General features: G+C 58.7%; 55 protein-coding genes and 1 riboswitch (2 of these 56 only partly in view). Of the genes, 33 read left to right on the top strand and 22 right to left on the bottom strand.

Features of this window, described 5'->3' with window-relative positions:
* Positions 1-652, bottom strand: the 5' portion of a protein-coding gene (locus AC1DNI_RS14630; RefSeq protein ID WP_027232209.1) for an ATP-binding cassette domain-containing protein. It extends 92 nt beyond the left edge of the window; 652 of the gene's 744 nt are visible here — the first part of the coding sequence; it begins with the start codon at positions 650-652; its stop codon lies beyond the left edge, outside the window.
* Positions 653-1,152: 500 nt separating this feature from the next.
* On the opposite strand from AC1DNI_RS14630, the gene AC1DNI_RS14625 reads away from it, so the two are divergent.
* A complete protein-coding gene (locus AC1DNI_RS14625) occupies positions 1,153-2,142 on the top strand; it encodes a sugar-binding protein (RefSeq protein ID WP_027232208.1) in 990 nt (329 codons plus the stop codon).
* Positions 2,143-2,264: 122 nt separating this feature from the next.
* Here AC1DNI_RS14625 and AC1DNI_RS14620 read toward each other — a convergent pair whose 3' ends face one another.
* The 3 genes from AC1DNI_RS14620 to AC1DNI_RS14610 form a co-directional block, all read right to left on the bottom strand.
* Positions 2,265-2,891 carry a hypothetical protein gene (locus AC1DNI_RS14620; protein WP_477692357.1) on the bottom strand — a complete coding sequence of 209 codons (627 nt, stop codon included), beginning with the start codon at positions 2,889-2,891 and terminating at the stop codon, positions 2,265-2,267.
* Between the two features lie 34 nt (positions 2,892-2,925).
* Positions 2,926-4,320: a selenium-binding family protein gene (locus AC1DNI_RS14615; protein WP_091923366.1), complete on the bottom strand. Its 1,395-nt coding sequence runs from the start codon at positions 4,318-4,320 to the stop codon at positions 2,926-2,928.
* A gap of 153 nt (positions 4,321-4,473) precedes the next feature.
* Positions 4,474-5,235 carry an ABC transporter substrate-binding protein gene (locus AC1DNI_RS14610; RefSeq protein WP_027232205.1) on the bottom strand — a complete coding sequence of 254 codons (762 nt, stop codon included), beginning with the start codon at positions 5,233-5,235 and terminating at the stop codon, positions 4,474-4,476.
* Between the two features lie 232 nt (positions 5,236-5,467).
* On the opposite strand from AC1DNI_RS14610, the gene AC1DNI_RS14605 reads away from it, so the two are divergent.
* Positions 5,468-5,671, top strand: a complete 204-nt coding sequence (locus tag AC1DNI_RS14605; protein WP_477692356.1) for a hypothetical protein — start codon at positions 5,468-5,470, stop codon at positions 5,669-5,671.
* Between the two features lie 171 nt (positions 5,672-5,842).
* Here AC1DNI_RS14605 and AC1DNI_RS14600 read toward each other — a convergent pair whose 3' ends face one another.
* The 3 genes from AC1DNI_RS14600 to AC1DNI_RS14590 form a co-directional block, all read right to left on the bottom strand.
* Positions 5,843-7,507, bottom strand: coding sequence for a dihydroxyacetone kinase subunit DhaK (locus tag AC1DNI_RS14600; RefSeq protein ID WP_477692355.1), 1,665 nt, complete (start codon positions 7,505-7,507; stop codon positions 5,843-5,845).
* A gap of 198 nt (positions 7,508-7,705) precedes the next feature.
* Positions 7,706-7,915, bottom strand: coding sequence for a DUF982 domain-containing protein (locus AC1DNI_RS14595; RefSeq protein ID WP_370462256.1), 210 nt, complete (start codon positions 7,913-7,915; stop codon positions 7,706-7,708).
* A gap of 379 nt (positions 7,916-8,294) precedes the next feature.
* Positions 8,295-9,302, bottom strand: a complete 1,008-nt coding sequence (locus AC1DNI_RS14590) for an AI-2E family transporter (protein ID WP_113281335.1) — start codon at positions 9,300-9,302, stop codon at positions 8,295-8,297.
* A 279-nt stretch (positions 9,303-9,581) separates the two neighbouring features.
* Between AC1DNI_RS14590 and AC1DNI_RS14585 the strand changes: the two genes are divergently transcribed.
* Complete coding sequence (locus AC1DNI_RS14585) at positions 9,582-10,151, top strand: AAA family ATPase (RefSeq protein WP_477692354.1); 570 nt, start codon at positions 9,582-9,584, stop codon at positions 10,149-10,151.
* Between the two features lie 220 nt (positions 10,152-10,371).
* Entirely contained in the window at positions 10,372-11,238 is an 867-nt protein-coding gene (locus AC1DNI_RS14580) for a class I SAM-dependent methyltransferase (protein ID WP_477692353.1), read from the top strand.
* Positions 11,239-11,241: 3 nt separating this feature from the next.
* On the opposite strand, the gene AC1DNI_RS14575 is transcribed toward AC1DNI_RS14580, so the two are convergent.
* Complete coding sequence (locus AC1DNI_RS14575; protein WP_477692352.1) at positions 11,242-12,825, bottom strand: acyl-CoA synthetase; 1,584 nt, start codon at positions 12,823-12,825, stop codon at positions 11,242-11,244.
* A 26-nt stretch (positions 12,826-12,851) separates the two neighbouring features.
* Positions 12,852-13,700, bottom strand: a complete 849-nt coding sequence (locus AC1DNI_RS14570) for an IclR family transcriptional regulator (protein WP_477692440.1) — start codon at positions 13,698-13,700, stop codon at positions 12,852-12,854.
* A gap of 203 nt (positions 13,701-13,903) precedes the next feature.
* Between AC1DNI_RS14570 and AC1DNI_RS14565 the strand changes: the two genes are divergently transcribed.
* Positions 13,904-14,758 carry a PCC domain-containing protein gene (locus AC1DNI_RS14565; RefSeq protein ID WP_477692351.1) on the top strand — a complete coding sequence of 285 codons (855 nt, stop codon included), beginning with the start codon at positions 13,904-13,906 and terminating at the stop codon, positions 14,756-14,758.
* Between the two features lie 16 nt (positions 14,759-14,774).
* Here AC1DNI_RS14565 and AC1DNI_RS14560 read toward each other — a convergent pair whose 3' ends face one another.
* A complete protein-coding gene (locus AC1DNI_RS14560) occupies positions 14,775-15,827 on the bottom strand; it encodes a LacI family transcriptional regulator (RefSeq protein WP_477692350.1) in 1,053 nt (350 codons plus the stop codon).
* Between the two features lie 299 nt (positions 15,828-16,126).
* Here AC1DNI_RS14560 and AC1DNI_RS14555 point away from each other — a divergent pair, with 299 nt between their 5' ends.
* The 8 genes from AC1DNI_RS14555 to AC1DNI_RS14520 all read left to right on the top strand — a co-directional run bounded on the left by AC1DNI_RS14555 (position 16,127) and on the right by AC1DNI_RS14520 (position 25,679).
* Positions 16,127-17,368: an ABC transporter substrate-binding protein gene (locus AC1DNI_RS14555; RefSeq protein WP_477692349.1), complete on the top strand. Its 1,242-nt coding sequence runs from the start codon at positions 16,127-16,129 to the stop codon at positions 17,366-17,368.
* A gap of 71 nt (positions 17,369-17,439) precedes the next feature.
* Positions 17,440-18,345, top strand: a complete 906-nt coding sequence (locus AC1DNI_RS14550; protein ID WP_477692348.1) for a carbohydrate ABC transporter permease — start codon at positions 17,440-17,442, stop codon at positions 18,343-18,345.
* A complete protein-coding gene (locus AC1DNI_RS14545; RefSeq protein ID WP_477692347.1) occupies positions 18,342-19,238 on the top strand; it encodes a carbohydrate ABC transporter permease in 897 nt (298 codons plus the stop codon). The genes AC1DNI_RS14550 and AC1DNI_RS14545 overlap by 4 nt, the downstream gene beginning before the upstream one ends.
* Positions 19,235-20,332, top strand: a complete 1,098-nt coding sequence (locus AC1DNI_RS14540) for an ABC transporter ATP-binding protein (RefSeq protein ID WP_477692346.1) — start codon at positions 19,235-19,237, stop codon at positions 20,330-20,332. The genes AC1DNI_RS14545 and AC1DNI_RS14540 overlap by 4 nt, the downstream gene beginning before the upstream one ends.
* A 27-nt stretch (positions 20,333-20,359) precedes the next feature.
* The gene (locus AC1DNI_RS14535) at positions 20,360-21,106 is read left to right on the top strand and encodes a sugar phosphate isomerase/epimerase family protein (RefSeq protein ID WP_477692345.1); all 747 of its coding nucleotides are present in this window, start codon (positions 20,360-20,362) and stop codon (positions 21,104-21,106) included.
* A 13-nt stretch (positions 21,107-21,119) separates the two neighbouring features.
* Entirely contained in the window at positions 21,120-22,259 is a 1,140-nt protein-coding gene (locus tag AC1DNI_RS14530) for a Gfo/Idh/MocA family protein (protein WP_477692344.1), read from the top strand.
* Between the two features lie 79 nt (positions 22,260-22,338).
* Positions 22,339-24,660, top strand: a complete 2,322-nt coding sequence (locus AC1DNI_RS14525) for a Tex family protein (protein ID WP_477692343.1) — start codon at positions 22,339-22,341, stop codon at positions 24,658-24,660.
* Positions 24,661-24,692: 32 nt separating this feature from the next.
* Positions 24,693-25,679 (top strand): aldo/keto reductase, encoded by a 987-nt coding sequence (locus AC1DNI_RS14520; RefSeq protein WP_477692342.1) that lies wholly within the window; start codon positions 24,693-24,695, stop codon positions 25,677-25,679.
* A gap of 4 nt (positions 25,680-25,683) precedes the next feature.
* On the opposite strand, the gene AC1DNI_RS14515 is transcribed toward AC1DNI_RS14520, so the two are convergent.
* Positions 25,684-26,604, bottom strand: a complete 921-nt coding sequence (locus tag AC1DNI_RS14515) for a sugar phosphate isomerase/epimerase family protein (protein ID WP_477692341.1) — start codon at positions 26,602-26,604, stop codon at positions 25,684-25,686.
* Positions 26,605-26,799: 195 nt separating this feature from the next.
* Here AC1DNI_RS14515 and AC1DNI_RS14510 point away from each other — a divergent pair, with 195 nt between their 5' ends.
* Positions 26,800-27,522: a glutathione S-transferase gene (locus AC1DNI_RS14510; protein WP_477692340.1), complete on the top strand. Its 723-nt coding sequence runs from the start codon at positions 26,800-26,802 to the stop codon at positions 27,520-27,522.
* A 105-nt stretch (positions 27,523-27,627) separates the two neighbouring features.
* Positions 27,628-29,355: a gamma-glutamyltransferase gene (gene ggt, locus AC1DNI_RS14505; protein WP_477692439.1), complete on the top strand. Its 1,728-nt coding sequence runs from the start codon at positions 27,628-27,630 to the stop codon at positions 29,353-29,355.
* A gap of 25 nt (positions 29,356-29,380) precedes the next feature.
* Here the strand turns inward: ggt and AC1DNI_RS14500 are convergent, their stop codons facing one another.
* Both AC1DNI_RS14500 and gcvA read right to left on the bottom strand, forming a co-directional pair.
* Positions 29,381-30,556: an aminotransferase gene (locus AC1DNI_RS14500; RefSeq protein ID WP_477692339.1), complete on the bottom strand. Its 1,176-nt coding sequence runs from the start codon at positions 30,554-30,556 to the stop codon at positions 29,381-29,383.
* A gap of 8 nt (positions 30,557-30,564) precedes the next feature.
* Positions 30,565-31,608, bottom strand: coding sequence for a transcriptional regulator GcvA (gene gcvA, locus AC1DNI_RS14495; protein WP_477692338.1), 1,044 nt, complete (start codon positions 31,606-31,608; stop codon positions 30,565-30,567).
* Positions 31,609-31,821: 213 nt separating this feature from the next.
* Between gcvA and speB the strand changes: the two genes are divergently transcribed.
* The 10 genes from speB (at position 31,822) to AC1DNI_RS14445 (ending at position 40,895) form a co-directional block, all read left to right on the top strand.
* Positions 31,822-32,883, top strand: coding sequence for an agmatinase (gene speB / locus AC1DNI_RS14490; protein ID WP_477692337.1), 1,062 nt, complete (start codon positions 31,822-31,824; stop codon positions 32,881-32,883).
* 87 nt (positions 32,884-32,970) lie between these two features.
* Positions 32,971-33,780: a transporter substrate-binding domain-containing protein gene (locus AC1DNI_RS14485; RefSeq protein ID WP_091923580.1), complete on the top strand. Its 810-nt coding sequence runs from the start codon at positions 32,971-32,973 to the stop codon at positions 33,778-33,780.
* A 2-nt stretch (positions 33,781-33,782) separates the two neighbouring features.
* Positions 33,783-34,451: an amino acid ABC transporter permease gene (locus AC1DNI_RS14480; protein WP_370462228.1), complete on the top strand. Its 669-nt coding sequence runs from the start codon at positions 33,783-33,785 to the stop codon at positions 34,449-34,451.
* A complete protein-coding gene (locus AC1DNI_RS14475) occupies positions 34,448-35,098 on the top strand; it encodes an amino acid ABC transporter permease (RefSeq protein WP_477692336.1) in 651 nt (216 codons plus the stop codon). Before AC1DNI_RS14480 ends, AC1DNI_RS14475 begins: the two co-directional genes overlap by 4 nt.
* A 73-nt stretch (positions 35,099-35,171) precedes the next feature.
* A complete protein-coding gene (locus tag AC1DNI_RS14470; RefSeq protein WP_477692335.1) occupies positions 35,172-36,260 on the top strand; it encodes an ABC transporter substrate-binding protein in 1,089 nt (362 codons plus the stop codon).
* Between the two features lie 64 nt (positions 36,261-36,324).
* Positions 36,325-37,362, top strand: coding sequence for an ABC transporter ATP-binding protein (locus tag AC1DNI_RS14465; RefSeq protein ID WP_477692334.1), 1,038 nt, complete (start codon positions 36,325-36,327; stop codon positions 37,360-37,362).
* Positions 37,359-38,213, top strand: a complete 855-nt coding sequence (locus AC1DNI_RS14460; RefSeq protein ID WP_027232176.1) for an ABC transporter permease — start codon at positions 37,359-37,361, stop codon at positions 38,211-38,213. Before AC1DNI_RS14465 ends, AC1DNI_RS14460 begins: the two co-directional genes overlap by 4 nt.
* The gene (locus AC1DNI_RS14455; RefSeq protein WP_027232175.1) at positions 38,210-39,010 is read left to right on the top strand and encodes an ABC transporter permease; all 801 of its coding nucleotides are present in this window, start codon (positions 38,210-38,212) and stop codon (positions 39,008-39,010) included. Before AC1DNI_RS14460 ends, AC1DNI_RS14455 begins: the two co-directional genes overlap by 4 nt.
* Positions 39,007-39,786, top strand: coding sequence for a carbon-nitrogen hydrolase family protein (locus AC1DNI_RS14450; RefSeq protein WP_477692333.1), 780 nt, complete (start codon positions 39,007-39,009; stop codon positions 39,784-39,786). The genes AC1DNI_RS14455 and AC1DNI_RS14450 overlap by 4 nt, the downstream gene beginning before the upstream one ends.
* Positions 39,783-40,895, top strand: coding sequence for an NAD(P)/FAD-dependent oxidoreductase (locus AC1DNI_RS14445; RefSeq protein WP_477692332.1), 1,113 nt, complete (start codon positions 39,783-39,785; stop codon positions 40,893-40,895). The genes AC1DNI_RS14450 and AC1DNI_RS14445 overlap by 4 nt, the downstream gene beginning before the upstream one ends.
* On the opposite strand, the gene AC1DNI_RS14440 is transcribed toward AC1DNI_RS14445, so the two are convergent.
* Positions 40,896-41,807 carry a LysR family transcriptional regulator gene (locus AC1DNI_RS14440; RefSeq protein ID WP_477692331.1) on the bottom strand — a complete coding sequence of 304 codons (912 nt, stop codon included), beginning with the start codon at positions 41,805-41,807 and terminating at the stop codon, positions 40,896-40,898.
* Between the two features lie 293 nt (positions 41,808-42,100).
* Between AC1DNI_RS14440 and AC1DNI_RS14435 the strand changes: the two genes are divergently transcribed.
* Genes AC1DNI_RS14435 through AC1DNI_RS14410 form a run of 6 tightly spaced genes read left to right on the top strand, consistent with a single transcriptional unit; the run spans position 42,101 to position 48,292 of the window.
* Complete coding sequence (locus AC1DNI_RS14435; RefSeq protein ID WP_091951006.1) at positions 42,101-43,306, top strand: ABC transporter substrate-binding protein; 1,206 nt, start codon at positions 42,101-42,103, stop codon at positions 43,304-43,306.
* A 3-nt stretch (positions 43,307-43,309) separates the two neighbouring features.
* Positions 43,310-44,128: an ABC transporter ATP-binding protein gene (locus AC1DNI_RS14430; RefSeq protein ID WP_477692330.1), complete on the top strand. Its 819-nt coding sequence runs from the start codon at positions 43,310-43,312 to the stop codon at positions 44,126-44,128.
* Complete coding sequence (locus tag AC1DNI_RS14425; RefSeq protein ID WP_477692329.1) at positions 44,121-44,825, top strand: ABC transporter ATP-binding protein; 705 nt, start codon at positions 44,121-44,123, stop codon at positions 44,823-44,825. The genes AC1DNI_RS14430 and AC1DNI_RS14425 overlap by 8 nt, the downstream gene beginning before the upstream one ends.
* A gap of 2 nt (positions 44,826-44,827) precedes the next feature.
* Positions 44,828-45,715, top strand: coding sequence for a branched-chain amino acid ABC transporter permease (locus AC1DNI_RS14420; RefSeq protein ID WP_091951002.1), 888 nt, complete (start codon positions 44,828-44,830; stop codon positions 45,713-45,715).
* 1 nt (position 45,716) lies between these two features.
* Positions 45,717-46,694, top strand: coding sequence for a branched-chain amino acid ABC transporter permease (locus AC1DNI_RS14415; RefSeq protein ID WP_477692328.1), 978 nt, complete (start codon positions 45,717-45,719; stop codon positions 46,692-46,694).
* 5 nt (positions 46,695-46,699) lie between these two features.
* A complete protein-coding gene (locus AC1DNI_RS14410; RefSeq protein ID WP_477692327.1) occupies positions 46,700-48,292 on the top strand; it encodes a GMC family oxidoreductase in 1,593 nt (530 codons plus the stop codon).
* On the opposite strand, the gene AC1DNI_RS14405 is transcribed toward AC1DNI_RS14410, so the two are convergent.
* The 5 genes from AC1DNI_RS14405 to AC1DNI_RS14385 form a co-directional block, all read right to left on the bottom strand.
* Positions 48,289-49,155: an energy transducer TonB family protein gene (locus tag AC1DNI_RS14405; protein ID WP_477692326.1), complete on the bottom strand. Its 867-nt coding sequence runs from the start codon at positions 49,153-49,155 to the stop codon at positions 48,289-48,291. The genes AC1DNI_RS14410 and AC1DNI_RS14405 overlap by 4 nt on opposite strands.
* Complete coding sequence (exbD, locus tag AC1DNI_RS14400; protein WP_477692325.1) at positions 49,155-49,607, bottom strand: TonB system transport protein ExbD; 453 nt, start codon at positions 49,605-49,607, stop codon at positions 49,155-49,157. Before exbD ends, AC1DNI_RS14405 begins: the two co-directional genes overlap by 1 nt.
* Before the next feature lie 11 nt (positions 49,608-49,618).
* Positions 49,619-50,617 (bottom strand): tonB-system energizer ExbB, encoded by a 999-nt coding sequence (gene exbB, locus AC1DNI_RS14395; protein WP_477692324.1) that lies wholly within the window; start codon positions 50,615-50,617, stop codon positions 49,619-49,621.
* Positions 50,618-50,700: 83 nt separating this feature from the next.
* On the bottom strand, positions 50,701-51,894 hold the full coding sequence (locus AC1DNI_RS14390) for an RHE_PE00001 family protein (protein ID WP_477692323.1): 1,194 nt from the start codon (positions 51,892-51,894) through the stop codon (positions 50,701-50,703).
* A 133-nt stretch (positions 51,895-52,027) separates the two neighbouring features.
* Entirely contained in the window at positions 52,028-52,768 is a 741-nt protein-coding gene (locus AC1DNI_RS14385; protein ID WP_477692322.1) for a L,D-transpeptidase, read from the bottom strand.
* Positions 52,769-53,124: 356 nt separating this feature from the next.
* On the opposite strand from AC1DNI_RS14385, the gene AC1DNI_RS14380 reads away from it, so the two are divergent.
* Positions 53,125-53,520: a helix-turn-helix transcriptional regulator gene (locus tag AC1DNI_RS14380; RefSeq protein WP_477692321.1), complete on the top strand. Its 396-nt coding sequence runs from the start codon at positions 53,125-53,127 to the stop codon at positions 53,518-53,520.
* A 739-nt stretch (positions 53,521-54,259) separates the two neighbouring features.
* Here AC1DNI_RS14380 and AC1DNI_RS14375 read toward each other — a convergent pair.
* The 3 genes from AC1DNI_RS14375 to AC1DNI_RS14365 form a co-directional block, all read right to left on the bottom strand.
* Positions 54,260-55,198 (bottom strand): homoserine O-succinyltransferase, encoded by a 939-nt coding sequence (locus AC1DNI_RS14375; RefSeq protein ID WP_477692320.1) that lies wholly within the window; start codon positions 55,196-55,198, stop codon positions 54,260-54,262.
* A gap of 41 nt (positions 55,199-55,239) precedes the next feature.
* Positions 55,240-55,346: riboswitch (SAM-I-IV-variant riboswitch) on the bottom strand.
* 112 nt (positions 55,347-55,458) lie between these two features.
* Complete coding sequence (locus AC1DNI_RS14370; protein WP_477692319.1) at positions 55,459-55,836, bottom strand: YciI family protein; 378 nt, start codon at positions 55,834-55,836, stop codon at positions 55,459-55,461.
* A gap of 61 nt (positions 55,837-55,897) precedes the next feature.
* A complete protein-coding gene (locus AC1DNI_RS14365; RefSeq protein ID WP_477692318.1) occupies positions 55,898-56,044 on the bottom strand; it encodes a hypothetical protein in 147 nt (48 codons plus the stop codon).
* Between the two features lie 389 nt (positions 56,045-56,433).
* Here AC1DNI_RS14365 and AC1DNI_RS14360 point away from each other — a divergent pair, with 389 nt between their 5' ends.
* Positions 56,434-56,789: the 5' portion of a GFA family protein gene (locus AC1DNI_RS14360; protein WP_477692317.1), read on the top strand. The gene runs 88 nt beyond the window's last position; the window shows 356 of its 444 coding nt (coding positions 1-356); the start codon lies at positions 56,434-56,436; its stop codon lies beyond the right edge, outside the window.

Here is a 56,789-nt window from a genome sequence, read left to right as displayed (position 1 = left end):
GCCGCATCACTATGACCCGGTCGGCCACATCGAAGACGTCGGGCATGCGGTGGCTGATGAGGATCACTGCAATTCCCTGATCGCGCAGGTTGCGGATCAGGTTGAGGACCTCGGCAACCTGGCGGACCGAGATTGCCGCTGTCGGCTCGTCCATCAGCACGATCTTGGCCTCTGATAAACGCGTACGTGCAATAGCCACAGCCTGGCGCTGCCCTCCGGACATCTGTTTGACCAGGTCGCGCGGCCGCGTCTCGGATTTCAGTTCAGCGAAGATCTGGCCGGCGCGCTTGTACATGTTGGCGTAGTCGAGGATGCGGATGGGACCGAAACCCCGCCGCAGTTCGCGCCCAAGAAAGACGTTTGCCGCCGCCGAGAGATTGTCGCAGAGCGCAAGATCCTGATAGACGATCTCGATTCCATGCTGACGGGCATCGATCGGCTTGTGCATGATGAGTTCGGCACCATCCATGCGCATGGTGCCTTCGCTCTGGCGGAAATTTCCGGCGATCATCTTCACCAGCGTTGATTTACCGGCGCCATTGTCCCCCATGAGGCCGACAACCTGGCCAGGTTCAATCGCGAATGAAACATCATTAACCGCTTGTATCGCGCCGAAATGCTTCGAAATATTGATGAGTTCGAGAACCGCCACCAGCTAACCTGCCTCCCTTTTTCTGTGCGCTCGCTATCCCGCTCGTTCGTGCGGACATTGTCGCGACCTTCCATCCCCTCCCAAGGAAAGCGGTAGGTCGAATTTACGCAAACGCTTAATCAAGCGTCAATCAACTTTCGGGTGATTGCAAGCCCATACAACCAAAAATAGTTTTATATTACAAATACCCGTTGACGGGGAAACGTTGGCGTTATTAGCTAGCGTCAGGGAGGAATATCTGATCACGAAAGCGACGGGGCAAGTCGGGCGGAACCCGTTCGCGGTCAATGCGGTAACGCGTACTCGCCGCTCGTTCCCGGTTCGAACCGGAACCTGGAAGACATCGGGATCAGGCAAAGTTGTCGCCTGCATCGGACTGAAATAACTATCGACTGGTTTCCGCGATACGTGTGATTGCAGAACAACCTCGTATTGTCTGGCATCCAGATTGATCTGTGTGGCGGGCACGCTCGTGTCCGTTGGGTTCAAGGGAGGAACAAATGAGGAAATCAATTCTACTGTTAGCCGCCGCTGCGCTCGCGCTCGGTGCCGGACCAGCTCTGGCGAAGAAGCAGCTTGTCATCGTCGTCAAGGGTCTCGACAATCCATTCTTCGAAGCCATCAACCAGGGCTGCCAGAAGTGGAACAAGGAGAACGCGAGCTCCGAATACGAGTGCTTCTACACCGGTCCAGCTTCGACATCCGATGAAGCAGGTGAGGCACAGATTGTCCAGGACGTGTTGGGCAAGGCAGACACGGCCGCGATTGCCATTTCACCATCTAACGCCAAGCTAATCGCGCAGACGATCAAGACCGCCAATCCGACGGTTCCGGTCATGACGCTCGATGCCGACCTTGCTGCAGAAGACTCTGCCCTGCGCAAGACCTATCTTGGCACGGACAACTACCTGATGGGCGCCAAGATCGGCGAATACATCAAGAAGGGCAAGCCGAGCGGCGGCAAGATTTGCACGATCGAAGGCAACCCCGGTGCGGACAATATCCTGCGCCGTGCGCAGGGCATGCGCGACACCCTCAGTGGCCAGAAGGGCTTGACCGCCCTGAAAGGCGAGGGCGGCTGGACAGAAGTTGCCGGTTGTCCTGTGTTCACCAATGACGACGGCGCCAAGGGCGTCCAGGCGATGACGGACATCCTCGCCGCAAATCCAGACCTTGACGCATTCGGCATCATGGGCGGCTGGCCGCTCTTCGGTGCGCCTCAGCCGTATCGTGACCTGTTCAAGCCACTGGCTGACAAGATCGCCAAGAATGAATTCGTCATCGGCGCGGCTGATACGATTGGCGACGAAGTTGCCATTGCCAAGGAAGGCCTCGTAACGGCTCTCGTTGGTCAGCGGCCTTTCGAAATGGGCTACAAGGCGCCATCGGTCATGATCAACCTGATTGAAGGCAAGACCGTCGAGGATCCGGTTTTCACCGGTCTTGACGAATGCACCAAGGATACTGTCGATACCTGCATCCAGAAGTAACCTTCAGGCGAGGAGGGCGCGTCATTGCGTCCTCCTCGCTTTGCGTTCAACCGAAAAAATCTGTTCCGGCAGCTTAATCATAATTCCCGGATGTGCAGAGGGCTTCCCGCAAAGCTGGTGCGCTAGGCAATCAGGATAAGGCCGGTCGCCGTCAGCGCCGCGATCCATATGAGATCGAAGTTGATCCACCCGCGCCGCAGGAACGCGAGCCCGAACCAGTCATAGACCGTGAGCGCGATTACGAGAATGACCGCCAGCATTGCGGCCATGTGGGTGCCGACCGCTGCGAGCGCGATCAAGAGTGACCCCGAAGCCGTCAGGCCCTGCCCAGGCATCGACGCAAGGCAAAGCGGAATCACAACCGGCACAAGCATGAGTCCGGCGCCATGCGCGCTCGCCATCAGGAACGACCAGAAGCCGAGACCGACCATCCCCGTGGTCATGCCAACACGCACTCGGTGCCGGTGACCATAGGCGGCCTGATATGCCGCCCAGGCGAGCAGCAGGATACCCGCCGCGATTTCGAGCGGGCGCTGGTCGAAAATGAAGCCGAGCAATACGGCAACGACGGCAACCACCGCGATCGAGGCAGCGTGGCCAAGCGCAATCGGCACGAGCGACCGCAAGACAACCATGCGACTGCCGCGGTGAAGCCCGAGCGCTACCGCGAACAGCCAGCCCATCGCCGGGTTGAGACCATGAAAAACGCCAAGGCCGGCAAGCACCAGCCATGGAGAAATGGATGTCATTCTGCGTGTCTGCTCGTCGTTTGACCTGATGCCGTCATGGATAGCAGTAGGAATCCGACGAACAATCGCCACCTTCGAGCCGCACCTGGTGCGGCCGGTGGCTCTTCGGCCAATCGATGAAGAAGTTCTCATCGAATGTGATGCCGCCATTCTCGCCGACATCGAGCTTCACCATCCAGCCTTCGAGCCCTTCCGGATAGAACTGCGGATCGATGGGTCCGTAGAGCGAGTTGGTGAAGTAGACCCGCTTGCCATCGCGGCTGATTTCCACCATCTGCGGCCCGCCGTTCAGGGCGCCGTTCTTCGCTTTCGGATGCGTCGCTCGCGAGACGATGCCGCCGATGCGGACCCGGCCGGTTTCCTTCGGATTGAATGGGTCGGAGACGTCATATTGGATCATGTCGCCGGTGCCCCAGCAGGAGACATAGAGGAAGCGGTCATCCATGGAAAGGTCGATGTCGGTGACGAGCGGCGCGACCGCGCCGAACCCCTTCAGCACGGGCGGCAACAGGTCGGGGTCGGCCGGCTCGGCAGGGATTTCGATGATTTTTTTCACGGCCCATTTGTCGCCGTCGCGATACCAGGTCCAGATCGACGCGGAAAGATCCTTGAGGCTGATGACGCAGCCGACAAAGCCATAGGCCTTGGTCGGGTTGTGCGCCGGACGCAGTTCGAACACCAGCTGGTATTCTTCACCGAGATCGATTTCCTGCAGATGCTTGCGCTTGTGGAGGTCCCAGAAGTGCAACCGGCGTCCATACTTGCTTCCGAGCAGTATCTCTGGAACGAGACCGTTCTCAAACGTGTCGGGCGTTCCCCATTCGCTGGTTACCATCGTGTCATGCCCGAGGTGCCACCAGAAGTCATAGGCGAGTTTTTGCGGGCCGCGGTCCATCTCCCACTGTCCCAGAACATCGAAACTCGTGGGGTCAAGGAGGAAGATGCCTCCCGGCGCCTTGCCTTCGGCATTGCCGAGCGCGTTCACGTAAATACCCTCGGGACCGCAGTGAATGGTGTGAAGGCGGGAGTAGCCTGCCTTTTCGGCGACTTCCTCCGGCTCGATGACGCGGATGATTTGCGGGTTCTTCGGATCGGGCTTGGTATCGATGATATGGAGCCGCGAGGAACGCAGCCCGGGTACGACCAGATAGCGGCGTTCCATATGCGGGTGAGGGGCATTCGGGCAAAGGCACGACGAGCAGGCATTCCAGCCGAAGTGATGCAACTCATCGCCAGCATTCGGCATGTCGACCTGGCCGACAATCTGCGAATAAGTGGGGGATTGCGGATCGACGTCGACGACTGTAATGGCGTCGGGGATCTTTCGTTCGGGATCGAAGGCGGCGACGTAAGCCAGTTTTTCGGCCGGCGCTTTCGCCGCCATGCGCGGCGAGGGATAGAAGGAAGGATCAGGTTGCCAGGTTGCCATGATGATGCTCTCCTCGTGATCGATGACAGAGTGTGCTGAGCGGTCCCCAATGCGACTTTCGTATCAATCTTGGCATCTGGCCGCTGTGCTGTCCAATCAAGTCATTTGATGAGAGCGGGGCCACCCGACCGGGGCCGGATGGCTCTGTATTGATCAATAGATATCGAAGGGGAAATACTTCGAGACGATTGTCTTGTAGGTTCCATTGGCTACGATGGCATCGATCGCCTTGTTGAATTTCTCGCGCAGCGCGTCGTCGCCCTTACGAATGCCGATGCCGGCTTCAGTTGCCGTTCCCGGAACGTCTGCAAGCATCTTGCAGCAATCCTTGCCGGCATTGTTGAGCCAGTCGACCACGACGAATTTGTCTGAGATCAGCGCGTCGATGCGTCCGTTCTGGAGGTCGGCGGCAGCTTCTTCCTGCGTCGGGTAGAGCTTTACGTCCACGCCGGCCTTGCCATAGATGTCGGTCGCATAGTTGCCCTGGGTCGTTGACGCCTGGGCGCCGACGCTCTTGCCCTTCATGTCTTCGACGCCGACGCCGGCGAGCGTGCTATCCTTCGGGACGATCACCGCCAAAGGCGTGGTATAGTATTTGTTGGTGAAATCGATCTTCTGCTTGCGCTCTTCGGTAATGCTCATGGACGCAATGATGGCGTCATACTTGTTGGCCATAAGGCCCGGGATGATACCGTCCCAGTCCTGCGCAACAATGGTGCATTTTGCCTTCATCTCATCGCAGAGCGCATTAGCGATATCGACATCGAGGCCAGCCAGCGTTCCATCGGCCTTCAGGGTATTGAAGGGCGGATAAGCGCCTTCAGTGGCGATGCGGATTTCTTTCCAATCCTGGGCTGCTGCGTTCGATGCAAAAGCGACGATGGCCGCAGCGATCGTCAGAAACGTTTTATTCATGTTCCATCCTCTTGGGTACCTGGCCTTTTGGCCCGCCAACACATTAGCCGAAGCGGAATGGATGCAAAGGATATTTTCACGCAAGAGTTGAATCAGCTCACCGGACTGGCGGCTCTTCGAGACAGCGGCAAAAGCGGCGATTGAGCAATGCCGCAACCACTGCTAGCATGGACTGCCGTCGTGTGTACGGCCAGGCGAACTTCGTTCAAGCCTGCAACGTCGGAGGTTTGACATGGCCTTAAACGATGACAGACCGATTTCACTCTTCAAGAAGCTGGGCGGATTGATCGCCATTATACTGGGTTTCCTGATCACTGCGTCAGGCTACCGCTACGATTCGACAGAGTTCCTGACCATTGGCATCGCGTTCATCGCGCTTGGCATCATCCTCCTCGTGCTCATGATCGTCCGACGCAACCAGAGCGGGCACGTGTGACGCCCAGCAGGCCGACAGCTAGAGAGGAACCCTCGACCGCTCGGGGCGGGGGTAGCACTAAGTTATTGATACTTTACAATAATTTGCAATTTATGGCATAAGAGTAGTTATGGAACTCACGCTTCGCAGGTCAGGCGAGAAAGTGGCAATTGATCCGGGCCGTACGCCCGGTCATGGACGGTGCATCGTCTTGCCGTGCACCATAACGGCGGCAGCGGCCTCGAATGCTGCTGCAACTGCTTCTGCACCGGGGTCGACTATGCCATCAAGATCGCGCGCGCCGACATAAGACGAGCGACCCGCTTTTGCCTTGGTCATCGATGCCGTTGCCTGGGCTCCGGACCTTGCAGCAACGGCAGCTTCTTGCGCTCCGCTGGCGGCAAGTGCATTCAGTGCGGGATCGAGCGCGTCGATCATCGTGCGATCACCGGGTTTGGCGCCGCCGTAGAATGTCATGCGATCGAGCCCTGAGAGGAGTGCTTCCGGTAGGTTTGCGCCTGCCGCCATCGACTTCGATGCCGCCGTAAAGAATATCGATAGAAGCACGCCGCTCGAACCGCCCATGCTGGTTGCGAGAATCGAACCTATGGCCGCAAATGTCGCCGCCTTGTCGGCGAGGGGCAGTGTATCGATCCGCGCCAGGATGCCGCGCGCGCCTGCTGCAACCGTGGAACCGGTATCGCCGTCACCAGCACGAGCATCAAGCCGGTTGAGGTCCGGTTCGAGCGCTACAAGCCTGTTGCAGACGGTCGCGAGCATTTCTTCGACGTCTGCGTCGCGGCTGGGGGCCTTATGTTCGATTTCGCTTCGCACTGCGGGCGCGGGCACGATGGCTAGCTTATGGCGTTCGACAGGAGTGAGCCACGCGTGCGGCGCGACCTCCGCGAGAAGAGCCGCTTCGCGCGCCAGATCGAGCTTGATCAGCGACAGCGAAAAGCCGTTCATGTTGAGCGCTGTCATGATCGGCCCCGGGCCGATGACGAGCTTCACTCTCCCGCCAAGCGGTGTTGCGAGAACATTGCGCGCGATCACGTTCATCTCGACTGGTGGCACGGCACCAAGGTTGTTGATGAGCAAAGCATATTCGCCGCCAGCGGGAATAGCGGCACTGAGGCGTTCCGTCATGATGCCGACAATACTCGCCGCAGCCTGGACGGGGATGCGCTCGACGCCCGGTTCCCCGTGAATGCCCAGCCCGAGTTCGCCTTCATTCTCGCCGAGCCGCGACTCCTGCGGCTGGCCCGGAATTGAACAGGTGGAATAGGCAACGCCAAGCGAAACAATCTCAGCTGCTGCGGCGGTGGCGGCTGCAGCGATGTCCTGCAACGCGTCACCACGCTCGGCGAGAAAACCTGCGATCTTGTGCACGAACAGCGTGCCGGCGATACCGCGGGGCTGTGCGAGGTCCGGGAGCGCTATGTCATCGGCAACGATAACCATCTCGACGTTGAACCCTTCGGCGCGTGCCCGCTCAGCGGCAAGACCGAAGTTCAGCCGGTCGCCCGTGTAATTCTTGACGACAAGGAGGCAACCTGCAGGACCAGTAACGGCGCGTATGGCCGTGAGCACCGCATCAACGCTTGGCGATGCGAAGATTTCCCCCGAGACTGCGGCCGTAAGCATGCCCCGCCCCACGAAGCCGGCATGGGCAGGCTCGTGGCCTGCGCCGCCGCCGGAAATGACGGCGACTTTCGACCTGTCCCAATCGGACCGCACAATGATCTTGATGTCCGGATATGAGTCGAGGCGCGCCAGCAGACCCGGGCGGCTGGTCAGCAGGAGGCCGTCCAGCGCCTCGGTGACGATGTTTTCCTTGCGATTGAAGAAGTGGCTCATCGGCTTACCCAGTCTGTTGAATCATCAGGTCATAACCCGACCTGATGACACCAGTACTACGGTTTCCATCCTTGGCAAAATTGCGCACGGTTGCGCGTGGCCACTTGGAAGCCACAGCCACGTTGGCAAGCGGGAGAGCGGCACGTGCAGTTGCGCCTCGATCGCCTGCCGCTCAAGTCAGGTGCGCAACGCAAAGACCTATTTGTTCGTCCGGTCGTCGATGAAGACCCCGGCGCGCTGCGCTGCCTGGACAAAGGCCTGCCTGGCTTTTGCCGGCGTCATCCACCCTTCGAGGGCATCGCGATTGATGCGAACGGCACGCTTGTATTCAAGCCCATCCTGCTGCGGCCATTGATTTCGGAGACACTCAAGAGCCTCCCAAGCCGTCGCAACCAAACGGAGCCCCATGGCGCCAAGACTTATTCTGACTGGCGATGAAAACGACTTGTCGTCCATTACACCCTCCCCCTACCACTTTGCCCGATGCCCCGAACGAAGCATCGATGGGAGTGCGGCGCGTTATGCGACAGGATCTGCGGGCCGGTATCCACTGGACATTGCTGGACTGCTGTCCGGCATGTTGCGGAATCCGGGATGTAAACGATGTCGGCATGACTGGAATGTGAAAGCATAGTTGAACTCCAAAACAGAATTGCGAACTATGTTTCCTCCTTTACCCCATTCTTTTTTGTTTGCTGTTCAGGGCTGTCACTACGATCTCAGATTTGAATCGCATCCGCAATACCAAATTCGGCGAATGCCGGTATATCTCAAGGTGCAATCGCCGTCAGATCAGCTGGCGGAACTTCAGCTCATCCTTCAAGTAGGCGTAGTAGATCGGCGCAGCGATCAGGCCGGCAATGCCATACCACGCCTCCAGGACAATCATCGCCAAGAGCAGCTCCCACGCGCGCGCCTTGATGCGTGAACCGATGATCTTCGCATTGAGGAAATACTCGAGCTTATGGATGACAATGAGAAAAGCCAGGGATCCGAGTGCCGCAAACAGCGATACGCTGAGGGCTACAATGACGATCACGGTATTCGAGATCAAATTGCCGATGACGGGCAACAGGCCGGCGATGAAGGTGACCGCAATCATGGTTTTGACGAGTGGAAGCTCTACGCCGAACGAAGGCAATATGAGCACGAGGAAGATCCCGGTAAAGAACGTGTTCAATGCCGAGATACGCAGCTGCGAGAAGACGATGTTGCGGAACGCGTCGCTGAAGTGATCGATGCGATCGGTAAGCGCGATCGCCAGCGGGCCGAGCTGCCGTGACGGCGCAACCGAACTCAGTGCGACCATGCCACCTATGATCATGCCGATGATGATCCTTATGAGAAGGACACCGAACTCCCTGCCGACCAGCTGCAACTGTCCGGCATGTTCACGCAGCCAGACGGCGGCAACCGATTCCAGCTCTTCAAGGTTGGACGGGAAATAATCCCGCGCCCAGCTTGGCAGATGTACCTGCGCCGTATCGATGATTTCCGCCATCTTCTTGAAAAGTGACGCGATGCCTTCCGAGCCGTCACTCAGAAATGCGACGCCGCCGAGCACGGCCGCCACGATCAAAAGGATGAAGACGAGGGCAAGCAGCGCCAGAGCTACCGTCTTGGCAATTCGGCCATCGACCCCTGCCCTGCCGAGCAGCGGTGCCGAGAGATGCACGACATTATAGACGAGGAGGCCGGCAAGAAGCGCCGAAAGCAGTCCCAGTTCGAGCACGGCGATAAGCGCTATGAACGACAAGACATAAGATGCAATTGTAAGCCGGTTGGCGGTAAGCAAGCGGTGCCCCTAGGAAGGCGTTATTCATTGCCCACGTTCCTACCCTTGAAGTCCGACGCGATGCAAGCACAACCGTTGGACAGCTCGGCGTTTCAACAAAATAGATTGAAAAATATAGTACTTTAAGATGAGATAGGATCTCACCTAAAACGTTACTGCAAATGACATGAAAATATCGGCACCGGATCATGATCTTGTTTAGACGGTATAAGTAGGTATTGGCGATGCGGGGTTAAATTACTGCTTCATCGTCCAACCCCGAAGGGAGCGACAATTGCCATGGCGAAGGCGCGGCGAGGTTTCACAGAGCGGATAGACACGGCTGCCGGTAAAACGGCCTTTGTCTTGCAGGGTGTAAGACCCGCCCAACGCGTGAACGAGACGTTGGATCGTATTCAGGCAGAGCGCGGGCTCAATCGGGAAGCACTGCGCGGGTCGTCGGGCGCACGTCCAGTTCTTCTCACCGGCGGTAACAGTGCAGCCAGGCTTGGTGCGTCCGCCATCATTGCCGCAGGACTGGGCCTCGAACTCTTCCGCGTCGATCTTTCGGCTGTCGTCAGCAAATACATCGGTGAAACCGAGCGCAATCTCAAGCAGCTTTTCGATGAGGCGGAAAGAAGTGGCGGTGTGCTGCTCTTTGATGAGGCGGACGCGCTCTTCGGCAAACGCTCGGAAGTGAAGGACGCGCATGATCGCCACGCAAATGTCGAGGTGGATTACCTGCGGCGCATGATTGAGAACTACGATGGGGTGGTGATCTTGGCGACCGGCTCGCAGCATTGTTTGCCAAAGCTCAGGGCCATTGCCGGGTATACGGTAGAGCTTGCACCGGATGGTGACGCTTGCTGAACGCGGTCTAGGTGGGGAAAACCCTTGCAGCGGTCCACATGGCGGCGATGGAACATTTCAAGACGAATTCGAGTTAAATGTAGAGTCTATTTACAAAATTAAGTTATATTTCAGGAGAGAAAGGTGGGCGGAACCTTGTCAAATGCGCCAGGCGTTCGACTAAAATCGTTGAAACCAGCCCCTCATTGCCACGCCACCCTCGGCAGTGCAGTCCCCTCGTTTGGAACTCGATATCGGCGTGCGGCGTCCCATGCGTGACGAAGCCGAGAATCATCATGATTTCAAGGGATTGACTACCGACTACTTTGATCGCCGGAGCGAAACTTACGACCAGGACGCGATTTTTCCGAAACTCGCTTTTGTGATCATTCGACATGCCGATATCGAACCGGGGCATTGCGTGCTAGACATCGGCACGGGCACCGGGCGGCTGGCGCTGCAGGCCGCGAAAATGGTTGGGGATGAAGGTGGCGTTGTCGCCATTGATCTCTCGGCGGAAATGCTCACGCAGGCGCATTTCAAGGCCGGGATGGATAATCTCAGCAACATTCAGTTCATTCAGGGAGATGTCGAGGAGGCGACGTTTGATAATAACGCGTTCGACAGGATCCTGTGTTCCTCTGCGTTCGTACTTCTGTCCGATCCATACGCGGCGCTCAGGCAATGGAACCGCTGGCTGAAGTCAGGCGGGATGGTGACTTTCGATGCACCGGGCGAACCCTTTGGCATTAACAGCATCATTGCCGAAGTCGCAGAAGCGCATGGAATTGACCTGCCCTACGCCACGATCGCCAATACCGTCGAAAAATGCAAAGAGCTGCTGGAGAATTCCGGATTTGAGGTGGCCGAGATCAGCCCGGAATTGATGCAGGAGCATAGAATGTTGACTGAGGAAGCGTTGTTCGTCTGGGAGAAATCCCTCGCGCATCCCGCCTGGCACCAACTCACCCTTCTGCCTGCCACAGAACTACAACAAATGCGGAAGGACTTCGAAACGAAGGTCCATGCCAAGGCCAAGGATGGAACCATCGTTAGCAAAATCATCATGCACGTCGTGACGGGCCGAAAGAAAACTGACGGCGTATGAGCTCTAGGCGGTCGGACCTTCCAGCTCGCCGCGCCTGATCAATTCTTCGCGGATCAATTTCTTGGCTATCTTGCCATAGGCCGACTTCGGCATTTCCGGCCAGAAGACAAAGCGTTTTGGAAGCTTGTAGCGCGCCATCTTGCCGTCAATCCAGGCGATCATTGCGTCAGTGTCGGGACTGGCCCCGTCACGCGGTACGCAGACGGCAAGACCAACCTCGCCCCACATCGGATCTGGGATACCGAGCACCGCAACCTCGCTGATGTCGGGATGGCTGAGGATCTTTTCCTCGATCTCGCGCGGATAGATGTTTGAACCGCCCGAAATATACATATCGGACGCCCGCCCGGTGATGAAGAGATACCCTGCCTTGTCCATATGGCCGAGATCTCCGGTGCGGAACCAGCCGTTGCGGAAGGCCTTCGCATTCGCTTCCGGATTTTCGTAATAACCGGCAAAGACAGCCGGGCCGATCACGCAGATCTCGCCCGTCATTCCCGGCTCCAATTCGTTGCCGGCATCATCCTGAATCGAGATCTGCATTCCCGTGCGCGCATAGCCGCAAGTGCCAGGACGCGTATCGTCAGTGTCTTCTAAATGATGTTCGCTTGCGGGCAGAACGGTTATATTGCCCGTAACTTCCCCAAGCCCGAAATACTGAACCATGACCGGGCCCAACGCTTTCAACGCGTGCACCTGATCGGTGCGATACATCGGCGCGCCGGCATAGATCACGTAGCGCAATGACGAATGGTCCCGCTCGTTGACCGAGGGGTGCTCGGCAAAAAGTTTGAGGATCGTCGGCACCGTGAACATGTTGCTGACCTGCCAGGTTTCGACGAGGCGCCAGGCCTCGGCGACATCGAGCTTTTCGCCGGGCAGGAGCACCGTCTTCGAACCGCGGGCGACCTGAGTCAAAAGGTGGATACCCGCCCCGTGCGATAACGGGGCGACAACGAGCGACGCGTCGAGGCGCGTCGTCGCAGGCATCAAGTCGCAAAGGTGGTTGGTGATAACGAAAGCCATCTGACCATGCGTAAGCACGGCTGCCTTCGGCCGCCCGGTTGTTCCTGAGGTAAAAAAGAACCAGCACGGGTCGTTATGATCGACAGGTGCCGTCTCTACCGTCTCGCCCTCGAAGCGTTCGATGATCGCGTCATAATCCTCGCCGAACGGGGCGTCGCCGATGGCGATGGCGAAGGCAAGGTCGGAGCTGGCAGCCCGGCAGGCGGAAACATGCTCCGGAAACACATTACCGCAAATCATGCCCTTCGCGCCGCTCGCCGCCGCGAGATAGGCCACTTCATCGGGCGTCTGGCGGAAGTTGGTTGGAACCCAGACAGCACCGAGCTGAAAGCAGGCGAACATAGATTCGAGCATCTGGTTACAGTTCTGCGACTGGACGAGGATGCGATCGCCCTTCCCTACCCCGTACTCCCTCTGCAGCGCCGCCGCCATGGCATTGACCCGGCGGTGTATCCCGCTCCACGCCCAGTTTTGGTCGCGCCACACGAGTGCTACCTGATCGGGAAATCGCGCCGCCGTTTGAGCAAGAAACCCCGAAAGATTCATAACCCGATTCGACATGCGTTCCATGGTTTTCCCCCGATAATCTAGGTCCTCGGCTGTATCGACCGTCCTTTGGGTGCCAAGCCCCGTGGCCTGTCATCAGCCGGCTGCAGATGGGCCAGCCGTGCTTCGATCTTTCGTGCCTCACTGCGCATGAGCGAGGCAAGTTCAACCTGCCTATCGGGCTGCATCCGGCTGTCTATGGCGGCGATGCTGAGCGCTCCCGCCGGGCGTCCGTCAGGATAGCGTATGGCGAGGCCGACGCCCCAGGAGTTTGGCAGTATGCGGCCCGGGTTCAAAGAAAAGCCGCGTTCCCGCGCAGTCGCGATATCCGCGCGGATTTGCGGCGGAGCAAGTTCGGGGAACTCCTTGAGGAGTTCTGGCTCGTTGGCGGAAAGGGCGGCCTCGATCTCGTCGTCGTCAAGCGCGGCAAGAATGGCGAGTGAACCCGCACCGACACCAAGCGGGTGGCGATAGCCAGCCTGGAGCGCATGGGTTCTGATTGGATAGGTTCCCTCTTCCCGGTGCAGGCAGACGACGTGATGATCGCGCTGGATCGACAGGAAGCTCGTATCCTGCGTCTTGCCAGAAAGGACGCCGAGACTGTCGCGGGCGATCTGCAGGAGGCCGTATCGGCGTGTGGCCAGGGTACCGAGTACATAGGCCTCCTGCCCGAGAAAGTAGCGCCGCGATCGCGCATCCTGTTCCAGCAAACCGGAGCGGATGAGGGCCAGGAGCAGTCGCCTTACGGTCGGCTTGTTAAGTCCGCTTTGCTCGACGATTTCGCTGAGGGAGCCACCTTCGTCACCAAAATAGCTGACGAGGCTGAGCAGGCCGAGGGCCCGATCGACGCTCTGCGAGCCGTTGTGAGCCGGTGCTACCGTCTGTTCCATCATTGTAACCCGCGATCCATATTGTGGATTAGCCTATCAGCGGAATTTGCGAAAGGCAAAATTGAATCCCGGGTGGCCCCAAATCGCGAGCGAAATATTCACTTGAGCGGGCGCGTTCGCTCTATAATGTGGACCGATGATTTGTGTCCGGTTCGCCCTCCTGAAATTGCCTCCCGAGGAGCGCCTGATTGCGCTTGCGGGCCATGTTTGAGCGACGTTTGCGTCAGCCGGGCCCGGCGGCCACGGCCCCCTTCGAAAGTTTAATCGGCTCCGGGGAATACCTGCAATTTACCCTCAAGTCGGGCCTCAGTATCAATGAGGCCATCGCCCTCCCCCTCGCGGAGGCGGGCCTGACGGCAGCTTCAATCGTCCTTGAGGGTGGAAGTTTCGCGCCCCTCCACTATCTGATGCCGGCGCTGTCGACAGATGACTACCATGCAGCCTGGTATAGCGAAACGAATTCACCCGAAGGCGAGGCGCAGCTCGAACGCGGCAATGTGACTTTTGGGGAAAGAGACGGTCATCCCTTTATTCACTGCCATGCGACATGGATCGAGGCCGAGGGTAGGAAGCGATGTGGTCATGTCCTGCCGCACGAGACGATCGTGGCAAAGCCAATCCGCGCCACGGCCTGGGGCACGAACGACGTGCGTATGGTATCAGAACCCGATGCGGAGACGGCGTTCACCCTGTTTCATCCTATAGAGACTGCACAGGTTCCAAGGGCTAAAGGGCCTCGCATCGTAGTGGCGCGTGTCCGGCCTAACGTCGACATCATCGAGACGCTCGAAGAGATCTGCCGGGCGAGCGGTTTTTCCAATGCCCGATTGCGCGGCGGTGTCGGCAGCCTGATTGGCGCGCGCTATGCGGACGGAACGTCCGTTGATGACATTGCAACCGAGGTGTTCGTCATCGATGGCTTTGTCTCGACGCAGCCGAATCTCACAAGGCTCGAGATCGTCATGGTCGATACAATGGGAAGGATAACGCAAGGGCAACTCCTTCGCGGAAAAAACCCCGTTTGCATCACGTTCGAGCTCTACCTTGAAGAAGCTTGAAGTCCGAACCGGGTGATCAGTCGTGACCTTCGCCCGGATAGCTTAGCGTCTGCAATTCGCTGGCATCGATGCCGGCAATACGCCGAAGCACGGCGCTTGCCAGTTCCCGGCCCGCCTGGCGTACGTCCTCATTGAAGACGATGATCTGGGGGCGGAACCACTTCAGCACGTCCGTCGACTGCTTGGAGGCGAGATCAACGTCTTTGCCGATCTCCAAACCTGCCGCCTCGATACCGGCCACAATGGCGATCGCCGCGCTGCCGCTGCAGCATACGATCCCATCGGGACGGTCCGGTCCGGACATGATTTCAACCATGCGGTCGCGAATGCCGGCGAGCGATGTATCGACATCGAAGCCGGAAAAAGACAATGAGTTTACGCCGCCTTCGCTGATGGCCCGGGCAAACCCTCGCTCGAGGTGCCGGTAATACGTGACCGATGGCGAAGGTCCTGCAAGCATGGCGATCCTGCGGCGCCCCCGCTCTACCAGACTTTTGACCGCAATATAGGCGAACGTCTCATTGTCGAAGTCATGAAACGGATGCTCGATGCCCATTTCCGTGCGTCCATGGGTGGCGAAGGGAATGCCGTGTTCAGTCAGGTAGCGAACGCGCGCATCGTTGGGCTCGGTGCGAGACATGATGATCCCGTCCGCCGAACCGGTCTCGACAATATAGCGGATCGGCTGCATCGGGTCGTTCTCGACCGAGTAGGGGGTGACCGTCAAATGGTACGGCGTCTCCGACAATATTTCGGTAATGCCGTAGACGAGGTTTGACGTGAGCCCCATGATCTCCGATTGCGCATTGAGAACGAGACTGATGACATTGGTCTTGCCGGTTCGCAGCCGGACCCCGGCGCGATTGGGGCGGTAGCCGATCTGCTTGGCAATGAGCTGAACGCGGTTCTTCGTTGCCTGCCCGATTTCGGGAGCATCCTTGAGTGCCCGCGACACTGTGGTGACGCCGAGGCCGGCCATGAAGGCAATGGTCTTCAGCGTCGGACGCTCGCTATCTGCGGGCGGTCCGGCGTCCGGTGCAGTGGATCGGGCGCTTTTCTTTGGCTTCATTGCCGCTTGGCCACAACCTTGAAGTTGACATTGGCTGTATCGTTTCAAAATTTGAACAAAATGTACAGAGCCATGCGACGACTTTTTCCATGCGGAAATCAGTCTCTATTCCGCTGGACCCTGGCAGCGCAACCCATCAGACAAGATTTTCCGGACAGGAAAAATAAGACAAATCAATGCTATAATGAAGATACAGGCCAAAATAAACGGGAACCCAATAAAAAATCATCGCTCGGGAATTGCATCGTGCCGGAGTTTGAACTAGCCTACCTGTAACGTTTCAGATTTGGGAGGATAGGATGCGTTACCGTTCGATGCTTGCCGCTCTCGCGGCTTCGACTTTGCTTTTTGCAGGCTCGGCGCGAGCCGTTGATCTCGAAGTCACCCATTGGTGGACATCCGGCGGCGAAGCGGCGGCGGCAAAAGTCCTTGCGCAATCCTATGACAAGCTTGGCGGTGACAAATGGGTCGATGGCGCCATCGCCGGCAGCGGCACCACAGCTCGCCCAATCATCGTCAGCCGCATTCTCGGCGGCAATCCCATGGGGGCAACGCAGTTGAACACCGGCCGTGATGCCGAAGATCTCGTCAAGGCAGGGCTGATGACCGACCTTTCCGAGCTTGCAGCCAAGGAGGGCTGGGCCGACTTCATCCGCCCTTCCAAGCTCCTCGACTCCTGCAAGTATGAAGGCAAGATCTACTGCGTGCCGGTCAACATTCACTCGTGGCAGTGGATGTGGATCAACCCGGGCGCGTTCAAGGAAGCGGGTGCGCCGGTTCCCACCAACTGGAGCGAGTTCGTGGCCGCGGCGCCGAAGCTCAAAGAGAAGGGCATCATCCCACTTGCGACCGGCGATGCGTGGCAGGTCGACGGTATCTTCCGCGTGATGCTCGCGACGCTCGGCGGCAGGGAACTCTATCTCAAGATAATGGACGACAAGGACAAGGATGCGGCTGCAAGTCCTGAAATGAAGGCGGTCTGGCAGGCTTTCGCCAACGCGCGCGATCTTGCCGATCCCGGCTATGTCGGCCGGCAGTGGAACGAGGCAACCTCACTCGTGCTGACTGGAAAGGCCGGCGGGCAGATCATGGGCGACTGGGCACAAGGTGAATTCGGCGTTGCCGGCAAAGTCGCCGGAACGGACTATGACTGTCTGCCGGGCCTCGGCGTCCACCCGATACTCGATACGGGCGGCGATGCGTTCTATTTCCCGAAGAATGCCAATCCCGAAGTCACGCGCGCCCAGCTGAAACTGGCGAGCATGCTCGTTTCGAAGGAGACCCAGGTGGCCTTTAACCTTGCCAAGGGTTCTTTGCCCATACGCGGCGATATCGACATGGAGGCAGCCAACGCCTGTATGCAGAAGGGCATCAAGATCCTGGCTGACGCTAATAATGTGCTTCCCTCGATCGAGCAGGCGCTTTCTTCCGACGCGCAGGGCCAGCTCGAAGATTTGAATACGGAATTCTTTGCCAACAAGGATATGTCGGTCGACGACGCGCAGGCGCGTTTCGTCGAAATCATCAGCCAGGCAAAGTGAACCGCTGGACATGACGCCCCGATAGCGACCGGCCGCAAGGCCGGCGCCTATCGCAAGGTTGGAGACACTTCATGGCCGCGACCCGCCCCTTTGTCCCTTTGCGCAATTTGAACGCGAAGATTGCCGCCGTTCCGATGATCGCAACGGTACTCGTCGTGTTCATCGGCTGCACACTCTGGACGGTGATCTATTCGTTCACCTCATCGCGGTCGCTGCCGACACTGGATTTCGTCGGAATTGATCAGTACAGGCGACTGTTCACCACCTCACGGTGGATCGTATCGCTGCGAAACCTCGCCATATTCGGCGTCCTCGCGCTCAGCTTTTCGCTGGTTTTAGGTTTTATTCTCGCCGCGCTGATGGACCAGAAGATCCGCTTCGAGAACACCTTCCGCACAGTCTTCCTTTATCCTCATGCGCTGTCGTTCATCGTCACCGGCCTTGTCTGGCAATGGATCTTGACGCCCGCCTACGGCGTGCAGAAAGTCGTGCGCGACCTCGGCTTCGAGACGTTCAATTTCCCGATCCTGACCGACGGGCGCTTTACGATCTACGCGATTGTCATCGCCAGCCTATGGCAGGGCACCGGCCTTGTCATGGCGCTGATGCTGGCCGGGCTTCGCAACATTGATGACGAGATCTGGAAGGCGGCACGTGTCGACGGCATTCCCACCTGGAGGATCTATCTCTTCATCATCATTCCGATGATGCGCCCGGTCTTTGCGACGACCCTCGTGATCATCGCTGCCACGATCGTGAAAGTTTACGACCTCGTCGTCGCCATGACCAATGGCGGTCCGGGCATCGCCTCGGAAGTTCCGGCGAAATACGTCTACGATTTCATGTTTTCGCGCGGCAACCTCGGACAGGGCCTCGCCGCTTCGACGATCATGCTGACGACGGTACTGATCATCCTCGTTCCGTGGGCGCTCTATGAGTATCGGCCGAGAAACCGGACGCTGGGAGTGGGCAAATGAGCCTCGTCAATCCTGCAGAGCCGCGCGGACGGCGTCCTCGTCGCATCGTGTCGCCCACCTCGATCATGATCTACGGGATCCTCATCGTCGCAGCGGTCTATTACCTCATTCCGCTCTACGTCATGGTCATGACTTCGCTGAAGGGCATGCCGGAGATCCGCCTCGGCAACATCTTCTCGCCGCCGGTCGAAGTGACATTCCAGCCATGGGCGACAGCGTGGAACAGCGCCTGCACCGGGCTCTACTGCGAGGGCATCAAGGTTGGCTTCTTCAATTCGATGAAGATCCTGGTACCGAGCGTGATCTTCTCGATCATTATCGCCTCGGTGAACGGTTATGCATTGTCGAACTGGCGCTTCAAGGGCTCGGAGCTGTTCTTCACCGCGTTGATCTTCGGCGCATTCATCCCCTATCAGGTGATGCTCTATCCGCTGGTCATCATCACCCGCGAACTTGGGATATTCGGCACGCTCACCGGTGTCATCGTCATCCATACGATATTCGGCATGCCGATCCTGACGCTGCTCTTTCGCAACTATTTCGTTTCCCTGCCTCCTGAACTCTTCAAGGCCGCGCGTGTCGACGGTGCCGGCTTCTGGCGGATATTTCTGCAGATCATGCTGCCCATGTCGCTGCCGATCTTCGTTGTTGCCGTGATCCTGCAGGTAACCGGCATCTGGAACGACTTCCTTTTCGGCGTGATCTTCGCCGGGACCAAGAATTTTCCGATGACGGTGCAGCTCAATAACATCGTCAACTCGACGCAGGGCGTGAAGGAATACAACGTCAACATGGCGGCCACCATTCTGACCGGCGCCGTCCCCCTCCTCGTCTATTTCTTCTCAGGCAAGTATTTCGTCAGGGGCATTGCCGCTGGCGCCGTCAAAGGATGACCCAGTTGCACAGCGTCTCGATCAAAGATCTCTCGCTCAATTTCGGTTCGGTCGGGGTCCTGAAGGACCTCAATATCGATGTGGCCGATGGCGAGTTCCTGGTCCTGCTTGGACCTTCCGGGTGCGGCAAGTCAACGCTACTGAATTGCATTGCTGGTCTTCTCGATATTTCCGAGGGGCAGATTTTCATCAAGGGCAAGAACGTAACCTGGGAAGAGCCAAAGGATCGTGGCATAGGGATGGTGTTCCAGTCCTATGCGCTCTATCCGCAGATGACGGTCGAAAAGAATCTCTCGTTCGGGCTGAGGGTCGCGGGACTTCCGAAGGCGGAAATAGCTAAGCGCATTGCCGCCGCCGCCGAGATCCTGCAGATCGGGCCATTGCTGCATCGCAAGCCAGCTGAACTTTCCGGCGGGCAGCGCCAGCGGGTCGCCATCGGAAGAGCCCTGGTGCGCGACGTCGATGTGTTCCTCTTCGACGAGCCCTTGTCCAATCTCGACGCCAAGCTGCGCTCGGAACTGCGCGTCGAGATCAAGCGGCTGCACCAGAAGCTCGCCAATACAATGATCTATGTCACGCACGACCAGATCGAGGCGCTGACGCTGGCAGACCGGATCGCAGTGATGAAGGGCGGGCTGATACAGCAGCTCGATGACCCGCTGACGATCTATAACCGTCCGCGCAACCTGTTCGTCGCGAGCTTTATTGGCTCGCCAGCCATGAATTTCCTGAAAGGCGAGATCGGCGGCGACAGTGCTGTTCCCGTTTTCAAGGCCAATGGTCTTGACATCTCCCTCGCTTCCTACGCCGCGCAACAGCCCCTGCCCTTTGGCCGCGCCGCCATCTTCGGCTTCCGGCCTGAGCATATCGCCATAGGCGACGCACCCGGTCCGGCCGGGCGGTCATCTCCCGCGACCGTCGATCTCGACGAGCCGATGGGCGCCGATAGTCTCGTCTGGCTAAAGGTCGCGGGTAAGCCGATTTCGGTCCGCGTCGATTCGGGCCGCCGCTATCAACCCGGAGAGAAGGTATTCCTGACCTTCAATCCCAACCTCGCTTCCGTCTTCGACGCCGAAAGCGAAATCCGCATCTAGTCCCCGCATGAATCCTGGAGAACCGCAGTGACCGATTTTTCCTATCAGCTCTATAGCTCGCGCAACTTCCCGCCCCTTGAAAAGACCTTTTCCATGCTTAAACGCCATGGCTATGCGCAGGTCGAAGGCTTCGGCGCCGTCTATGCCGATCCGAAAGCAACGCGAGCGGCTCTCGACGCCAACGGACTTGCCATGCCAACGGGTCACTTCAGTATCGACCTTCTGGAGAACGAGCCGCAGACGGTGCTCGACATTGCCGGTACGCTTGGCATGAAGGCGATTTTTTGCCCGCACCTTGCGCCGGATCTGCGGCCCGCGGACCGGGAAGGCTGGCTTGCTTTTGGCGAACGGCTCGAACGCGCCCACGCAACCTACAGCAAGGCGGGCTACGTTTTCGGCTGGCACAACCACGATTTTGAATTCAAGGCGCTCGCCGACGGCACCCTGCCCCAAGATGCCATCTTCGCGGCGGCGCCAAGTATCGCATGGGAAGCCGACATTGCCTGGATTATCCGTGCCAGCGCTGATCCCGTTCAGTGGATCAAGGATCACGGCGATCGAATTGTCGCGGTTCACGTCAAGGATATTGCGGGGCCGGGCGAAAATGCGAACGAGGACGGCTGGGCCGATGTCGGCCACGGCACTGTCGACTGGAAAGGATTGATGGGAACCCTGCGCGAGACGCCCGCGCAATATTTCATCATGGAGCACGACAATCCGTCGGATGACGAAAGGTTTGCCCGCCGTTCCATTGCCACCGTCAAGTCGTACTGAGGAAAGCAGCATCATGGCCAGGTCACTTGGTATCGGGATTATTGGCGCCGGCAATATTTCATCGACCTATCTCAATCTCGCACCGCTTTTCAAAGGCATCAAAGTCCAGGCTGTCGCCGATATCAATGCGGCAGCCGCGCAGCATCGCGCCGGCGAACACGGCATTGAGGCCCTTTCGATGGACGCGCTGCTTGCCAGCGACGACGTCGACATCGTTGTCAATCTCACGGTTCCCGATGCGCATTTTGACGTATCCAAACAAATCCTGAGCGCGGGCAAACACCTTTATTCGGAAAAGCCCCTGACGTTGTCGCTGAAAGACGGACTTGAGCTTCAAAAGCTTGCGGAGAAGAAAAAGCTCAAGGCGGGTTGCGCGCCCGATACGTTTCTCGGCGGAGCGCACCAGCTGGCCCGCAAACTGGTCGATGATGGCGAGGTTGGAACTATTACCTCAGGCACGGCTCATGTCCTCAGCCATGGCATGGAACATTGGCATCCAAATCCTGATTTCTTCTTCCGACCCGGCGGTGGTCCCATCCTCGATCTCGGTCCCTATTACATCGCCAATCTCGTCAACCTGATTGGACCGGTCAGGCGCGTCGCAGCGCTCACCTCGATGGCTTCAACAACACGGACGATTTCGAGCCTTCCCCGCAAGGGTGAAGTCATCGACGTGACGACACCGACGACTATCCAGGCTCTGCTGGAATTCGCGAGCGGTGCAACCGTCACCTTGTCTGCAAGCTGGGACGTCTGGGCGCACCATCACCCTAACATGGAGCTCTACGGCACTGATGGGTCGATCTTCCTTCCCGATCCGAATTTCTTTGGCGGCGAGGTCAAGCTGGCGAAGCCGGGCAAGAAGGTCAAACCGGTGAAGGCATGGTCGCATCCTTTCGGCATCGCCAACCAGAAGCACGCGGCCGGCATGATGGCCAATTACCGGACCGCGGGCCTGGCTGACATGGCAGCGGCGATCATCGAGGGCCGCGACATCCGGTGTTCGCTCGAACGCGCGCTCCACGGGGTGGATGTGATGGTGTCGATCCTTCGCTCCGGCGAAGAAAAGAAGTTCATCGACATCAGGACGAGCTGCTCGCGGCCGGAGGCACTCGGCATAAAGGACGCGAAATCGCTGTTGAAAAAGCCCTGACGCGAAGCGTCTCGCGCATTGCGGTCATGATCGGGCAGTCCTATTGTCGCCGCCCGATCATAAGTGATGGAAATGCCCCGTGACCGCAAATAGTGCCAACACCGCCCGTATTGCCCGTCTTATCGCAGCCGAGATCAATGCGAGGCAAGAACAGGCAAATGCGGCGATCGAGTTGCTTGATGGCGGCGCTACGGTTCCCTTCATTGCGCGCTATCGCAAGGAGGTAACGGGCGGGCTCGACGACACGCAATTGCGTACGCTCGACGAGCGCCTGCTCTACCTGCGCGAACTTGATGCTCGCCGCGATACGATCATCGAGTCGATCCGAAGCCAGGGCAAGCTCAACGATGAACTCGAAGGCAAGATCGCGGCAGCCGCGACGAAGGCAGAACTTGAGGACATCTATCTGCCTTACAAACCAAAACGGCGCACACGGGCCGAGATCGCTCGCGAGCGTGGCCTCGGGCCCTTGGCGGAAGCGATCCTCTCCGATCGAGCCTCGGTTCCGCAGCAACTTGCAACGAACTTTATCAATGATGATGTGCCGGATGTGAAGGCAGCGCTCGAGGGAGCGCGCGACATATTGGTCGAGACTTTTTCAGAAAATGCCGATCTGGTCGGCCGCCTGCGCAACTACATGCAGGACCGTGCGGTATTGCGCGCCAAGGTAGTCGACGGCAAAGCCGACACGGGCGCGAAATTCGCGGACTATTTCAATCACTTCGAGCGCTGGTCGGCCGTCCCTAGCCACCGGGCGCTCGCCATGCTGCGTGGCCGCAATGAAGAGGTTCTGTCGCTAGAGATCGAAGTGGACGCCGAGGATACGGCTCCGGTGAAGCCGGTTGAACGGATGATCGCAAATGCCTATGCGATCTCCGACAAGGGTGGCGCTGCCGATATCTGGCTGATGGACGTGGTGCGGTGGGCATGGAGAATCCGCTTCTCGCTCAACCTCTCGATCGACCTCATGACGACAATGCGCGAACGGGCCGAAGAGGAGGCTATCCGCGTATTTGCGCGTAACCTGAAGGATCTGCTGCTGGCGGCCCCTGCCGGATCGCGTTCGACAATGGGGCTCGACCCAGGCATCCGCACCGGCGTGAAAGTGGCGGTTGTCGACGGCACCGGGAAACTTCTCGAGACGACGACTGTCTATCCTTTCCCGCCACGCAACGACGTGCGCGGCACCCAGGCCGAGCTTGCGCGATTGATCGTCAGCCACAAGGTGGAACTCGTTGCCATCGGCAACGGAACAGGAAGCCGCGAAACGGAGCGGCTCGTGGCCGACATGCTCGCAGCGATGCCGTCGCCGAAGCCCATGAAGGTCATCGTCAGCGAGGCGGGCGCCTCCGTCTATTCCGCCTCGGCGACCGCCGCGGCCGAATTCCCCGACCTCGATGTTTCGCTGCGCGGCGCGGTGTCGATTGCTCGCCGCCTGCAGGATCCGCTGGCCGAACTCGTCAAGATCGAACCGAAATCGATCGGTGTCGGTCAGTATCAGCACGATGTCGACCAGTATCGTCTTGCGCGTTCGCTCGAGGGTGTCGTCGAAGACGCGGTCAATGCAGTCGGCGTCGACCTAAACACGGCATCGGCGTCGTTGCTCGCTCGCATTTCCGGACTCGGCAACGCGCTTGCCGAAGCGATTATTGCCTATCGCAACGAGGTCGGACCGTTCAGGACGCGGCGTGACCTTCTGAAAGTGGCTCGCCTCGGGCCGCGCGCCTTCGAGCAATGCGCCGGGTTCCTGCGCATCCCGGATGGCACCGAACCGCTCGATGCCTCGGCCGTGCATCCGGAAGCCTATGGTGTCGCCAAGAAAATCGTCAGCGCCTGCGGCCGTGATGTGCGCGCCTTGATGACTGACGGCGCTGCGTTGCGGGCCCTCGATCCGCGCGTTTTCGTCGACGACCGCTTTGGTCTGCCGACCGTGCGCGATATCATTGCCGAACTGGAAAAGCCGGGGCGCGACCCGCGGCCGGAGTTCAAGACGGCATCCTTTGCCGACGGCATCGATGACATCAAGGACCTGAAGCCCGGCATGTTGCTCGAAGGGACGGTTACCAATGTCGCGGCCTTCGGCGCCTTCGTCGATATAGGCGTGCACCAGGACGGCCTTGTCCACCTGTCGCAGCTCGCAGACCGTTTCGTCAAGGACGCGCACGAGGTGGTCAAGGCCGGTGATGTCGTCAAGGTCCGGGTGGTCGATGTTGACGTCAAGCGCAGCCGTATCGGACTGACGATGCGCAAGGATGGCGGTGCGCCGGCGCCGCGCGGGCCAAGACCCAGCGACACGCCATCGTATAAACCCCGCTCAAACGCGCCTTCGCCAAAGCCGCAGTCCGCGCCGCCGCAGGGCGCATTCGGTGCGGCGCTTGCCGACGCCCTGCGCAAGAAATAGCGTAACGATAATCAATGGTTCGGGAGGCCGTCTTGGATATCCGCAAAATTGGCAATACATCGCTCGCCGTCACCGCGTTCGGATTTGGCGGCGCGGCGATCGGCGGTCTCTACCGCGAGTGCACCCGTGAAGCTGCCATGGAAACGTTGCAGGCTGCCTGGGATGCGGGCCTGCGTTATTTCGATACCGCGCCATTCTATGGTTTCGGCCTGTCCGAGCGGCGGACCGGCGATTTCCTGCGTGACAAGCCGCGCGAAGATTACGTGCTCTCGACCAAGGTTGGGCGCCTGCTTCGTCCGGTTCCAGAGGATCAGGTGCCGGATTATTCCTATGTGAATCCCCTGCCCTTCACGGTCGATTACGACTACAGCTATGACGGGATCATGCGCTCGTTCGAGTTCAGCTATGCCCGTCTCGGGTTGAACAGAATAGACATTCTCTACGTTCACGATATTGGCGCGTATACGCATGGCGCCGAGAAGAATGCCGTCTACTTGCGCCAGCTTCTCGATAGCGGCATGCGGGCGCTGGAAGAACTCAAGGCGTCGGGAGCCATTTCCGCTTACGGCCTCGGCGTCAACGAGGTCGATGTCTGTCTTGACGTGATCGCCCGCAGTCCAATCGACTGCATTTTGCTTGCTGGGCGCTATTCGTTACTCGACCGCTCGGCGGAAGGCGGTCTTCTGGATGCCTGCCGCAAGCAGAACATTTCGTTGGTCATCGGCGGTGTGTTCAACTCTGGCATATTGGCGACCGGTCCGGTTCCGGGCGCGAATTTCGATTATGGCCCGGCATCCGACGACGTGCTGACGCGGGTTCGCGCCATGCAGGATATTGCGGAAGCCAACGCGATTCCGCTCGCTGCCGCGGCCATTCAATTTCCATTGCGCGAACCCGTTGTCGCCAACGTCCTCATCGGGACGGCGAAACCCTCAAGCCTCACGCGAAATATCGAGCTCCTGTCGGTCAAGGTGCCTGACGCGGCCTATGCCGCATTCGAGCCCTTCACCATACGTTGAGGCATCAGGCTGCTAGCCGCCGATCGTTAACGAGGGCGGCAAGCTTGTTGGCGAGCGCGAGGCTCTCCGCCTGTTCAGCCTTGAACCTGTCTTCAGTGATTTCGAGGATGAGCATAGTATCCGGCAGGAAGGTCAGTTCTGCAAAGATCTCCTCCCACGGAATGTCGCCCCAGCCGACGGGCAGATGCAGATCGCCGATCCCTAGTGCTGTCGCCTCCGCCGGGTGATAAAACTTCGTCATGGTGTAGGGGCGGCCAAAGCTGTCATGCACGTGCAGGTGGCCGGTGACGGGCGCCATGGCCTTGATCTCCGCGCGCCAGTCGAGGCCGAGGCGCGTGCATTCGATATAGGCGTGGCTGAAATCGATAAGCGCACAGACATGCGGGCTGTCAACGGACCTGACCGTTTCCCCAACTTGCAAAGGCGTCTGGCGATATTCGTTGTCGCTCAGAGCGAAGATGTTTTCGAGCGCGATGCGCACGCCATAGTGGCCGGCCACTTCCGCCATCTCGGCGAGCGCGTCGCGCTCCATCGCATCGAGCGCACGGTTGCGAGGGGCCGCTTGCATCTTCGCCTGGCCGGAATGTTGAACCAGCACGCCCGCCTCGATACGGTTGCAAAGTTCAAGCATGGCGCGGACGACGGCTTTCTGCTCCGCGAGGTGCTCCCTGTCCATGAAGTTGGATACGATCTGGCCGTGGACGCTGTAATGCAGATCGAACTGCTTGGTAATTTGCACCAGGCGCTCGGCGCGGCTCGGGATAATACGGCCGCCGGCGATAATCTCCTCACCGTAAAGCGAGAGCTCGGCAGCGGTGGCGCCGAGGTCGGCGATTGTACGGATCGACCCTTCAAGCGTGCTGAAATCGCCCCCCTCGCTCGTATAAGTGCAGAAGCCGACGGATGAAATTATGGGGAGGCTCATTTTCAGTTCTCGCGGTTGTAGGGTACTTGCGATGATAGGGCCGCTGCTTGACCGTTTCACGACAATGCTGGCGGTAAAAGCTTTTGCTCGCCGATCGGTGAAGTCAATTGCATTCTCGCAAGGCTCAAAGGAATTGCTGCCATAATCGCATGCTTGGCTTGCGACTCGGTACGATAGCGGAGGCGGGAGGTGATCATGGCGTATGAGCTTTATTATTGGGATGGTCTGCAGGGACGCGGCGAGTTCATTCGTCTCGCTCTCGAGGAAGCCGGTGCTGATTACATCGATGTGGCGCGCCAGTCTGATGGCATGGCGGCCATGATGCGATTTCTCAAAAGCAGGACCGAGCCGCATATCCCTTTCGCGCCGCCATTCCTAAAAGACGGTGACTTGATTGTCTCGCACGTTGCCAACATCCTTCTCTATCTCGGGCCAAAGCTCGGTCTTGCGCCGCAAGATGAATCGTTGCGCTTTGTGGCAAACGGGCTGCAACTTACCATCACAGATTTCGTCGCCGAGGTGCATGACACGCACCATCCGCTCTCGACCAACGCGTATTACGAGGACCAGAAGGACGCGGCCAAGCATCGCTCCGCTGATTTCATCGAGCATCGGATACCCAAGTTCCTCGGCTATTTCGAACGCGTGCTGAAGCAGAATCCAGCCGGAAGCGGGCACGCGGTGGGCGGCAGTCTCACTTATGTCGACCTTTCGCTGTTCCAGGTTTTCGAGGGCCTGCTTTACGCTTTCCCGCGCGCGACGCGAAAGCTTGCCAAAGACTACCCTGCCGTTGCCGCCGTGCACGACATGGTGCAGAAGCGCCCCAACATCAGCCGATATCTTGAATCGGACCGTCGCCTCGATTTTAATGAATCCGGCATATTTCGCCACTATCCCGAACTTGATCAGGACGCATAAGCAGGAAGTACTATACTTTTGCTGGACACGCCGCTCGAGCTGCCTCCATTATCTCTCCTCTTGTCACGATCTTTGGGAGGAATGATCATGGACTATCGCTTAACGATGGCGAGCGCTCTCACGCTCAGCGTGGTGCTGGCAGCTGCGGGGACGACAGGCGCCTCGGCGGCTTCACCCGAGCCCGTGAAGGCCGAGCACGGCATGGTCGTAACCGCACAACATCTGGCCTCCGACGTTGGAGTGGAGGTGCTGAAGAACGGCGGCAATGCCGTCGATGCGGCGGTCGCGGTCGGCTATGCTCTGGCGGTGGTCTATCCGACCGCAGGCAATATTGGCGGTGGTGGCTTCATGACTATCCGGATGAAGGATGGCAAGACGGCATTCCTCGATTTTCGCGAACGCGCACCACTCGCAGCGAAGCGCACGATGTATCTCGATGACAAGGGGAATATTGTGAAAGGCGCAAGCACCGATGGCTATCTCGCCATCGGTGTGCCGGGCTCGGTGATGGGCTTCGAAACGGCGCGTGCCAAATACGGCACCAAGCCGCGCGAAGAGCTGATCGGGCCTGCGATCCGCTTTGCCCGTGACGGCTTCGAACTCGATCAGGGCGACGTCGCGTCGCTGCAGGACGGTGCCGAGACCCTAGCCAAGGACAAGACGGCCGCCGCCGTCTTCCTGAAGCCCGACGGAAAGACCTATTCCATCGGCGAAACACTGGTCCAATCTGATCTCGCTGCTACGCTCTCGGCCATTTCCGAGAAAGGTCCTGACGCGTTCTACAAGGGAGCAACCGCCGATGCCATCGTCAAAGCGAGCGAGGCGGGTGGCGGTGTTCTGGCGAAAGCCGATTTCGAGCAGTACAGCGTGCGCGAACTCGAGCCGGTCAAATGCAACTATCGCGGCTATGACATCGTATCCTCGCCTCCGCCAAGCTCGGGCGGGGTAATCATCTGCGAGATACTCAATATTCTCGAAGGATATCCGCTCGGCTATCTCGGCTATGGTTCGGCAGAAACCGTGCATACTATGGTCGAGGCCATGCGCTTTGCCTATGTCGACCGCAATACGACACTTGGCGATCCCGACTTTGTCGACAACCCTGTCAGCAAACTGCTGGACAAGAAATATGCCAAGGAAATCCGCGACAAGATCAGCCCTTTCAAGGCCGGTGTTTCGCAGAAGTTAATGCCGAAAGGCTTCGGCGAAAGCAAGGAAACCACGCACTACTCCATCGTCGATGACGAAGGCAATGCCGTTGCCGTCACCTATACGCTCAACGGCTCGTTCGGTGCCGGGGTGATGGCGCCGGGTACGGGTGTTCTGCTCAACAACGAAATGGATGATTTTACCTCGAAGCCGGGTTCGCCCAACCTTTACGGGCTCGTACAAGGCGAAGCCAATGCAATAGAACCGAAGAAGACCCCGCTTTCCTCGATGAGCCCGACCATCGTGTCGAAGGACGGCAAGCCATTCATGGTAATCGGCAGTCCAGGGGGCGCCCGCATCATCACGATCACGCTTGAGGCAATTGTCAACGTCATCGACCACGGCATGAATATTCAGGAGGCGATCGACGCGCCGCGCATCCACCACCAATGGCTGCCGGATCGCGTCTACATGGAGCCTTATGCCCTCTCGTCGGATACGCGCAAGTTGCTGGTGGAGATGGGTCACGATGTCAATATCGACAAGGACTGGACCATCTGGGGCGAGGCCGCCGGTATCCTCGTCGGCGGCGCCAGCCTTTCGCAAATCGAAGAAGGCGGCGGAGCGCGGTACAACGGCGCCATGGATAGCCGCGCTGCTTCCGGAGCGGCTAAGGGTTACTAGGCATCAGCGACGGTTTGCAGGTGCGTCAGATGCTGAAGCCATGCATTCTGCCGTGCAACTGGCCGATCGTCGCCGCATTGGCATTGGCAAAGGCGAAGCGCAGGAATTGATCCTGCCCTTCGCCGAAATACTGTCCTGGAATAGCAAGGATGCCGGCCCGCTTTGCGAGGTGCTCGGCGACTTCGGTTGATGATCTGCCTTGGAATGGATGGCGCACGAAGGCGAAGTAGGCGCCGATCGCCTCAAGCTTCCACTCGTCGAGCCCGGCCATGACATCGCGCAAGGCCTGCGAGCGCAGTTCGATTTCGTGGCGATTGCCGGCCCGCCATTCCGCAAGTGCCGGCAACGCCTGTGCGACCGCACCCTGCGCCGCCCGCGGCGCGCAGATTTGCAGATTGTCCATGATCTTGGCGATTTCCTCGACGACGCGCGGGCTTGCCGTAACGGCGCCAAGGCGGTGGCCAGGGATGCAGAACGATTTTGAAAAACTGTAGAGCTGGATCAGGTGGTCCGGCCAATGCTCTTCGCGAAGGAGCCCATGCGGTGCGCCATAGTGCTCCGGAAGAAAGTCGCGGTAGGTTTCGTCGAGGATGAGCCAGATGCCGTTGCGCTTGCACGCGTCGAAGAGGGCTTTCAGCCGGTCTGGCGGATAGATCGCGCCGGTCGGGTTATTTGGGGTCACCAGCGCGAGTGCGCGGACGCCGGGTACGATTGCGTCGATGAGGGCTTCGACCGTCGGCACGAAGCCTTCGCTCGCATGGCACGCGACAAGTTCGGTTTTGATGCCGAGCATCGCCAGCGTCGTCTCGTGATTGAAGTAATAGGGGTTGCTCACCAGAATGGTGTCGCCTGCCGCAGCCACGGCCATGGCAGCGCACATGAAAGCCTGATTGCAGCCGGAGGTGATATGAATATTCTCGGCCCCAATTCTGGCGCTATAAAGCTCTGCCACATGCGCGGCGTAAGCGTCACGGAGCGCAGGCTCGCCTTCGATCGCGCCGTAATTGGTGTAAGCAAGGGATGCGGCTGCCTCGCCGAGCCATTGCAGCATGGCAGGGTGCGGCGGATAGCCGGGAACCGCCTGCGAGAGATCGATCAGCGGCCCAAGGGCGCCGTCATAGGACTTGCCCCAGGACTGCACGGCTGGAATTGGCGGGGGCGAGAGACGCGTTATGAGCAGGTTGAGTGGGGCAACTGGCATGGTCGTTCCTATCGTGTATCAAGTTTGGCCCGGCGCTTCTGCGAGCGCTCGGGGCGTCGCGGGCGCGTTGCCGGAATGGGTAATTCGACCAGTCGCTCCGGCGCGCTCACCTTGCCACTGCGGCGGCGGATAATCCGGCGGGCTGATGTTTGCGGTTCGGTGATGGTATCCGCCTCCAGCGAAGCGAAGAGCCAATCGATAAGCACCTTGACGATCGGGGCGTTGCGAACCTCGTTGCGACAGGCGACATAAAAAGCGTTGTTGGCCGGAACTGTGAGGTCGAAAGGCACGATGAGTTCGCCCTTGGCAATGAGCGTGCTTGCGGTGATCGTATCGCCGAGCGCCACCCCCTGCCCGTAGACCGCGGCCTCGGTCGACAGGCGCGCATCGCTCATGAAATGCTGCGCGCCCCGCGCATGCTCGGTGGCGTCGGCAGCAGCAAGCCAGGTATTCCACTCGCGCCCGTCATCGCCATGCAGGAGAACATGATTGCGCAGATCACGCACGGATCGGAGCGGGCGCATATTGAGGAGCGTCGGGCTCGCTACAGGAAAAAGTTTTAGCGTGGTCCACAGGCGGGACCAGCAGTCGGTCCAGTTCCCGTGACCGTAGAGCACGCAGACATCTACGTCCGACGAAAACAGATGATCGGAATCGTTCGACGCGATCAGCGTCAGTCTTATGTCTGGATACTGCTCCGTGAACTGGTTCATACGCGGTATCAACCACAGCGAGAGCAATGCGGGAACGCAGGTCACTGTCAGTTCGCCGCTTGTGGTCGGCCGCTTGATCAGCGCCGTCGTCGCGGCAATATCTTCGAAAGCCTTCGAGACCGTCGGCAAAAGCAGTGCGCCTTGCGAGGTCAATTTCAGCCGCTGCGCACCGCGCTCAAACAACTGGACGTCGAGCATTGTCTCCAATGCTTTGATCTGGTGACTGATCGCGCCGTGGGTAACGTTCAACTCCCGCGCTGCCGCCGTAACGGACCCATGCCGCGCCGCCGCCTCGAAGGCGCGCAGTGGGTTGAGCGGGGGCAGGCGACCAGGCGTCATAGAACTCCATTAGCGCTCAACCGCGGGAAAGTCATGTGAGATATTTTCACAGGCCATGCTATAACAATGTCAATTGCTTTTCCATCGGGTTTGGATCGATAATGCATTGAAAGAGGCAAAATGCCCGGGGAACACAGACCAGCGGATATCCTAAAAATCGACAAAGCGAATCCGCGCCGATCGCCCCGAGCATGAAGACTATGGGACACGATCATGGCATCATGGGACAAGAACAAACTGGACGAACTGCGCGCCAAATATGGTGAAAGCCACGGCGGCGAGCTGTTCGACGCAAAATTCCGCAAAGTCGCGGACAAGATTTTCTCCAAGAGCGGTACGCGTCTCGCACCCTATGCGGGCGTTCCGACCTTTCTGACCGCGCCGCACATGCCGGTCGACGCAGCAAATCCCGATTTCGGCAATTTGCAGGTGGCCATGGTAGGCGTACCGATGGATCTCGGTGTTACCAACCGCACCGGATCGCGCTTTGGTCCCCGCGCTTTGCGAACAATCGAGCGTATCGGTCCTTATAATCATGTTCTCGAATGCTCGCCGGTCTTTGATCTGCGCGTGGCCGATATCGGCGACGTGCCATTTGCCAGCCGCTACCGCCTCGAACAGAGCCATGTCGATATCGAGCGGCGGATCAACCAGATTGTTGATGCCGGCGTGGTTCCGCTTTCCATCGGCGGCGACCATTCGATTACCCATCCGATCCTTAAGGCAGTCGGCAAGGACCGCCCGGTTGGAATGATCCACATCGATGCCCATTGCGATACGGGTGGCGCTTTCGACCAGACCAAGTTCCATCACGGCGGCCCCTTCCGCAACGCGGTTCTCGATGGCGTGCTCGATCCGAGCCGAACCATCCAGATCGGCATTCGCGGTTCGGCCGAATATCTGTGGGAGTTTTCGTACGAATCCGGCATGACCGTCATTCATGCCGAGGAGGTAAGCGGTCTCGGCATCCAGGCGATTATCGAAAAGGCAAAGGCCATCGTCGGCGATGGACCGACCTACCTGTCCTTCGATGTGGACAGCCTCGATCCAAGTTACGCGCCGGGCACCGGAACACCGGAAGTCGGCGGCCTGACGACCCGCGAAGTACTCGAACTCCTGCGCGGGCTAAAAGGGCTTAACCTTGTCGGCGGCGATGTCGTCGAGGTGGCTCCCCAATACGATGCGACAACCAACACCGCGCATGCCGGCGCACAGGTACTCTTCGAGATCCTGTCGCTCATGGTGTTCAGCCCGTTCGTCCAGGGAAAGCGCTGACGACGACAAGTTCGAGAACGATGCGCCGACTGGCGCGTCGGCAATTTGCAAGACCAACACACAACAACAACAATGAAGGGGAATACGATGACAATTCATACCAAGCTGCGATCATCATTTGCGGCGCTGCTGCTCATCGGCAGTGCCGGTTTCGGCCTTGCCACACAAGCGGCCAAGGCCGATGCAGTCGACGACATCACCAAGGCGGGCGTCGTCAACATCGGCGTCTTCGCCGACTTCCCGCCCTTTTCGTCGGCGAGCGCGGACATGTCGCTCAAGGGCTATGACATGGACGTGGCGCAGGCGATTGCGGACGCGCTCAAAGTGAAGCTCAATGCGGTCGCGGTGACTGGACAGAACCGCATTCCCTATCTCACCGAACACCGTGTCGATCTGTTGATGAGCGTCGGCTACAGCAAGGAGCGCGAACAGGTCATTGATTTTGCCGCCGCCTATGCTCCCTACTACATCGCCGTCATCGGTCCGAAGGCGGTCGAGGTGAAAGACAAGGATGGACTTGCCGGCAAGACCATTGCCGTCAACCGCGGCACGCTCGAAGATACGTCGCTGACCGAAGCGGCTCCTGCGTCGGCCGACATTAAGCGCTTCGACAATTACAATGCCGTCATCCAGGCCTTCATCTCGGGCCAGACCGAACTCATGGTTGTCGGCAACGATGTGGGCGCGCAGGTTCTCGCCCGCCAGGAAGCACTGGCACCTGAGCAAAAGTTCCAGCTTTTGACCTCTCCCTCGCACATCGCGCTCAACAAGAAGGAAGATCGCCTGAAGCAGACGATCAATGATACGGTCGCCAAGATGCTCTCGGACGGCAGCCTCAACAAGAGCTCGGAAGCCTGGCTCAAAACGCCGCTCAATCCCGAAAACCTCAAGGATTGATGGTGGGCTACGCGCTCGATTTCGGCTGGCTCTATGGCGCCATTGGCATGATTGCCAGTGGCGCCGCCATGACGCTCTTTCTGATCGTCGTGACGTCTGTGGCAGGCGTAACCTTGAGCATCTTCGGGGCGGCCGCCAAGCGCAGCCGTCACGCGATACTGCGCAAGGCAATTGCCGCTTATGTCGAAATCGTGCGCAACACGCCCTTTCTCGTGCAGTTGTTCTTCATCTTCTTTGGCTTGCCCAGGCTCGGCATCCGGCTTGACCCGGTCGTTTCGGCCATGCTCGCCATGACCTTGAACATGACGGCCTATACGACGGAGATCGTCGGCGCGGGCCTTGACGCGGTTCCGAAAGGGCAGCGGGAAGCGGCGGCGGCGCTCGGCCTCCAGCCATGGCTGGTTTTTGTCAAGATCGTCCTGCCGCAGGCCTTGAAAGTCATCTTCCCGGCGTTGACCAGCCAGATCATCATCATGATGCTCGAATCCGCGGTTGTATCGCAGATTGCCGTGCGTGAATTGACCTACGAGGCCGACATGCTGCAGGCACGCACTTTCCGCGCGTTCGAAACCTATTTCGTGGTGACGCTGGTTTACCTCGCGATGAGTATCGGTCTGCGCAGGCTGCTCTTTGCTGCCGGAAGGCGCGCGATTGCGGGGGGCATGGCATGATCGAGTTCACCTTCTGGGACATATTGCGCAACCTCTTGCTCGCTGCCCGCTGGACCATTCTCCTGTCAGTCGTCGCCTTTATCGGCGGCTCGATTGCGGGCCTCGCTATCTTGCTGCTGCGCATTTCGAAGCGGCGCTGGCTGCGGCGCGCCGCGGAGTATTACATCGGCCTCTTCCAGGGAACGCCGCTGCTGATGCAGCTCTTCCTGCTGTTTTTTGGGCTGCCGCTGCTTGACCTTCGCATCGAGGCATGGACGGCCGCAGTACTGGGGCTGACGCTCTGCGCGAGCGCCTTTCTTGCCGAGATCTGGCGCGGCGGTGTCCAGTCGCTACCGACAGGCCAATGGGATGCGGGTAGCAGTCTCGGCCTGCATTATGTGGCCCAGCTGCGACTGATCATTCTGCCGCAAGCATTCGCCATCACGCGTGCGCCGACTGTCGGGTTTCTCGTGCAGTTGATCAAGAGCACGGCACTCACGTCGATCATCGGGTTCGAGGAACTGGTGCGCACCTCCAATGCGATCAACAACGCGACGTTCGAACCCTTCACCGTCTATGGCCTGGTCGCGCTGATCTATTTTGTTCTGTGCTATCCGCTGACGCGCTATACAAAGACATTGGAGCTTCGCGCTGCCCGCCAGCACTGAATGGCAAGCTGCGCATCTAAATAAGAAGAGTGGGAAATCGCCAGTACTGGCTGCAAAAATAAGGAGAATGATGATGAGCAATATTCTGCAAAAAGGTGTCAGTCGCCGCGTGGTGCTCGCCACCGGCGCAATGGCGGCGGGTACCTTGGCGATGCCGTCGATCTTGCGGGCGCAAGACAAGTCGCTGAAGGTCGGCGTCTATGGCGGCTACTTCAAGGACTCGTTCGACAAGAACATTTTTCCCGAATTCACCAAGGCGACCGGTATCACGGTTGAGTCCGTTGCCGAGCCGACTGGTGAGGCCTGGCTGGTGCAGCTTGAACAGGCGGCGAAGGCTGGCGCGGCACCCGCCGACGTTTCGATGATGTCGCAGGTCGCGATGCTCAAGGGGCAGACTACGAAGCTCTGGACCCCACTCGACATGGCGAAGATCCCGAATTCGAAGAATCTGCTGGACCGTTTCATCAACAAATATCCGGATGGCGGCGTTGCCGGCATCGGCGCGGTTTCCTGGTACATCACGCTCGTGACCAACACGGATGTCTACAAGGAAGCGCCGACGACCTGGGCCGCGTTCTGGGACAAGGCGAATGCGGACAAGCTCGGACTTCTCGCTCTTGTCTCCAACTCGTTCCTGCTGGAAATCACGGCAAAGACGTACTTCGGTGGCACGAACGCGCTCGATACTGAGGAAGGACTTTTGAAAGCCTTCGACAAACTCGCCGAAGTTAAACCGAATGTGCGCCTGTGGTACCGCGACGAGGCCCAGTTCGAGCAGTCGCTGAAGTCGGGCGAAATTCCGATGGGCCAGTATTATCACGACGTTACCGGACTTGCTGCGTCCGAAGGACACCCGGTTCGCTCGACCTTCCCCAAGGAAGGCGGCGTTCAGGACTCCGGCTGCTGGGCGCTATCGCGCGCCTCGAAGAAGGTAGATGAAGCCCATACCTTCATCGACTATATGAGCCAGCCGGCGATCCAGGCGACCCTTTCACGAAAGGTCGGCACATCCCCGACCGTCAAGCGGGAATTGCTCGATCTCAACGAGAAGGAGTTTGCGGCTGTTTCGTCCGATATCGAGCCGATCATCCCCCGTTACGATCTGTACACCACCAAGTCGGATTGGCTGAACCAGAAGTGGACCGAACTCATCGTCGGCTGAATAGACAAAGGCACCACCCTTCGCCAGAAGGGTGGTGCTTAACAATCGAGATAATGAGGGGCAGATGTCCGGATTGGTATTGAACGATGTCACCAAGCGGTTTGGGACATTCGCCGCCGTCGAGAACGTGCGCCTTTCGGTGCCGCACGGCACATTTGTATGCCTGCTCGGGCCTTCAGGTTGCGGAAAGACCACGTTGCTGCGCATGATTGCCGGCCTTGAGGACCCGACCAATGGCGCCATTCTCCTCGACGGGGCCGACATCACGAACGTTCCAACCCATAAGCGCAATCTCGGGATGGTGTTTCAATCGCTCGCGCTTTTCCCGCATCTGACTGTCGGGGAAAACATTGCCTATCCGCTTCGCATCCGCGGCAAGCCGCGCGAGGAACAGAAGAAGCGCGTCGATGAATTGCTGTCTCTCATCCATCTGCCTGGTTATGGAGACCGTCCCGTCTCGAAGCTCTCGGGTGGCCAGCGCCAGCGCGTCGCGATCGCACGGGCGCTCGCGCTGTCGCCGCGCCTGTTCCTGCTCGACGAGCCGCTGTCGGCGCTCGACGCCAAGCTGCGTGAGGCGATGCAGGTGGAGCTGCGCCAGTTGCAGCAGAAACTTGGCATCACCACAATTGTCGTTACCCACGACCAGCGCGAAGCCATGACCATGGCCGATACGGTCGTCGTCATGAACGGCGGACACATCAGGCAGGCCGCCTCCCCCGTCGAGATCTATCGCAAACCTGCCGATACGTTCGTCGCCGATTTCATCGGATCAACCAATCTGATCGAGACCGCCGCCGACAGTTCGGGAGCGGCTACGATCTTCGGACACCGTGTGCAAGGTCTGGCCCTGCCGGCGGGCACGCAGCGTGCAACGATATCGGTGCGTCCTGAAGACGTGCATCTGACGGCTCCCGGCAGCGGAGCGATCGACGGTACGGTAACCTTCGTTCGCGATCTCGGCGGCACGATCGAAACCTTCGTCGAAGCGGGCGGACAGCAGATCATAGCCGTCTCCACGCCGCGCGAACGGCCCGATGTCGCCGCCGGCCAGAAGGTGGGCGTAACACTTTCGCCGGATGTATGCGTGGTGCTTAAGCAATGAAGCGGGAACGGCCCCAATCCATTGCCGATTACGGCCCGCTATTCTTTCCGGCGGGCATGCTGCTCATTTTCTTCGTTGTTCCATTCGGCACCATGATCACGGTCAGCTTCTTCCAGCGTCAGGAGGGCGGCTTCTATACGCCGGCGTTCGTGCTTTCCAATTATGAGCGGTTCCTGACGCCTTTCTTCGGCGGGGTCCTCAGCTTCTCCCTGATGCTCGCCGTTACCGTCGCCATCTGTTGCGTCGTTCTGGCCCTGCCGTTCACTTATTTGCTCTCGCGGCTTTCGCGTCGTCTGCAGGTCTTTTGGCTGGTCGCGCTGCTTTCGATACTGTCCCTTTCAGAGGTCATCATTGGTTTTGCCTGGTCGACGCTCCTGTCGCGGACGGGTGGGCTCAGCAATCTCCTCGTCGCAGTTGGCTTGCTCAACCAGCCCGTCGCCTTGTTCCCGAGTTTTGGCGCCGTGCTCACCGGCATGATCTACCAGGCCTTGCCCTATACGATCCTCGTTCTCTATCCCGCGATCGTGCGCCTTGATCCCACTTTGATGGAAGCAGCACGAACGCTTGGGTCTTCGCCGGTGCGCGCCTTCTTCAATGTGCTTGTGCCTGCGCTGCGCAATACAATCATGGCAACGCTGATCATGGTATTCATCTTTGCGCTTGGCTCCTACCTGCTGCCGCAGATCCTGGGTCGTCCGCAGCACTGGACCCTTTCGGTGCTTATTACCGACCAGGCGATTTACCAGTCGAACATGCCGTTTGCGGCGGCAATGGCCGTGTTCCTGGTTCTCGTGACGCTTGGGCTCGTCGCGCTCACCCTGCTCGTTGGCCGCAAGGGAGAAAAGGCATGACCAACGCGTTGCGCCGCCTCTATTTCGTGCTGATAGGCCTCTTTCTGGCGATGCCGCTTATCGTTGTTGCCGGAGTGTCCGTCAATGCCAAGCAGACGCTTGCATTTCCGCCACAAGGATTTTCGCTGAGCTGGTACGGCCAGATCTTCACCAATCCCGAGTGGCGCAGCGCGCTCGTCGCCTCGGTCATTCTGGCGACCACCTCGGCAGCCCTCGCGGTGCTGATCGCCCTCCCCCTCTCATGGTTCCTGTGGCGACGCATTGCGCCATGGGCAAATATTTTCCAGGTCCTTGGGATAGCGCCGTTCACGCTGCCTCCAGTCATTACCGCGCTCGGTTTCCTGACGTTTTGGGCGACCACCGGCTTCTACGGTCAGGCGTGGACCGCGGTCATCGGCCATGCGATCTTCTTCGTCACGCTGCCGCTTGTGACCCTCTCGCTCGGCTTTTCCGCTATCGACCGGTCACTCGTCGAGGCCGCCGCTACGATGGGCGCCGACGACCGGACGATATTCCGCACAGTCGTCCTGCCCCTGATCCGCCCCTACCTGGTATCCGGCTATGCATTCGCGTTCGTCCTGTCGCTGAACGAATATATCGTCGCGTATATGACGGTTGGATTTACCCTCGAAACGTTGCCGATCAAAATCTTCAACGCCTTGCGCTATGGCTATACGCCGACCATGGCTTCGGTGACGATCCTGTTCGTCGCGACAGCGGCAGTGATTTTCTCGCTGGTGGCCAAATTCGGCGACTTGCCGAAACTGCTTGGCGCCATGGCTTCGGAGGAGAAATGATGCGGATCGCGGCATTGCAGATGCAGTCGGCTCCCGGTGACGTGGACACCAATCTTGCCCGGATCGAACAAGCCGCGCAGGAGGCCGGGCAAGGCGGTGCTGACCTGCTGGTCACACCTGAATTGTGCGTCACCGGCTATGGCGCGGGGGATATAATCAAGAGCCTCGCGGAACCGGCAACAGGGAGCCAGGTCGAAAGGCTTCAGAAGATTTCCACGGAAAGCGGAGTGGCCATTATCGCTGGATTTGCCGAACGCGATGGTGCTCACGTCTTCAACAGCGCGGCATTCGTCAATGGGGATGGCGAGCCCGCCATCTATCGCAAATCGCATCTTTATGGACCCTATGAGCGCAGCCTGTTTAAACCCGGAAACCCCGACAACTGTATCGTCGAGTTGGGGCGTCTCAGGTTGGGACTGCTCATCTGCTACGATGTCGAGTTTCCGGAAAATGTCCGCAGGTTGGCGCTCGCCGGCGCAGATGCGGTGCTCGTACCGACAGCGCTCCCGAGGGGACCGTCGGGCACGTTCATCACCGACCACATGATCCAGGTGCGCGCTTTCGAGAACCAGATTTTCGTCGCCTACGTCAATCATTTTGGGAATGATGGCCGCTTCACATTTGCCGGCCACTCGCGTATCGCTGCGCCCGATGGCAGTCTGCTTGCGGAAGGTCCGGAGGACGCGGAAAGCATGATGTTTGCGGATATTGACCGCGGCGCGTTTTCAGCATCCATAGCCGACAATACCTACCTTGAAGATTTGGGATCAGCATGACCGACACAATCAAAACCGATGTTCTTGTCATTGGCGCGGGCATCGCCGGTATCGGCGTTGCGGCTGCCCTGGCTTCGACGCATCGCGTGATCGTGATCGAGCGTGAGGATCAACCGGGCTACCATTCGACCGGCCGGTCGGCGGCAATCTTTCTACCCAACTATGGCAACGACGTTATCCGGGGCCTTAATAAGGTGAGTGCCCCGCTGTTCGAAAATCGCGACACGAGCCTCTTCCCGCAGCCGCTGCTTACGCCGCGCGGCTGCCTGACCGTGGCCGATGCGACGAACATTGCCGATCTTGAAAACTTTGCGCGCACCAGTGTCGGTGTCGAGATCATTTCTGTCGATCGTGCCGTTGAAATGGTGCCGATACTCAAAGCAGACCATATTGCCGCAGCATGCTATCAGGCCGATGCCTGGGATATCGACGTCAATGCACTGCATCAGGGCTGGTTGCGCAAGGCTGCATCTCTCGGTGTTGAAATCCATACCAGGTCCGAGGTCACCGGGGCGGAACGCATCGGTGACGAATGGCACGTTCAAGCCGGCGGCAAGATGTTCGTGGCGCAAACGATCGTCAATGCCTCGGGTGCGTGGGCAGATCTGACGGCTGCGCTTTTTGGTGCAAAGCCGCTTGGCCTGACGCCGTTGCGCCGCAGCATCGCAGTGCTGCCCGCACCCGAAAACCACGACACCCGCGGTTGGCCCCTGGTCGATGACGTGAACGAAGCCTGGTATATGAAGCCGGACGGCGGACGGATGTTCGTTTCGCCCTGCGATGAAACACCAGTTGATCCGCACGACGCTTTTGCCGACGATATGGTGCTCGCGGAAGGTCTCTACCGTTTCGAACAGGCGGTGACCGTTCCAGTCACGCGCGTCGAGCATAGTTGGGCGGGTTTGCGTACTTTCGCGCCCGACCGCACGCCCGTCGCCGGCTTTGACGCTGACGTCGAGGGTTTGTTCTGGCTCGCCGGACAAGGGGGCTATGGAATTCAGACGTCCCCTGCCCTGTCGGCTTTGTCGGCAGCGCTCATTCGCGGTGACGCGCCGGAAGCCGAGCTTCAACCACTCCTGCCGAAACTGTCGCCGGCGCGCTTTTCCTGATCAGCCGAGAAGCGGCTCTCCGGCAAAAACGCTGGATTGGGTTTTCACCTCGGACTTTATGAAATCGCTCAAGGCGCGGATGCGCGGTGTGCTGACGATATCCTCGTGGCAGATCATCCAATAGTCCCGGTTGAGGTGCAGGTCTTTTGGCAGGACCGGCACCAGCTCGGGATATTTGCATGCGATGAAGTATGGCAGGATGCAGAGCCCGAAGCCCGAACGGGTGGCGCTGAGTTGCGCGAAAATACTCGAGCTTTGATAGGCTGGATGGAGACCAGGCAGGATCTCGCGCATGTAATCGAGGCCCGGCGTGAAGATCATGTCCTCGATATAACCGATAAAGCGATGGTTGGAGAGGTCCGATTGCTCGCCGATTGGCGAATGGCGCGCTAGATAATCGCGCGATCCATAAATGAACAGTCGATAAGGCGTCAGCTTTTCCTGGAAATATGGCCCGGTTCGTGTCGCATGAAGCGTGATCGACAGGTCCGCATCGCGGCGCGACAGCGACACGATCTGCTGGATGGTCACCATTTCAATGGAAAGGCCGGGGTAGGACTGCGCCATGCGCGGCATGCGATCGGCCAGGAAGAAGTTGGCAAACCCTTCCAGGATGCTGAGGCGGACAACCCCGGTCAGCGAGACCGTCCCCTCCGAGGCTTCGTTTTGAAAACGGTCGGCTTCCCGTTCCATGATCTCGGCCGACTCGACAAGTTTTTCTCCGAGCGCCGTCAGTACATAACCACGAGGATTGCGTTCGAATAAACGCGCAGACAGCGATTCCTCGAGCCTGTCGATACGCCGCGAAACCGTCACATGATTGGTGCGCAGGCGGCGCGCGGCCGTCGTCAATTGACCGGTGCGGGCGACGGCAAGGAAATACTGGAGATCGTCCCAAGTGAACTGGCGCAAAAACGGCCCTTTATGGTCTGTACATTTTCGTACTTATTCTGTGCAAAAATAGGTGTTTGTGTACCTATTTGTCAATGTTACAGTTTTTTCAAACGCGTGGTTGCCGGTCGGGAGAAACAGGGCAATCATAAGATGAATTTTGTCCGCTCCAAGGGGCGGATTGAGGAGGAACCGGAACCAGGGAACGCGGACAATCCGCGTTTATTCCTGGGCATTTTCATTGAACCATTCGGCGCGCAGCAGTCCATCACCCGATGATCCTGTGAGCGTACAATCTTTGGGAGGAGTTACGAATGAGACTTTTGGCAATTGCAACAGCAGCTCTGATGGCCGCAACAGTCATCCCCGCGGCCAGCGCCGAGATATCGGACGGCAAGGTCAAGATCGGTATCCTTAACGACCAGTCGGGCGTTTACGCTGATTTTGGTGGCAAGTGGTCGTTCGAAGCCGCAAAGATGGCGGCCGAAGATTTTGGCGGCAAGGTGCTCGACGCACCGATCGAAGTCATTTCCGCAGACCATCAGAACAAGCCTGACATTGCCTCCAATATCGCGCGCCAATGGTATGACACCGAGCAGGTCGATACGATCATGGAGCTGACCACCTCCTCGGTGGCGCTGGCCGTGCAGGGCATCTCCAAGGAAAAGAAGAAAATCGATCTCGTGACCGGGGCAGCGACTGCGGAACTCACAGGCAAGCAATGCTCGCCTTATGGATTCCATTGGGCCTATGATACGCACGCTCTTGCTGTCGGTACTGGTGGCGCCCTCGTGGCGCAGGGCGGCGATACCTGGTTCTTTCTCACCGCCGACTATGCCTTTGGCTATTCGCTGGAAGAACAGACGAGCAAGTTCGTAACGTCGAAGGGCGGCAAGATTGTCGGCTCTGTGCGCCACCCCTTGGCGACGACCGATTACTCGTCCTTCCTGTTGCAGGCACAATCCTCGGGCGCAAAGGTCATCGGCCTTGCCAATGCCGGTCTTGATACGGCCAATGCCATCAAGCAGGCGGCGGAATTCGGCATCGTTTCCGGAGGTCAGCGCCTCGCGGCGCTTCTCTTCACCCTTGCCGAAGTACACGGTCTCGGTCTTGAAGCCGCACAGGGGCTGACGCTGACGGAGAGCTTCTATTGGGACCGCGACGATCAATCGCGTGAGTTCGGCCAGAAATTCTTCAAGCGGACCGGCCGTATGCCAAACATGATCCAGGCCGCGACCTATTCGGGCGTAACGCAATATTTGAAGGCTATTCAGAAGGCTGGCACAGACGACACTGAAAAGGTGGCGGCCGCCATGCATGAAATGCCGGTTGATGACGTCTTTGGCCGAGGCGCAAAGGTCGGACCGAACGGGCGCCTCTTCAGCGACGTCTACCTGATGGAAGTCAAGAAGCCGGATGAGAGCAAGGCGCCCTGGGACTACTACAAGGTACTTGCAACCGTTCCGGGAGCCGAAGCTTACATCAAGCCGGAAGAGAGCGGCTGCCCGCTGGTCAAATAACGCATGGCCGCAACCCAAACCAATCCGGCGGGCGGGGGAGGAACCTCCTCTCCCCTCGCCGACCAACAAGGACCATCGGTGGTTTTGTCGGCGCGTGGCCTGCGTCGCGACTTTGGCGGCTTCATCGCCGTAAACAATGTCGATCTCGACGTTCACCATGCGCGCGTGCACGCCCTGATTGGGCCGAATGGCGCGGGCAAGACGACGGTTTTCAACCTTCTTACCAAGTTCTTGCAACCATCGAGCGGGACGATCACGCTGCTTGGCAACGACATCACAAAGACCAACCCTGCCAAGGTCGCGCGCATGGGGCTGGTCCGCTCGTTTCAAATCTCCGCCGTTTTTCCACATCTAAGCGTGCTTGATAATGTCCGCGTCGCGCTGCAACGGCCCAGCGGCCTGTCGACGCAATTCTGGCTGCCGATGACATCGCTCAACCGGCTCAACGAGCGGGCGCTCGAATTGATCGAGGACGTCGGTCTTACGGACGCCCGCAACAGCCCAGCGGCGGATCTCTCCTATGGCCGCAAGCGCGTGCTCGAAATTGCCACGACGCTAGCGCTCGATCCCAAGGTTCTCCTGCTCGACGAGCCGATGGCCGGCATGGGGCACGAAGATGTTCATACCGTTTCGGACATTATTCGCGAGGTCGCCAAGGATCGCGCCATCCTGATGGTCGAACATAATCTCAAGGTGGTCGCCGACCTTTGTCATCAGGTCACGGTTCTGCAGCGAGGCGAGATTCTGACGTCGGGTGATTATCGCACCGTCAGTCAAGACGAGCGTGTCCGCGTGGCCTACATGGGGACCGAACATGACTAAGCCGCTTCTGGCCGTGCGCGATCTCAATGCCTGGTATGGCGAAGGCCATGCTCTCCATGGCGTCGATCTCGATATCGACGAAGGCGAAACGGTCACGTTGCTTGGGCGCAACGGCGTCGGCAAGACAACGACGCTACGCTCCATAATGGGTATCATTCGCAAGCGCACCGGCACCATCACGTTCGATGGCAAGGATATGATGCGCGTGCCGCTGCATCGCACCGCCCATGCCGGCATTGGGTTCGTACCGGAAGAGCGCGGCATCTTTGCCACGCTTTCCGTCGACGAGAATCTGAACCTTCCGCCTGTGGTTGCCAAGGGCGGGATGTCGATCAACGAGATCTATGAACTCTTCCCCAACCTCAAGGAGCGGCGCAACAGCCCCGGCACCAAGCTGTCCGGCGGCGAACAGCAAATGTTGGCGATTGCCCGCATCCTGCGGACCGGTGTCAAACTGTTGCTCCTGGACGAACCGACAGAAGGCCTCGCGCCGGTCATCGTACAGCGCATTGGCGAGGTTCTGGTAACGCTCAAGCAGCGCGGCATGACGATCCTTCTTGTGGAACAGAATTTTCGTTTTGCCAGCAAGGTGGCCGACCGATTCTACGTGGTCGACCATGGCAGGATCATCGACAACTTTCATGTCAGCGAACTTACCGGCCGCATGTCGATGCTCAACGAAGCTTTGGGAGTCTGACGATGACCATGATATTCGGCGTTCCTCTCCAGGCGTTCCTCGGGCAATTGCTGATCGGGCTGATCAATGGCTCTTTTTATGCCATGTTGAGCCTCGGCCTTGCGATCATTTTCGGGCTGCTTCGCGTCATCAATTTCGCTCATGGCGCCCAATATATGCTGGGTGCCTTCATCGGCTACCTGCTCCTGGCCAAGCTTGGCATCGGCTACTGGCCGGCTTTGATCCTTGCTCCCCTGGCAGTCGGCCTCGCGGGAGCCTTCATTGAGCGAGTTGCGCTGTCGCGCCTATATAATCTCGACCATCTCTATGGCCTGTTGTTCACGTTCGGCCTCGCGCTCGTGATCGAAGGCACCTTCCGCTATTATTTTGGTGCCGCCGGACAGCCCTATGCGGTGCCGAATGCGCTGGCTGGCGGCGTCAACCTCGGCTTCATGTTCCTGCCAAAATATCGTGCGTGGGTGGTCGTCGCATCGCTCGTCGTCTGTCTCGGCACCTGGCTCCTGATCGAGAAGACCCGCCTTGGCGCGTACTTGCGCGCAGCGACGGAAAATCCGACGCTTGTCCGGGCTTTTGGCATCAATGTGCCATTGCTGCTCACGTTTACCTATGGCCTTGGGGCCGCACTCGCCGGGCTCGCGGGAATCCTCGCGGCGCCGATCTATCAGGTCAGCCCGCTGATGGGCTCGAATATCATCATCATCGTTTTCGCGGTGGTGGTGGTCGGGGGCATGGGCTCGATACTCGGGGCGATCGTGACCGGTTATATGCTTGGCATTTTTGAGGGGTTGACGAAGGTCTTCTATCCCGAAGCGTCGAGCATCGTCATCTTCGTCATCATGGCAATCGTGCTGCTTGTGCGCCCTGCGGGGCTGTTCGGTAAGGAAGCGTGAGATGAGCGAAGCTGCCCTATCCGCGCCAAAGACGCGCCTCAACCGCGAAACGGTTCTGATACTGATCGGCGTGGCCCTTTTGATATTTGCGCCGTTTCATGTCTACCCTGTGTTCCTGATGAAGGTCCTTTGTTTCGCGCTCTTCGCCTGTGCGTTCAATTTGCTCCTCGGCTATACCGGCATCCTTTCCTTTGGCCACGCAGCATTTTTTGGCGGCGCGGCCTATTTTACCGCCCACGCGGTCAAGGAATGGGGCTTTTCACCGGAGCTCGGTATTCTCACCGGTGTCGCTGGTGCGACCGCGCTCGGCCTCGTCATCGGCTTTCTTGCAATCCGCCGCCAGGGCATCTACTCGACGATGATTACACTCGCGATGGCGCAGATGTTTGCCTTCTTCTGTTTGCAGGCGTCTTTTACCCACGGCGAAGACGGCATTCAGGGAGTGCCACGAGGGTATCTCTTCGGGTTCATCGATCTCGAACAACCGCTCAACATGTATTTCTTCGTGCTGGGCGTGTTTCTGGTTGGGATGTTCATCATCTGGCGCATCATCAATTCGCCCTTCGGCATGATCCTCAAATCCGTACGCGAAAATGAAAACCGCGCCATATCGCTCGGCTATTCGGTCTCGCGCTACAAGCTCGCCGCCTTTGTGATGTCCGCGGCGCTGACGGGCCTTGCCGGCGGTCTCAAGGCGATTGTCTTCCAGTTCGCGACACTGACGGATGTAAGCTGGCAGATGTCGGGTGAAGTTGTGCTGATGACATTGCTGGGTGGTATCGGCACTCTCGTCGGGCCTATCTTCGGCGCCGCACTCATCGCGACGCTGGAGAACTACCTTGCAACCTCCGAGTTTCCGGTAACGGTCATCACCGGCATCATCTTCATGGTTTGCGTCCTCGTCTTCCGACGCGGCATCATTGGCGAACTCTATGCCTCGCGCCTCGGCAGGATGCTTGCGAGCAAACCTGAGAACTGATCAAAATGGACGGAACCTATGATTACATCATCGTCGGTGCGGGAACGGCGGGTTGTACGCTCGCCAATCGCCTGTCGGCAGATCGCAACGTTTCGGTTCTACTCCTCGAGGCCGGCGGTAAGGACAATTACCCCTGGATACATATTCCGGTTGGCTACCTTTACTGCATTTCCAACCCCCGGACGGATTGGTGTTTCTCAACTGAAGCAGAACCGGGCCTTAATGGACGGATATTGAACTATCCGCGCGGAAAGGTCCTTGGCGGCTGCTCCTCGATCAACGGCATGATCTACATGCGCGGACAGGCGCGCGATTACGATCTTTGGCGGCAGGACGGGTGCACCGGCTGGGGCTGGGACGACGTGCTGCCCTATTTCAAGAAGTCGGAAGACTATTATCGGGGCGCTGATGAATTCCATGGTGCCGGAGGCGAGTGGCGGGTCGAGGAAGCGCGCCTCCATTGGGATATTCTCGATGCGTTTCGCGATGCCGCGGAGGCGGCGGGCATTCCGCGCACCGATGATTTCAATCGAGGCAACAATGAAGGGTCGTCCTATTTCAAGGTGAACCAGAAACGCGGTGTCCGGTGGAATACCGCGAAGGCGTTTTTGCGCCCGGCCCTCAAGCGGCCGAACCTCACCGTGGCGACCGGCGCGCATGTGCGCAGACTGGTTCTCGATGGGCTCGAAGTCAAAGGCGTCGAGTTCGATCAGGAGGGCACGGCCAGGACCGTGGTTTGCCGCCGCGAAGTCATTCTCGCCGCAGGCGCGGTCGGCTCCCCGCATATTCTGGAGCTTTCCGGCATCGGACGGGGCGAAGCCCTCCAGGCGGCTGGTATCGAGACGGTGCTCGATCGGCGTAGCGTGGGCGAAAACCTGCAGGATCATTTGCAGTTGCGTTGCGCCTACAAGGTGACCGGGATTCCGACACTCAACGAGAAAGCCAACCGCTTGCTCGGCAAGGCTTCGATTGCACTGGAATATCTGCTGAGACAGTCAGGTCCCATGTCGATGGCGCCAAGCCAGCTTGGCGTGTTCACGCGTTCGGATCCGTCTTTTGACACGCCCAACTTGCAATATCACGTGCAACCGCTTTCATTGGAGAAGTTCGGTGAGAACGTACACGCATTTCCGGCCTTCACTGCAAGTGTATGCAATCTCCGCCCCGAAAGCCGAGGGACCGTGCACGTGAAGTCGCCGGACCACCGGATGCAGCCCGCCATTCGACCCAACTACCTGATGACGCCGGGCGATCGCCATGTGGCTGCCGATTCGATCCGCATCACCCGTAACATCGTGGCGCAGAAACCGTTGCAACGGTTTCAGCCTGAGGAATTCAAGCCCGGACCCTCCTATCAGACGGAAGAAGAATTGATTGAAGCTGCCGGTGCGGTCGGCACGACAATCTTTCACCCGGTCGGGACGTGCCGGATGGGCGCGGATGAAGCCTCGGTGGTCGATCCGCAATTGCGGGTCCGTGGCATCAAGGGGCTGCGAGTGGCGGACGCATCGATCATGCCGACAATCACTTCAGGCAACACCAATTCGCCGACAATCATGATCGCGGAAAAGGCTGCGGAAATGATCGTGCGCGGTTAGCGGATCAGAAACGGGACGGTGAAGCTTTGGCGCGATACTGTGACATCGGCGGGAGCGGATGGTACTGGTGATGCCCGGCGTACGGCATCGAGAACGCCGTGGTCGAGGATTGGGTTGCCAGAACTGCCAACGATGCGGGCGGAAACAATATCGCCGTCGCGCGTGACGGTAAAACTCACGCGAACCGTTCCCTCGCCTGATGTGCGGGCGCTGCGGGTGCGGCGGATAAGATAGGCCTGGACCCGTGAACTCCACTTTTCCGCCTGCCGCGCCGATGCTGCGCTGGAAGCTGCAGGCTGCGGCTGCTGCACTGCCTGACGGGGCGTTTCAGCCTCGGTCCTTGCAACCGCCGTCTTCGGTTCCGGCCTGCGGACGGCCTTCTCCTTCTTCGGCGTGTCAGGCTTTTCCGGCTCTGGGCGGACGACGGGTAAAGGCACGTCGACATTGGGAAGTTCCACGACTTCCTCGGCCTGTTCCTGCACCGGTTCGCGCGTCACCTCCTCTACGGGCTCTGCCTCTTCAACCGGCGTTACCTGCTCTTCCGGTTCCGGCTGGACTTCGGGCAGAGCTTCGGGAGATGCAGCTTCCTGCTCGACTGCCTCGGGCTCTGTCGGTTCGGGCTCGATTGGTTGCGCTTCCGGTGCAACCGGCTCAGGCACGATCGGCGCAGGCAGTGGCTCCATGTCGATGATGATTGCATTCGCGATATCGCCTGCGGGTGCAGCGCTTTGTCGGCTTTGTAAATACCAGGCTCCGCCCGCGTGGAGCGCGACAACGACCAGTCCGGCTGCTGACCAGAGACCAACTTCGCGCCAATCGAGACGCGAGCCCCCTCCCCCGGCGGTGCCAGACCCGTTGGACATCACTGCGCGCTTTCACCTTTGGGAGCGAGAGGTGCGCTTTCAAGTCCCACCAACGCAATCTTGAGGTAACCATGGTCCCGCAGCGCGTTCATCAGGTCCATGAGCGAACCGTAGTCGACCGCCTTGTCGGCGCGCAGGAAGATTCGAGTCTCCTTGTTGCCGATCGTCTTCTGGTCAAGGAACTGGCCGAGGGAGTCGCGCGTCATCGTGTCGTTGCCGATGGCTATGGAATTATCGTCCTTCAAGGTCAGAAAGACCGGCTGGTCTGGACGAGGCGCCGGCGTCGCCGTCGAGGCCGGCAGGTCGACATTGATGTCTACTGTCGCGAGGGGCGCCGCGACCATGAAGATGATCAGGAGCACCAGCATGACGTCGATGAATGGCGTCACGTTGATTTCGTGGTTTTCCTGAAGTTCGTCGTCGGAGACGTTGTGCCGGATGCCGCCTGCCATGGTCGTGCCGCCTATTCTGCCGCTGCGGCGCGCTTTGTTGCTTGTGGGACAAGCGCATAATCGGCGTCGCGGCTGACGAGACGTTCGACGCCGGCCGATGCATCGGCAATCAATTGGCGGTAACCGGTAATCGATCGCGCAAACACGTTATAGATCACAACCGCCGGAATTGCGGCGACAAGGCCGATCGCAGTTGCCAGCAGCGCTTCAGCAATGCCCGGAGCCACGATCGCAAGGTTGGTTGTCTGGGATTCAGAGATGCCGATGAAAGAATTCATGATGCCCCAGACCGTCCCGAACAGGCCGACGAAGGGCGCAGTCGAACCGATCGTGGCGAGAACGCCAGTGCCCCGGCTCATGCGCCGGCCGGCCTGCACCTCGATACGGGCAAGGCGCGAGGCAACGCGTTCCTTCAGACCGTCGGCGCCGGCATGTTCTCTCGCATCTGCGGACAGGCGGACTTCCTGGCGAGCGGCATTGACGAGAGCAGCCCCGGGCCCTCCCCTCCCCTCAAGCTCTTTTTCCGCGTCGCTCAATGTAGCTGCGCTGTTGATGATCTGGAGTGCGCGATAAGCGCGAAGGCGCGCGCCTGCAAGTTCGAGTGTCTTGGCGAGCCATACGGTCCAGGTGACGAGTGAAGCAAAGCCAAGCCCGATCATCACACCTTTGACGACCCAGTCGGCCGCCATGAACATGCCCCATGGTGAAAGATTGTGCGGCAAATTCCGCAGCGTGGCCTGCGGGGTTGGAGCCGACGCATCCATCGGCAGAACCGCGCCTGAAGGCGCAGGTGATATGGTTGGTAGAGGCGTGGTTGCAGCAGGGTTTGTTGTTTCCGGGGCGGGCGCCGATTGCTGCGCTGAGTTGGGCTCGGGAGGGGTTACCGTTTCCTGTCCGTGTGCCGTTCCGCAAACGGTAGCCGCGAATACGAGCGCGGCGAACAATGGGCCAACCGGCGACCATTGCAAAAAACATGCCTTCGAGACTTTGTCGGCCTGTGTCTGCTTCATTAGCCGTTCCTTCAACTGTCGTGGAGAGCGGCTTATTATTTATGAGTAAAATAATCAACTATATTCTGGTGAATATTCGCGTGCTAGATGATTCCCCATGCTCGGTAGCGCCCGCGGCCAGTCATCTCGCGCACGCCAAGTTCCGCGATGAGATTCAGGGCGCCGCGCTGGGACACCTTGAGTTCCTTGGCAATCAGAGCCGTCGAAACCATAGGAAGTGAAAGTACAAGATCGATCATCCCCGGCAGGCTGGAGGTGGAGCGGCGGTCCTTCAATTTGCGCTCCATCTGCATGCGGGCGAGTCCAAGCCGTTCGACATCCTTGAGACCGGTCGTTGAGGAGGTCTGGACTGCCTCCAGAAACGCGAGCAGACGCGTTGTGTGGTCGCGCGAGCGGCGCCGCTCGCGCGGGACGGAACGCAAACCCGCATTCAAGGCGGCCATGTGTGATTTTGTCTTGCCGCGTTCCCGCAACATGGCGGCAACGAGCATGGGACCAAGCCAATGCTGGTGCTGTAGCGGCTCGATCTGTTCCCACGCATCCCAGGCCACAGCTGCCGCAAGCAGCGGCGGCAGGCCATGCGAACGTTCATACACCTTGAGCCAACGATCCAGTCGCGCATCTTCGTCCCAATCGGGATCATAAACGAGTGGGTCGCCGTCCGGGGTCACCGCCGAGGGAGGCGGTTCTGTCCCCTGCCTGGAGGGAGGATTCGGAAAAGCGGAATTTCCGGGCTCTGCGAGAAGCCGCGTCGTGCGGTCCAGCAATGTATCGAGGCGGGCCAGGCCGTCCTCGAATTCATTCTCGGCTTCGGTTTTCGCGATTTCTGTAACCGGCTCCGGGCGATGAACAGGAATAATGGGCGTGAGCGGGGCCTCGCTAAGTGTGCGTCCACGCAGCGCGGCAATGCCTTTTGCGCTAAGGGCCCAGCCGGGGGCGTTGCCCGCGACCTGACGCCGGCAACGCAGGATCGCGTGTGCCTTGGTCAACTCGTGGGTTGGGGTGCGAATATCCATCCGGGCATCGTGAAGCACAAGGTCCTCGGTGTGGACGAGTTCACCAGCGAGCCATAAGGCATTGCATGCTTCGATAAAGTGAGAGCGGGTTATCCAGCCTTCGTTTTCCCGCAGCAGCCCTTCCCGCGTGCGGCGGCCGCTCGGCTCACCAAGGTCCCCTTTTCGTCCAAGCCGGTCGTCGAGGCGTGCAAGAGCGTCCTCTGCGGCAACGAGCGGAGCAAGCAAATCCCAGGGTGAAAAATCAGCCGAATCGTAAACCATTGAAAACATGGTAAACGAAAGGTTAAGCGGAAGCTATATGCGCATTCGCTTCCAGCCGCGTTGCCGATTCGGTAATGTTGAAGAGAGTGAACAACGAGCTGGTCTAACGCCTAGTCTAGACGCTTTGGCGACGTTAGCCAACCACGACCGTCGCTTTTCCAGGGACACGATTATAAAGATCGATGATGTCCTGGTTGATAAGGCGGACACAGCCAGAGGACATCGACTGTCCAATGGACCACCATTCCGGCGAGCCATGGATGCGGTATCCGGTATCGACGCCATCCTTGTAGATGTAGAGTGCGCGGGCGCCCAGCGGATTCTGCGGACCGGGCTCCATGCCATTTTCGTATTTCGCAAGTTCGGGTTTGCGGCCGATCATTTCGCGTGGTGGCGTCCACCTCGGCCACTCCTTCTTGTATTGGATATTAGCACGCCCGCTCCACAAGAATCCGGCTTTGCCAATGCCGACCCCGTAGCGAATAGCATCACCACCTGGCTGGACAAGATAAAGGTAGCGCTCCTGCAACCGGACGACGATCGTGCCGGGTTGCTCGCCGGTCGGGTCGACAACAATCTGGCGACGAAACTGCGCCGGAATTTTCTGATAGGGAACGGCCGGAAGTGAGTAAGGTCCTTCCTGCACCGCCGCATACATGACGTCGGGTGCGGTCACGGATTTGTCGACGCTGATTTGCGGGCGGATACCGCTGGTCGGGAGCGGGTCGATATTCATTTCGGGCAGTTCAAAAGTCGTTTGGGTGCAGCCCCCTACACCCGCCAATGCGAGCGAGCCGACGCCAATCAGAATTTGGCGCCTGGAAACACAGTGCGATTTAGTCTCGGTTGTGAATGCGTCGTTGCTCTGGGACACTGCAGTACTCGCTTACAAGCCGGTGCATTTAAGCTCTGACTGTATGGAAATGTGGTTTACAAATAGTGAAGTCGATAGCGTCACTTGACATGGGCGTCAGTTGACAGCTGTCAACTTCATGTCACCAAAGCGCAGCGTTGACAGCTGTCAACACGGTACGTCCCGACATAGATCTAAGGTCGAATTTTGAAATTTGCTCGGCTGATTTAAGGTTTGCACAATCACTCGTTTTACTTAATTCGATTTCAACATCCGGTTGCACTCGCCGATCTGCGAATCTCAACACTCAATAAGAGTTATCAAGAATGATAGATGACACGGCCCTCTTTGGTTCCGCGCCCTCCCATTCAGGCCAAATGGATGAACCAACGCCTACGAGCGCAAGCGCGGTCCCGGCCAAAAGTCCTTCGCAGCAATTCGCTGCCGCGGAGGACTTCATTCGCAATAATCTTCTTCAGCCTATCAATCTGTCCGATATCGCCAGCGCGGTCGGTGTAAACACCCGGTCATTGCAACGCCTGTTCCGCAAGCTGAAGGGGGTAACGCCTATGAAGGTGCTGCTGGATTGCCGTATCGAGGCGGCTCGAAAGATCATCGAGAATGGGGACGCAATGTCTGTCAGGGAGCTCGCCGCCCGCTTTCACTTTGCCAATCCAGGCCGTTTCTCGAAGCTTTACCGCGAGACATTTGACTGCACGCCTTCGCAGGACATTCGCCTGTATCGCCCTGTTGATGCGGCTGGGACGGATTGAACCAAGTTAGGGCGCCACACGGCGCCCGAGCAAGACAGTACCCCGCACAGAAAACAGGGGGAGCGCCGCTGGCGGGCAAAGATGCCAGCGGCGCCCTCGGGGTCACAAGGTCGGGAGGTGGACTCTGCCTTGCACAGCCTGATGGTACAGATCCAACTCCAATCAACAATCACCCCGGCGGGGGAAGTGGATAACGGGGAGATCGACAATAAACGCTTGGCGTCAGAGACCACGCTTGCTGAGATGTCCCTAAGTTGGAGCTAGTCAAGTACCCGCTCACGTTCAACGCAGCTTGCGACACCGACTTCGCGTCGCGTGTGGTGACGGAAGTTCTGACGAGCTAGACTATCCGGTAACCAGGCGACGGGCTGCAACAGGGTGGCCAGCCGCACGAGCGAAACTTGGACACGGTTGATCCAATTTCCAACCGACTTCCGGAACGTCGATTGCAGTCGTCGGCATCAATGGGACACGGACGTCGGGGAGGGCGTGCGAGATTCCGTTTCTCATGCCCGATGAAGGGTGCGAGGTGGTGCGCATCGGGAACAAGCGCGGAACCTTCGGGTTTCCGCTTCCACTATCATGATCCCGGCATCCGGACGGCCTAGATTCTAATACGAAATCAGGCTGGACGGGCAAATGGCATCAAGGTCGACCGGAAGCTAAATACAAATAAGCTTCAGTATCATTTACATAAGTCAAAGAATCCGCGCATAAAGCAGCGACATTCCTTATCGCGTCAGCCTGCCAGTTGTCGCGGTATCATGCCTATGTCGTCCACGTGGAAAGGCGTGGTTTGATAGATCTCATTGATCCAATTGCCGAAAAGCAGATGGGCGGCGCTGCGCCACCGGTTCGCCGGCTTTCGTGACGAGTCGTCATCGGGAAAGTAGTTGCGCGGCAGCGGCATTGACGGTGCGTTTGCGAGATCGCGGAAATACTCGTCGCCAAGCGAGTTCGTGTCATATTCGAGGTGGTTGAACATGTGCAGCGACCGGCAGGAGGGATCATCGACCAGACCTAGCCCCGTCTCCTCTCCCTCAAGTAGCACCTCTATGCCGCGCCCCTGTGGGATGTCGTCGCGCCGAACCTCCGTCCATCGCGACACGGGCATAAGCACGTCATCAGAGAAACCGCGCAAATATGGCGAAGCGGGCGCGAGGTTGCCGTGGTTGAAGATGCCGAAAGCCTTTGCCGACAAATGGTGCTTCGGGATGCCGTGAAAATGCCAAAGTGCAGCTTGGGCTGCCCAGCAGATAGTCAGGCAGTGATGGACATGCGACTGCGTCCAATCGAAAATGTGGCGGAGCTCATCCCAATATTGCACGTCTTCAAAGGCCAGATGCTCGACCGGCGCGCCGGTAATGATAAATCCGTCAAACCGCTCGGCACGGACTTGCTCCCAGGCACGGTAGAATGATGCCATGTGCGTGACCGGCGTGTTGCGCGCCACGTAATTGGTTATCCTAACGAGGGTGAGTTCGATCTGCAGCGGCGTTGCGCCGACCAGCCTTGCGATCTGCGTTTCCGTGCTGATCTTGTTCGGCATCAGATTGAGCAATCCGATCCGCAGTGGCCTTATATCCTGACGCACCGCGTCCCGTTCGCGCATGATATTGACGCCTTCGGCTTCGAGCTGGCGGCGTGCGGGCAAATCGTCGGGGATCTTTATCGGCATTATCGCGCGTTCCTGTTGGTTCGCTGGACAGACGCCGGTAGCTAAATCCGTATAATTGCCGGTTCGGCCACATCCTCCCTAACGGAAGTACCACCTTGCCCGGAGCGCAGGTTGGCGTTGGGCGTCAACCCAACTCTTGATGTCGAAGCCACTTCTACGCAGACGATCACAACTTCGCAAGTCTCTTCTGTACGGTGTCCGGCGTTTGCGGAGGTTCTGCCGCCTTCAAAGCGAAAAAACGTCTTTACCGGGAGCGCCAATCAATCGCCGTCCGTTAGCGTCGCCCCTGACTGGTAGAGCAAGACCGGGCGGATTTCATAGACGGCAGTCGGGTTGGCACGGCGCAAGTCGCGGGCAATGGCGATCGCCCCCTCAATTGCAGGGCACTCAACAACATAGAAGCCAAGCAATTGCTCCTTTGTTTCTGTAAACGGCCCGTCAGTGACGATACCGGCTCCCTTGCCGCGCAATGTGACAGCGCGCCGGGTCGGCCCAAGGCGGGCCGCCGGGCCCAGGCTCTTTTCCTTTACAAGGCGGTCGCCGATTTCCAGAAGTTCGGCCATCAACGATGCGTCCTCCTCTTTCGACCATGATTCGACAATCTCTTCCTCGTGATAGGCCAAGATGGCGTAGAACATGAACTGCGTCCCTCTTTTCAGACCATGATGACAGAAAAAATCGGCGGCGATCGTCCGATTGCTATTTCTGGCGCGCAGCCGATCCGACAAGCCATACGATGAGGGATAGCAGTCCGGCTCCGACCGCTGCCCCTCCGAGAAGCTCGACAAGATATCCTGTTGCGGGAACGCTTCGCGCCCTGCCGGTATAGAGTATCCATATGGCCATCAGCAGGCATCCAAGTATAGCGCCCCACATAGCAGATCTCGTTAAACTGAGTTTCCTCATCATTTCTCCGGAAAGGCGTTAGAGGAAGCGGACGTTCGCCTTGGCTATGCTGGACGATCAAACAAGGCATGCCAAATGAGTGGTACGCCAAAATAGATTATCGCGGCCGCAATGAAAACCAAAGCAAAGATAAACCAGGCTCTGACACTGCTCTTCATATGGATTCCCCCGACGTGGTGCATGTTGCCAAGCGGCCGTCAAAATAATGCTACACCATCGCGAGACCAAATCTTTATTCGCTTGGTCCCAATTCTTGGCAATCGATCCAAAATGTATAAATGCAAATTAACCGACGCGGAACTAAATTTCAGGCAATTGGTTCGAAATGAATGACACAAAGGCTGGAAACGTGCGCCTGCTTTTGCGGGCAAGTCACCGCCGAAGCCGAGGGCGAACCGTTCTGGATCTGCTACGATCACGACGATGATTGTCGCCGCGCGATCGGATCACCGCTGACGATCTGGGTGGGTTACAAAACGGCACAATTTCGCTTTACGCATGAGCCACCAAAGACCTTCTCAAGAACGAGTGGGGTAGTGCGCAGCTTCTGCGGTACCTGTGGCACCTCAATCGGGTATGAGGATGAGGGCATAGCCGGCGAGATATATTTGACGATCGGCTTCTTCGATCATCCTGAACATTTCGCCCCCGCTGCGCATGCCTATTGGCAGTTGAAGCTTCCCTG

Source organism: Phyllobacterium sp. 01N428, assembly GCF_056399405.1.
The sequence above is the reverse complement of the archived record's forward strand: the minus strand, read 5'-3'. Positions and strand labels throughout refer to the sequence as shown.

Bases quoted from the DNA above. Each gene is read 5' to 3' on its own strand.
- ggt (WP_477692439.1), top strand. From the start codon at position 27,628: ATGGCGAGCGCTCTCACGCTCAGCGTGGTGCTGGCAGCTGCGGGGACG.
- AC1DNI_RS14435 (WP_091951006.1), top strand. From the start codon at position 42,101: ATGAGACTTTTGGCAATTGCAACAGCAGCTCTGATGGCCGCAACAGTC.
- AC1DNI_RS14605 (WP_477692356.1), top strand. From the start codon at position 5,468: ATGGCCTTAAACGATGACAGACCGATTTCACTCTTCAAGAAGCTGGGC.
- AC1DNI_RS14585 (WP_477692354.1), top strand. From the start codon at position 9,582: ATGGCGAAGGCGCGGCGAGGTTTCACAGAGCGGATAGACACGGCTGCC.
- AC1DNI_RS14565 (WP_477692351.1), top strand. From the start codon at position 13,904: ATGTTTGAGCGACGTTTGCGTCAGCCGGGCCCGGCGGCCACGGCCCCC.
- AC1DNI_RS14485 (WP_091923580.1), top strand. From the start codon at position 32,971: ATGACAATTCATACCAAGCTGCGATCATCATTTGCGGCGCTGCTGCTC.
- AC1DNI_RS14375 (WP_477692320.1), bottom strand. From the start codon at position 55,198: ATGCCGATAAAGATCCCCGACGATTTGCCCGCACGCCGCCAGCTCGAA.
- AC1DNI_RS14510 (WP_477692340.1), top strand. From the start codon at position 26,800: ATGGCGTATGAGCTTTATTATTGGGATGGTCTGCAGGGACGCGGCGAG.
- AC1DNI_RS14450 (WP_477692333.1), top strand. From the start codon at position 39,007: ATGATGCGGATCGCGGCATTGCAGATGCAGTCGGCTCCCGGTGACGTG.
- AC1DNI_RS14425 (WP_477692329.1), top strand. From the start codon at position 44,121: ATGACTAAGCCGCTTCTGGCCGTGCGCGATCTCAATGCCTGGTATGGC.
- AC1DNI_RS14615 (WP_091923366.1), bottom strand. From the start codon at position 4,320: ATGGCAACCTGGCAACCTGATCCTTCCTTCTATCCCTCGCCGCGCATG.
- AC1DNI_RS14545 (WP_477692347.1), top strand. From the start codon at position 18,342: ATGAGCCTCGTCAATCCTGCAGAGCCGCGCGGACGGCGTCCTCGTCGC.
- AC1DNI_RS14575 (WP_477692352.1), bottom strand. From the start codon at position 12,825: ATGTCGAATCGGGTTATGAATCTTTCGGGGTTTCTTGCTCAAACGGCG.
- AC1DNI_RS14540 (WP_477692346.1), top strand. From the start codon at position 19,235: ATGACCCAGTTGCACAGCGTCTCGATCAAAGATCTCTCGCTCAATTTC.
- AC1DNI_RS14465 (WP_477692334.1), top strand. From the start codon at position 36,325: ATGTCCGGATTGGTATTGAACGATGTCACCAAGCGGTTTGGGACATTC.
- gcvA (WP_477692338.1), bottom strand. From the start codon at position 31,608: ATGACGCCTGGTCGCCTGCCCCCGCTCAACCCACTGCGCGCCTTCGAG.
- AC1DNI_RS14570 (WP_477692440.1), bottom strand. From the start codon at position 13,700: ATGGAACAGACGGTAGCACCGGCTCACAACGGCTCGCAGAGCGTCGAT.
- AC1DNI_RS14415 (WP_477692328.1), top strand. From the start codon at position 45,717: ATGAGCGAAGCTGCCCTATCCGCGCCAAAGACGCGCCTCAACCGCGAA.
- AC1DNI_RS14560 (WP_477692350.1), bottom strand. From the start codon at position 15,827: ATGAAGCCAAAGAAAAGCGCCCGATCCACTGCACCGGACGCCGGACCG.
- AC1DNI_RS14365 (WP_477692318.1), bottom strand. From the start codon at position 56,044: ATGGCCATATGGATACTCTATACCGGCAGGGCGCGAAGCGTTCCCGCA.
- AC1DNI_RS14515 (WP_477692341.1), bottom strand. From the start codon at position 26,604: ATGAGCCTCCCCATAATTTCATCCGTCGGCTTCTGCACTTATACGAGC.
- AC1DNI_RS14380 (WP_477692321.1), top strand. From the start codon at position 53,125: ATGGATGAACCAACGCCTACGAGCGCAAGCGCGGTCCCGGCCAAAAGT.
- speB (WP_477692337.1), top strand. From the start codon at position 31,822: ATGGCATCATGGGACAAGAACAAACTGGACGAACTGCGCGCCAAATAT.
- AC1DNI_RS14595 (WP_370462256.1), bottom strand. From the start codon at position 7,915: ATGGGGCTCCGTTTGGTTGCGACGGCTTGGGAGGCTCTTGAGTGTCTC.
- AC1DNI_RS14370 (WP_477692319.1), bottom strand. From the start codon at position 55,836: ATGTTCTACGCCATCTTGGCCTATCACGAGGAAGAGATTGTCGAATCA.
- AC1DNI_RS14430 (WP_477692330.1), top strand. From the start codon at position 43,310: ATGGCCGCAACCCAAACCAATCCGGCGGGCGGGGGAGGAACCTCCTCT.
- AC1DNI_RS14475 (WP_477692336.1), top strand. From the start codon at position 34,448: ATGATCGAGTTCACCTTCTGGGACATATTGCGCAACCTCTTGCTCGCT.
- exbD (WP_477692325.1), bottom strand. From the start codon at position 49,607: ATGGCAGGCGGCATCCGGCACAACGTCTCCGACGACGAACTTCAGGAA.
- AC1DNI_RS14455 (WP_027232175.1), top strand. From the start codon at position 38,210: ATGACCAACGCGTTGCGCCGCCTCTATTTCGTGCTGATAGGCCTCTTT.
- AC1DNI_RS14470 (WP_477692335.1), top strand. From the start codon at position 35,172: ATGAGCAATATTCTGCAAAAAGGTGTCAGTCGCCGCGTGGTGCTCGCC.
- exbB (WP_477692324.1), bottom strand. From the start codon at position 50,617: ATGAAGCAGACACAGGCCGACAAAGTCTCGAAGGCATGTTTTTTGCAA.
- AC1DNI_RS14460 (WP_027232176.1), top strand. From the start codon at position 37,359: ATGAAGCGGGAACGGCCCCAATCCATTGCCGATTACGGCCCGCTATTC.
- AC1DNI_RS14500 (WP_477692339.1), bottom strand. From the start codon at position 30,556: ATGCCAGTTGCCCCACTCAACCTGCTCATAACGCGTCTCTCGCCCCCG.
- AC1DNI_RS14610 (WP_027232205.1), bottom strand. From the start codon at position 5,235: ATGAATAAAACGTTTCTGACGATCGCTGCGGCCATCGTCGCTTTTGCA.
- AC1DNI_RS14420 (WP_091951002.1), top strand. From the start codon at position 44,828: ATGACCATGATATTCGGCGTTCCTCTCCAGGCGTTCCTCGGGCAATTG.
- AC1DNI_RS14625 (WP_027232208.1), top strand. From the start codon at position 1,153: ATGAGGAAATCAATTCTACTGTTAGCCGCCGCTGCGCTCGCGCTCGGT.
- AC1DNI_RS14410 (WP_477692327.1), top strand. From the start codon at position 46,700: ATGGACGGAACCTATGATTACATCATCGTCGGTGCGGGAACGGCGGGT.
- AC1DNI_RS14550 (WP_477692348.1), top strand. From the start codon at position 17,440: ATGGCCGCGACCCGCCCCTTTGTCCCTTTGCGCAATTTGAACGCGAAG.
- AC1DNI_RS14530 (WP_477692344.1), top strand. From the start codon at position 21,120: ATGGCCAGGTCACTTGGTATCGGGATTATTGGCGCCGGCAATATTTCA.
- AC1DNI_RS14600 (WP_477692355.1), bottom strand. From the start codon at position 7,507: ATGAGCCACTTCTTCAATCGCAAGGAAAACATCGTCACCGAGGCGCTG.
- AC1DNI_RS14390 (WP_477692323.1), bottom strand. From the start codon at position 51,894: ATGGTTTACGATTCGGCTGATTTTTCACCCTGGGATTTGCTTGCTCCG.
- AC1DNI_RS14555 (WP_477692349.1), top strand. From the start codon at position 16,127: ATGCGTTACCGTTCGATGCTTGCCGCTCTCGCGGCTTCGACTTTGCTT.
- AC1DNI_RS14405 (WP_477692326.1), bottom strand. From the start codon at position 49,155: ATGTCCAACGGGTCTGGCACCGCCGGGGGAGGGGGCTCGCGTCTCGAT.
- AC1DNI_RS14445 (WP_477692332.1), top strand. From the start codon at position 39,783: ATGACCGACACAATCAAAACCGATGTTCTTGTCATTGGCGCGGGCATC.
- AC1DNI_RS14620 (WP_477692357.1), bottom strand. From the start codon at position 2,891: ATGACATCCATTTCTCCATGGCTGGTGCTTGCCGGCCTTGGCGTTTTT.